The organism is Sinorhizobium mexicanum, from assembly GCF_013488225.1.
Classification (GTDB): Bacteria; Pseudomonadota; Alphaproteobacteria; order Rhizobiales; family Rhizobiaceae; genus Sinorhizobium; species Sinorhizobium mexicanum.
On sequence record NZ_CP041238.1, the window covers coordinates 4,225,288 to 4,282,958 of the forward strand.

The 57,671-nt window shown below is 63.3% G+C and carries 39 protein-coding genes (2 of these 39 only partly in view); 14 read left to right on the forward strand and 25 right to left on the reverse strand.

What is annotated here, in order from left to right:
- Together pyc and FKV68_RS19890 are read right to left on the reverse strand one after the other, a co-directional pair.
- Positions 1-658: the start of a pyruvate carboxylase gene (pyc, locus tag FKV68_RS19885; RefSeq protein ID WP_180939473.1), read on the reverse strand. 2,801 nt of this gene lie to the left of the window's left edge; the window shows 658 of its 3,459 coding nt (coding positions 1-658); it begins with the start codon at positions 656-658; its stop codon lies beyond the left edge, outside the window.
- A 181-nt stretch (positions 659-839) separates the two neighbouring features.
- Entirely contained in the window at positions 840-1,580 is a 741-nt protein-coding gene (locus tag FKV68_RS19890; RefSeq protein WP_180939474.1) for a helix-turn-helix transcriptional regulator, read from the reverse strand.
- Positions 1,581-1,969: 389 nt separating this feature from the next.
- On the opposite strand from FKV68_RS19890, the gene FKV68_RS19895 reads away from it, so the two are divergent.
- Both FKV68_RS19895 and FKV68_RS19900 read left to right on the forward strand, forming a co-directional pair.
- Entirely contained in the window at positions 1,970-3,727 is a 1,758-nt protein-coding gene (locus tag FKV68_RS19895; protein WP_180939475.1) for a glucan ABC transporter ATP-binding protein/ permease, read from the forward strand.
- A 288-nt stretch (positions 3,728-4,015) separates the two neighbouring features.
- A complete protein-coding gene (locus tag FKV68_RS19900) occupies positions 4,016-4,318 on the forward strand; it encodes a hypothetical protein (protein WP_180939476.1) in 303 nt (100 codons plus the stop codon).
- A gap of 182 nt (positions 4,319-4,500) precedes the next feature.
- Here FKV68_RS19900 and FKV68_RS19905 read toward each other — a convergent pair whose 3' ends face one another.
- The 3 genes from FKV68_RS19905 to FKV68_RS19915 form a co-directional block, all read right to left on the reverse strand.
- Positions 4,501-5,709 carry an OpgC family protein gene (locus FKV68_RS19905; RefSeq protein ID WP_180939477.1) on the reverse strand — a complete coding sequence of 403 codons (1,209 nt, stop codon included), beginning with the start codon at positions 5,707-5,709 and terminating at the stop codon, positions 4,501-4,503.
- A 309-nt stretch (positions 5,710-6,018) separates the two neighbouring features.
- Positions 6,019-14,628 carry a cyclic beta-(1,2)-glucan synthase gene (gene ndvB / locus FKV68_RS19910; protein WP_180939478.1) on the reverse strand — a complete coding sequence of 2,870 codons (8,610 nt, stop codon included), beginning with the start codon at positions 14,626-14,628 and terminating at the stop codon, positions 6,019-6,021.
- A gap of 354 nt (positions 14,629-14,982) precedes the next feature.
- Complete coding sequence (locus FKV68_RS19915) at positions 14,983-15,876, reverse strand: LysR family transcriptional regulator (protein ID WP_180939479.1); 894 nt, start codon at positions 15,874-15,876, stop codon at positions 14,983-14,985.
- A 113-nt stretch (positions 15,877-15,989) separates the two neighbouring features.
- Here FKV68_RS19915 and hglS point away from each other — a divergent pair, with 113 nt between their 5' ends.
- The 4 genes from hglS to FKV68_RS19935 all read left to right on the forward strand — a co-directional run bounded on the left by hglS (position 15,990) and on the right by FKV68_RS19935 (position 21,716).
- Entirely contained in the window at positions 15,990-17,390 is a 1,401-nt protein-coding gene (gene hglS, locus FKV68_RS19920; protein ID WP_180939480.1) for a 2-oxoadipate dioxygenase/decarboxylase HglS, read from the forward strand.
- A 10-nt stretch (positions 17,391-17,400) separates the two neighbouring features.
- Positions 17,401-18,822 (forward strand): FAD-binding oxidoreductase, encoded by a 1,422-nt coding sequence (locus FKV68_RS19925; RefSeq protein ID WP_180939481.1) that lies wholly within the window; start codon positions 17,401-17,403, stop codon positions 18,820-18,822.
- 87 nt (positions 18,823-18,909) lie between these two features.
- Positions 18,910-20,442 (forward strand): L-piperidine-6-carboxylate dehydrogenase, encoded by a 1,533-nt coding sequence (gene amaB / locus FKV68_RS19930; protein WP_180939482.1) that lies wholly within the window; start codon positions 18,910-18,912, stop codon positions 20,440-20,442.
- Positions 20,443-20,483: 41 nt separating this feature from the next.
- Positions 20,484-21,716 (forward strand): pyridoxal phosphate-dependent aminotransferase, encoded by a 1,233-nt coding sequence (locus FKV68_RS19935; RefSeq protein WP_180939483.1) that lies wholly within the window; start codon positions 20,484-20,486, stop codon positions 21,714-21,716.
- A 165-nt stretch (positions 21,717-21,881) separates the two neighbouring features.
- Here the strand turns inward: FKV68_RS19935 and FKV68_RS19940 are convergent, their stop codons facing one another.
- On the reverse strand, positions 21,882-22,430 hold the full coding sequence (locus FKV68_RS19940; protein ID WP_180939484.1) for a cupin domain-containing protein: 549 nt from the start codon (positions 22,428-22,430) through the stop codon (positions 21,882-21,884).
- A gap of 145 nt (positions 22,431-22,575) precedes the next feature.
- Here FKV68_RS19940 and aptA point away from each other — a divergent pair, with 145 nt between their 5' ends.
- Positions 22,576-23,913, forward strand: coding sequence for an omega-aminotransferase AptA (gene aptA, locus FKV68_RS19945; RefSeq protein WP_180939485.1), 1,338 nt, complete (start codon positions 22,576-22,578; stop codon positions 23,911-23,913).
- Positions 23,914-24,032: 119 nt separating this feature from the next.
- Here the strand turns inward: aptA and FKV68_RS19950 are convergent, their stop codons facing one another.
- The 9 genes from FKV68_RS19950 to FKV68_RS19990 form a co-directional block, all read right to left on the reverse strand.
- On the reverse strand, positions 24,033-25,304 hold the full coding sequence (locus tag FKV68_RS19950; RefSeq protein WP_180939486.1) for a glycerate kinase type-2 family protein: 1,272 nt from the start codon (positions 25,302-25,304) through the stop codon (positions 24,033-24,035).
- Positions 25,305-25,308: 4 nt separating this feature from the next.
- A complete protein-coding gene (locus FKV68_RS19955; RefSeq protein WP_180939487.1) occupies positions 25,309-25,626 on the reverse strand; it encodes a Dabb family protein in 318 nt (105 codons plus the stop codon).
- Positions 25,627-25,640: 14 nt separating this feature from the next.
- Positions 25,641-27,296: a GMC family oxidoreductase gene (locus FKV68_RS19960; protein ID WP_180939488.1), complete on the reverse strand. Its 1,656-nt coding sequence runs from the start codon at positions 27,294-27,296 to the stop codon at positions 25,641-25,643.
- A gap of 191 nt (positions 27,297-27,487) precedes the next feature.
- A complete protein-coding gene (locus FKV68_RS19965; protein WP_180939489.1) occupies positions 27,488-28,261 on the reverse strand; it encodes a 3-ketoacyl-ACP reductase in 774 nt (257 codons plus the stop codon).
- Positions 28,258-29,766 carry a GMC oxidoreductase gene (locus FKV68_RS19970; RefSeq protein WP_180941583.1) on the reverse strand — a complete coding sequence of 503 codons (1,509 nt, stop codon included), beginning with the start codon at positions 29,764-29,766 and terminating at the stop codon, positions 28,258-28,260. The genes FKV68_RS19965 and FKV68_RS19970 overlap by 4 nt, the downstream gene beginning before the upstream one ends.
- 8 nt (positions 29,767-29,774) lie before the next feature.
- On the reverse strand, positions 29,775-30,887 hold the full coding sequence (locus tag FKV68_RS19975) for an ABC transporter ATP-binding protein (protein ID WP_180939490.1): 1,113 nt from the start codon (positions 30,885-30,887) through the stop codon (positions 29,775-29,777).
- 4 nt (positions 30,888-30,891) lie between these two features.
- Positions 30,892-31,773 (reverse strand): carbohydrate ABC transporter permease, encoded by an 882-nt coding sequence (locus tag FKV68_RS19980; RefSeq protein WP_180939491.1) that lies wholly within the window; start codon positions 31,771-31,773, stop codon positions 30,892-30,894.
- On the reverse strand, positions 31,773-32,651 hold the full coding sequence (locus FKV68_RS19985) for a carbohydrate ABC transporter permease (RefSeq protein ID WP_180939492.1): 879 nt from the start codon (positions 32,649-32,651) through the stop codon (positions 31,773-31,775). Before FKV68_RS19985 ends, FKV68_RS19980 begins: the two co-directional genes overlap by 1 nt.
- Before the next feature lie 168 nt (positions 32,652-32,819).
- Positions 32,820-34,064 carry an ABC transporter substrate-binding protein gene (locus tag FKV68_RS19990; protein WP_180939493.1) on the reverse strand — a complete coding sequence of 415 codons (1,245 nt, stop codon included), beginning with the start codon at positions 34,062-34,064 and terminating at the stop codon, positions 32,820-32,822.
- 332 nt (positions 34,065-34,396) lie between these two features.
- Here FKV68_RS19990 and FKV68_RS19995 point away from each other — a divergent pair, with 332 nt between their 5' ends.
- Complete coding sequence (locus FKV68_RS19995; RefSeq protein ID WP_245181664.1) at positions 34,397-35,467, forward strand: LacI family transcriptional regulator; 1,071 nt, start codon at positions 34,397-34,399, stop codon at positions 35,465-35,467.
- Positions 35,468-35,572: 105 nt separating this feature from the next.
- Here FKV68_RS19995 and FKV68_RS20000 read toward each other — a convergent pair whose 3' ends face one another.
- The 5 genes from FKV68_RS20000 to FKV68_RS20020 are packed head-to-tail and all read right to left on the reverse strand — an operon-like array spanning position 35,573 to position 41,513.
- The gene (locus FKV68_RS20000; protein WP_180939494.1) at positions 35,573-37,081 is read right to left on the reverse strand and encodes an aldehyde dehydrogenase family protein; all 1,509 of its coding nucleotides are present in this window, start codon (positions 37,079-37,081) and stop codon (positions 35,573-35,575) included.
- The gene (locus tag FKV68_RS20005) at positions 37,081-37,860 is read right to left on the reverse strand and encodes an enoyl-CoA hydratase/isomerase family protein (protein ID WP_180939495.1); all 780 of its coding nucleotides are present in this window, start codon (positions 37,858-37,860) and stop codon (positions 37,081-37,083) included. Before FKV68_RS20005 ends, FKV68_RS20000 begins: the two co-directional genes overlap by 1 nt.
- Positions 37,853-39,466, reverse strand: coding sequence for an acyl CoA:acetate/3-ketoacid CoA transferase (locus tag FKV68_RS20010; protein ID WP_180939496.1), 1,614 nt, complete (start codon positions 39,464-39,466; stop codon positions 37,853-37,855). Before FKV68_RS20010 ends, FKV68_RS20005 begins: the two co-directional genes overlap by 8 nt.
- A 5-nt stretch (positions 39,467-39,471) precedes the next feature.
- Positions 39,472-40,473 (reverse strand): Gfo/Idh/MocA family protein, encoded by a 1,002-nt coding sequence (locus FKV68_RS20015; RefSeq protein WP_180939497.1) that lies wholly within the window; start codon positions 40,471-40,473, stop codon positions 39,472-39,474.
- Complete coding sequence (locus FKV68_RS20020) at positions 40,470-41,513, reverse strand: LacI family DNA-binding transcriptional regulator (RefSeq protein ID WP_180939498.1); 1,044 nt, start codon at positions 41,511-41,513, stop codon at positions 40,470-40,472. Before FKV68_RS20020 ends, FKV68_RS20015 begins: the two co-directional genes overlap by 4 nt.
- Positions 41,514-41,827: 314 nt before the next feature.
- Between FKV68_RS20020 and FKV68_RS20025 the strand changes: the two genes are divergently transcribed.
- On the forward strand, positions 41,828-43,000 hold the full coding sequence (locus FKV68_RS20025) for a dihydrodipicolinate synthase family protein (protein ID WP_180939499.1): 1,173 nt from the start codon (positions 41,828-41,830) through the stop codon (positions 42,998-43,000).
- On the opposite strand, the gene FKV68_RS20030 is transcribed toward FKV68_RS20025, so the two are convergent.
- Positions 42,997-45,084: a M3 family metallopeptidase gene (locus tag FKV68_RS20030; protein ID WP_180939500.1), complete on the reverse strand. Its 2,088-nt coding sequence runs from the start codon at positions 45,082-45,084 to the stop codon at positions 42,997-42,999. The two genes, FKV68_RS20025 and FKV68_RS20030, sit on opposite strands and share 4 nt — an antisense overlap.
- 91 nt (positions 45,085-45,175) lie before the next feature.
- On the reverse strand, positions 45,176-45,817 hold the full coding sequence (locus FKV68_RS20035) for a LysE family translocator (protein ID WP_180939501.1): 642 nt from the start codon (positions 45,815-45,817) through the stop codon (positions 45,176-45,178).
- A 378-nt stretch (positions 45,818-46,195) separates the two neighbouring features.
- On the opposite strand from FKV68_RS20035, the gene leuB reads away from it, so the two are divergent.
- Both leuB and FKV68_RS20045 read left to right on the forward strand, forming a co-directional pair.
- Entirely contained in the window at positions 46,196-47,308 is a 1,113-nt protein-coding gene (gene leuB / locus FKV68_RS20040) for a 3-isopropylmalate dehydrogenase (protein WP_180939502.1), read from the forward strand.
- Positions 47,309-47,444: 136 nt separating this feature from the next.
- Positions 47,445-48,143: a phosphatase PAP2 family protein gene (locus FKV68_RS20045; RefSeq protein WP_180939503.1), complete on the forward strand. Its 699-nt coding sequence runs from the start codon at positions 47,445-47,447 to the stop codon at positions 48,141-48,143.
- 100 nt (positions 48,144-48,243) lie between these two features.
- Here FKV68_RS20045 and FKV68_RS20050 read toward each other — a convergent pair whose 3' ends face one another.
- Complete coding sequence (locus tag FKV68_RS20050; RefSeq protein ID WP_180939504.1) at positions 48,244-50,133, reverse strand: MFS transporter; 1,890 nt, start codon at positions 50,131-50,133, stop codon at positions 48,244-48,246.
- 553 nt (positions 50,134-50,686) lie between these two features.
- Between FKV68_RS20050 and FKV68_RS20055 the strand changes: the two genes are divergently transcribed.
- Both FKV68_RS20055 and FKV68_RS20060 read left to right on the forward strand, forming a co-directional pair.
- The gene (locus FKV68_RS20055; RefSeq protein WP_180939505.1) at positions 50,687-51,721 is read left to right on the forward strand and encodes an aspartate-semialdehyde dehydrogenase; all 1,035 of its coding nucleotides are present in this window, start codon (positions 50,687-50,689) and stop codon (positions 51,719-51,721) included.
- Positions 51,722-51,922: 201 nt separating this feature from the next.
- On the forward strand, positions 51,923-52,744 hold the full coding sequence (locus FKV68_RS20060; protein ID WP_180939506.1) for a lytic murein transglycosylase: 822 nt from the start codon (positions 51,923-51,925) through the stop codon (positions 52,742-52,744).
- Between the two features lie 49 nt (positions 52,745-52,793).
- Here the strand turns inward: FKV68_RS20060 and FKV68_RS20065 are convergent, their stop codons facing one another.
- Positions 52,794-53,441: a carbonic anhydrase gene (locus FKV68_RS20065; protein WP_180939507.1), complete on the reverse strand. Its 648-nt coding sequence runs from the start codon at positions 53,439-53,441 to the stop codon at positions 52,794-52,796.
- A 236-nt stretch (positions 53,442-53,677) separates the two neighbouring features.
- Positions 53,678-54,559, reverse strand: a complete 882-nt coding sequence (pdxY, locus tag FKV68_RS20070; protein ID WP_180939508.1) for a pyridoxal kinase PdxY — start codon at positions 54,557-54,559, stop codon at positions 53,678-53,680.
- 282 nt (positions 54,560-54,841) lie between these two features.
- Here pdxY and FKV68_RS20075 point away from each other — a divergent pair, with 282 nt between their 5' ends.
- Positions 54,842-57,671, forward strand: the 5' portion of a protein-coding gene (locus FKV68_RS20075; protein WP_180939509.1) for an NAD-glutamate dehydrogenase. 1,958 nt of this gene lie beyond the right edge of the window; the window shows 2,830 of its 4,788 coding nt (coding positions 1-2,830); it begins with the start codon at positions 54,842-54,844; its stop codon lies beyond the right edge, outside the window.

The window sequence follows — 57,671 nt, forward strand, 5'->3', positions numbered from 1 at the left end:
GGCTTTCGACATGGCGGGCGCGCTCGACCAGCTTTTCCAGATAGACCTCGTCCTTGCCGAAGGCGGCCTTCGCCTCGCGCTTGGCCTCGGTCACCTCGCGGATCAGGTCCTTGGGCTCACGGATCGCCCGCATGCCGCGGCCGCCGCCGCCCCAGGACGCCTTCAGCATCACCGGATAGCCGATCTCCGCGGCCAGCCGCTTGATCTCCTCGGGATCATCCGGCAGCGGCTCGGTCGCCGGCACGACCGGTACGCCGATCGAGATCGCCAGGTTGCGCGCCGCCACCTTGTTGCCGAGTTGGCGCATCGTCTCCGGCTTCGGGCCGATGAAGGTGATGCCGTTGGCGGCGCAGGCCTCCGCAAACTCCGGGCTTTCGGAGAGCAGGCCGTAACCCGGATGAATGGCGTCGGCGCCGGAAAGCTTGGCGACGCGAATCACCTCGTCGATCGACAGATAGCTCTCGATCGGCCCGAGATCGCGGGCAAGGTGCGGACCGCGCCCGACCTGATAGCTCTCGTCCGCCTTGAACCGGTGCAGCGCCAGTTTGTCCTCCTCAGCCCATATCGCGACCGTTTTAAGTCCCAGTTCGTTGGCCGCGCGGAACACGCGGATGGCAATTTCGGAACGGTTGGCAACAAGGATCTTAGAGATAGGCAAGTCGGACTCCTCAAGACTTGAAAACGCGGGAATGCTGCACCCGCGAAATAAAGTTTTAGCGAGTCACTTGAGGAAGTGCAATTTCAGATGCGACATGGCGCAGGATGAGAAAAGCGCGTGCGGTTTTCCTCCCGCATCCCGCTCTGAGCCTTTGGAAACGATCGAGCCGAACAGAATCCGTTCAGGAAATCAGCCCCAGACGGAAGGCGATGGCGACGACGTGGTGGCGGTTCTTCGCCTTCAGCTTTTCCTGAATGCCGTTCATGTACCAGTCGACCGTGTGGCTCGATATGTCGAGGACCTTGCCGATGTCGTTCGACGTCATGCCGTCGGCAAGATAGTTCAGCGCTTCCATTTCGCGCCGCGTCATCTGGACTTCGACGCGCGAGATAAGCTCGGCCATGATCTCCGGATCGGTGAGTTCCAATAGCTTCCAGAAGAGGCGTTTGGCGATGGCGTCGAAAAGGCTCAATTCGACGGGGCTGAGATCGACCACCCGACCGCCGACCGTGAGATTGCCCATCAGCCCGCGCCGGCCGTGCACCGGGAAAATATAGCCGTCGAAGAGGCCGTGATTGCGCGCCTCGACCATCATGCTTTCCATGCGCTTGCGGTGCGGGTCCGAGCGGAAGGCGGCGAGCGTGTCGCGCCAGCGGAAACCACGCTGGGCATGGCCGAGAAAACGGATCGTCGGATCGATGACGACGTATTTCTTGCGGATGTAGATTTGCGGCCACCCGTCCGGCCAACGGCCGGCAAGCAGCAACCTCAACGGGTTCTCGTTGGGTTTCGGTTGGCGGACGATGCCGTAAAAGTCGAAACCGCAACGATCGAGCAGCCGTTCGAACTCGGGCAGAATCTCCTCGCGCGTCTTCATCTCCTCCAGGAGCGCCAGAAACTGTACGAGCAACGTGATATTCATGGAACACCTTCAGGTCGAGAATGCGACGGGCGCAGCGCTTGAGAACCTCACATGAACGCGCCGTTCAGAAGCCATTCATGTTGCAACCGCGATAATTCTTCTTATCACGCCCGGTCTTGCACGAAACCTGCAAAATATCGGAGTGGAGGCATAAAGATAGCGGACTATGGATTATCCCGCCAATCCTCCCTTGGCAACGGATCTTCCCGCGGTCGGCAGAGTTTAGCCTCCACGTTTTCGGCAGGGATTTCACAAGGCCGCCCAACAGGGCTTTGACGGCCGGCACGGCGGAATTCTCCGCCGCCCCGGGGGATTGTCAGAGGCGCAATGCACTGCCGCATCGAAACATTGCTGCGGCGCAACATCCGATGCCCAGAAGGGGTGAGACAGTGTCTTTGTTCCAGGTGTATGCAAGAGCCCTTCAGTATCTTGCCGTTCACAAATTCCGCGTCGGGGCGATCGTCATCGCCAATATCGTTCTCGCCGTCATCACGATTGCCGAGCCGATCCTCTTTGGCCGCATCATCGATGCGATCTCGTCGCAGAAGGACGTCGCGCCGATGCTCTTCCTGTGGGCGGGCTTCGGCCTTTTCAACACGATCGCCTTCGTGCTGGTCTCCCGTGGGGCCGATCGGCTCGCGCATGGTCGTCGCGCAACGCTGCTGACTGAAGCCTTCGGCCGGATCGTCTCCATGCCGCTCTCCTGGCACAGCCAGCGCGGCACCTCCAACGCGCTGCACACGCTGCTGCGCGCCTGCGAAACCCTCTTCGGCCTCTGGCTCGAATGCATGCGGCAGCATCTGTCGACCGCCGTGGCGCTCATCCTGCTGGTGCCGACCGCCTTCGCCATGGACCTCCGCCTGTCGCTCGTCCTCGTCGTTCTCGGCGCGACCTATGTCGCCATCAGCAAGGTCGTGATGAACCGGACGAAGGACGGCCAGGCCTCGGTCGAGAACCATTATCATACAGTCTTCTCCCACGTCTCCGACGCGATCAGCAACGTTTCCGTGGTGCACAGCTACAACCGCATCGAGGCCGAAACGCGCGAGCTGAAGAAGTTCACCGATCGTCTCCTGTCGGCCCAGTACCCGGTGCTCGATTGGTGGGCACTGGCAAGCGCGCTTAACCGCATGGCCTCGACCATCTCGATGATGGCGGTCCTTGTCATCGGCACCATTCTCGTGCAGCGCGGCGAGCTCGGAGTCGGCGAAGTGGTGGCATTCATCGGCTTTGCCAACCTGCTGATCGCCCGTCTCGACCAGATGAAGGCCTTCGCCACCCAGATCTTCGAGGCCCGCGCCAAGCTCGAGGACTTCTACCAGCTCGAGGACTCGGTGCGCGAACGCGAGGAGCCGGCCGGTGCCAAGGAGCTGACGGGCGTCGTCGGCGAGGTCGAATTCCGCGACGTCTCCTTCGACTTCGGCAACTCCGGCCAGGGCGTGCGCAACGTCTCCTTCACCGCGAAGGCCGGACAGACGGTGGCCATCGTCGGCCCGACCGGCGCCGGCAAGACGACGCTCGTCAACCTCCTGCAGCGGGTGCATGATCCGAAGCACGGCCAGATCCTGATCGACGGCGTTGATGTCTCGACCGTCACCCGCAAGTCGCTACGCCGGTCGATCGCCACCGTCTTCCAGGATGCAGGTCTCATGAACCGCTCGATCGGCGACAATATCCGCCTCGGCCGTGAGGACGCCTCGCTCGACGAGGTCATGGCCGCGGCCGAAGCCGCCGCCGCGTGCGACTTCATCGAAGGCCGCCTCAACGGCTACGACACGCTGGTCGGCGAGCGCGGCAACCGCCTCTCCGGCGGCGAACGCCAGCGCGTCGCGATTGCCCGCGCGATCCTCAAGAACGCGCCGATCCTCGTGCTGGACGAGGCGACGAGCGCGCTCGACGTGGAGACCGAGGCACGCGTGAAGGACGCGATCGATGCGCTGCGCAAGGACCGCACGACCTTCATCATCGCCCACCGCCTGTCGACGGTGCGCGAGGCCGATCTGGTGATCTTCATGGACCAGGGTCGGATCGTCGAAATGGGCGGCTTCGCCGAACTCAGCCAAAGCAACGGCCGCTTCGCAGCGCTGCTGCGCGCCAGCGGGATCCTCACGGACGAGGATGTCCGCAAGAGCCTCACAGCGGCGTGATACTTACCGGCTTCCGCGAACAGTTGCCCCGGGTATTTCCGGGGCATTTTTTATTTGGAATAAGGAAGTTCAGGGGCGCGGGCCAGATAAAATGAGATGCCGTCACAAAGGACCGAAGCTTCGCCTACTGCGTGATTCTTCAAATCGGCATTGATTTGAGGATAAAATCATGCAGCGATTTGAGGTCCTGCAGCGCCTCCCGCGCGTCTTAAAGCGCCCGGCGCTGTAGGTTTTATCCTGAAATCATAACCGTGGTCTGACGGCCGAAGCGATGCTGCAGGAGGGGATATGAGGACGTTCAAACTGATGCCCGACTATCACTGCTTTCCGCTTTGGGAGAACGCCAGTGGGGCTGCAGCGAATGTTGATCCGGCCTCGCTTCCCGTCCCGGTGGACTTGATTCTTCGTCTGAACTCGTGGGCGGCGAAATTCGACGAAACGCTGAATCTTGATGATCCGATTAAGTCTGGCTTCAACTCTGAGCCACTTGAACAGGCGTTCCTCGATGAGGGACGGCATTTATGCATAGCTCTCCGAGCTCAACTTGGAGATGGGTATCTGGTCACCTATGAAGGTGGTGAGTCCGATTAAACCCGCCACGCTTTAACGCGCAGACCGGTCTGCACGATGGACGGAACACCAGCCCGTCCAATCGCCCCTCATCCGCCTGCCGGCACCTTCTCCCCGCAAGCGGGGCGAAGGGACAAGCCGCGCCGCCTTCGTCCCCTCTCCCTGCGAGCGGGGAGAGGGCTAGGGTGAGGGGCGATTCTTGCTCACGCAGCCCTGAGCGGCTTCGCGACCGCCACATCCTTCAGCCAGTCGAGGTAGTAGGCATAGACAAAGTGCAGGGCGATACCGGCGACGACGAAGAGCGAACCGATGATCGGGTCGCGGCCGGTGACGAAGAGAAGCACCTGACCCGCCATCGCAAGGATTGTCCCGAAGATGAAGACTGCCAGCGAATGGCGCCCGATCATCACCAGCGGATGGTTGCCCTCGAGTCTGGTCAACCGGCTGACGGCAGGGGTGATCGCCAGCAGATAGGCGAGCGCCAGCACATGCAGGAGCCGCGTGAGCGACAGGAACGTCTTGTCGAAGCCGGTGAGCACCGCCGGCAGTCCGAAAGAGAAGTCGATGTTCCACCAGGAGAACAGGACCCAGAAGGCGGAGACGAGCAGGTAGGCGGCCGAAACTCCGATCAGCAGCCAGTGTCGTGGCAGACGCCCCCCGGCCCGTACGTGGCTCATGCACAGAATGCCGATGACGAAGAGGAACTGCCAGGACCAGGGATTGAGGAACCAGTAGCCCTCATCCAGGAAGTTCGACGGCACCAGCTTGAACCAGCCGGCGGCGAGCCATAGCGCGGCCGATAGAGCAAGGAGCACCCAGCGCCCCACCGCCCTCAGCCACAGGACGCCCGGCAGCATCAGGAACAGCGCCGCGTAGAGGGAAAGGATATTGTTGTAGCCGAGCTGATGGCCAAGCAGGACCATTGCGACGATGCCCTGCTCCGTCTGCTCGACGAACGGCCGGATGTTGATTTCGCCGATCAGGTCCTGACGACCGAAATAAAGCGCGCCGCCCGCAAAAATCGCCAGCGTGACGACGCTCGTCATGATGTGCGCAACATAGAGCGTCAGCGCGCGCCGCCACATCTTCAAGGTCAGGCCCAGTCTTGCGCCCCTGACAAATTTTGCGCCATAGGCGGCGCCGACCGACAGGCCGGAAATCAGCACGAAGGCCTCGGCGGAGTCCGAAAAGCCGATATTCTTGTGGGTCAGATATTCGAGATATTGGCCTGGGACGTGGTTGATGAAAATCGTCAGCAGGCAGAGCGCGCGGAAGACGTCGAGGCGTGTGTCGCGCTCGGTAAAGGCCGGCACAGGACGAGGAACGCTGATCCTGGGCTGGTTGGAGCCGGGATCGTCGTGATCCGGGTCGGCAGCCTTGATCGCGTCCTTGCCAAATGTCGTTTGCAGCATGCGGTCTGGTATCCGGGATTTGGCGCCCCGCCCCACCCCTGTTGGAAACAGGATGTCGAAAACGCGCTTGGGCGACCCCCGAGACGCTTTCGGCACCGTCGATGAAGCGCGATCCCGACTGCTGCATGTGCCTCAGATCGGAGCCGATCCAAGAATGAAACATGCAGCAATCCAAAGCGCTACAGCGTCCTTTCCGCGTACGATTAGACGCGCGGCGTTGTAGTGGATCGCGGCTGGAACCGAGCGGCAAAAAGCCGGCCTTGCCCATCTGGTACAAAGCCGGCTTCCTCCCATGCTCAATTCCGGCGATTACAGCAAAATCCCTTCATGCGCGTTTTTTGTGACACTATTATTTACGCTGACGACCGGTTCACCGGTTTTTGAATCGCGCCCCACGGAAATCCGGTGCGCTGCGCCATTCACCCGGACCTCGGCGGAATAGCCTGCCCAGTCCGCTGGCAGCACAGGCCGAATCACCAGCTTTTTACCCTTCAGGCGAATGCCGAGTATGCCCTCGACGCCCGCGCGGTAGAGCCAACCGGCCGAGCCCGTATACCAGGTCCAGCCGCCACGCCCCGCGAGTTCGCCCTCGCCGTAAACATCGGCGGCGACGACGTAAGGCTCGACCCTGTAGTGCTCGGCATCGTCGCGATTGAGCGCATGCGATACGGGGTTGAGCATCCGGAAGGTCCGCCACGCCTCTTCCGCCCGCCCCTGAGCGGCAAAGGCGAGCACGACCCAGGTGGCCGCATGCGTATATTGCCCGCCGTTTTCGCGCACGCCCGGCGGGTAGGCCTTGATGTAGCCGGGATCCTGCTGCGTCTTTTCGAGCGGCGGCGTGAACAGCCGCACGATCCGTTTTTCGGGATCGACAAGCTCCGCCATCACCGCGTCCATGGCACGCCCGGAACGTTCCGCCTCGCCTTCGCCGGAGAGCGCACTCCACGACTGGGCGATGGAATCGATCCGGCACTCGACGTTTTCGACGGATCCAAGCGGCGTGCCGTCGTCGTAGTAGCCGCGGCGATAGTAATCGCCATCCCAACCCGCCCCGTCGAGCGCTGATTTCAGCATCTCGATATGCGTCTCCCAGAGTGCGGTGCGCGGCTCATCCTTCCGTTCGCGGGCATGAGGCAGGAAGGCACGCAGCGCACCGGCGAGGAACCAGCCGAGCCAGACGCTCGTGCCCTCACCGGCAATGCCGACGCGGTTCATGCCGTCGTTCCAGTCGCCGCCGAGTATGAGCGGCAGACCATTCGCCCCCGTCCGCTTGATCGCGAGATCGAGCGCGCGGGCGCAATGCTCGTAGATATCGGCCGTTTCGTCCGCACTCTCGGGCTTGAAGAAGTTGTCGTGCTGCCCCTCTTCGAGAGCGGGTCCGACAATGAACGGCACCTGCTCGCCGAGGATGTCCGTGGTGCCTGTAACCGCGCAATAGTGCGCGACCGCATAGGCGAGCCAGACGACATCGTCGGAAATCATCGTGCGAACGCCGGCACCGGTGCCGGGCAGCCACCAGTGCTGCACGTCACCCTCGATGAACTGCCGCGCAGCCGCGTTGAGGATCTGCGTCCGCGCAAGCTCCGGCCGATGCATGAGGAAGGCGAGCGTATCCTGCAGCTGGTCGCGGAAACCGTAGGCCCCGCTTGCCTGATAGAAGGCGGAGCGTGCCATGATCCGGCAGCCCAGGCTCTGGTAAGGCAGCCAATGGTTGACCATGTGGTTGAAAGCCCTGTCCGGCGTCTCGACCTTCACCACACCGGTGAATTCGTTCCAGAATGCCTTGGCCGCCTTGAGCGTCGTGTCGAAGGTCGTCCCTCGCAATTCGGCGAGGATCGACTGCACCTGTTCACCGCTGTCGGCGTCGCCGAGGAAGAAGGTGATCTGCTGCTCCGCACCCGGCTCGATGACGAGATCGGACGAGAGGGCCGCGCAGGCATCGCCGTCGGTCTCCGAAAAACCGGTCAAGCCAGCACCGGCGATGACCGCTTGCGGCGCCAGGATTCCGCCGGCCTTGCCCAGGAATTCCCTCCGGCTCGCCGTATAGGAGCCGACCTCAGCGTCGATTGCGAGGAACGCCGAACGGCCGGCATAGTCGAGGCTGTACGGGTTGGTCGCGACGAGCGCCTGGGCGTCGTCATGCCATTCGGGCAGGACAAACGGGGCCATCCGGCCGCGATTGTTGCCAAGCACCCATTCGGCATAGCCGTAGATGCGCAATTGCCGCGCGGAGGCGCCGCGGTTGCGGATCGAGAGGCGCACGAGTCTCGCCGGCAAGGTCCTGTGCACTGTGTGGACCGCCTCGATTTCGAGTTCGTCCTGAGTGCTTGCAAAGCTCGAATAGCCGAGGCCGTGACGGGCTTCGAACACCACCGACTTGCGCCGCGAAAGCGCGGCATAGGGCGTCAGCACCGAGCCGCTCGCCATGTCGCGAATGAAGATCGCCTCGCCCGGCTGGTTGACGACCGCATCGTTGGTCCACGGCGTCAGCTGGTAGTCGCGCGAATTGCGGCTCCAGGAGAACGCCGAGCCCTCGGCAGAAACATGGAAGCCGAAGTGCTCGTTGGAAATGACGTTGATCCACGGATGCGGTGTCGCTTCGCCACCGCGCAGCCGAACGACATATTCACGGCCGTCGTCTGCGAAGCCGCCAAAGCCGTTCCAGAATTCCAGGCCGTCGCCGCTGATTTCGGCTGCAGTAGCCTCGCCCGCCTCTTGGATTACCGGCAGCAGCATCTGAGTGCTCTCGGTGATTTTCGCGGCAGGCTTCGAGTAAAGCGCCATGGCACGCGCGATCTGGTCGGAGATCGTGCCGTTGCGGGCGTGGAAGACGGCGCGCGCGGCCGAAAGCAGCGTCGACCAGGTCTCAGCCTCCATCAAATCGCGACGCACAGCGAAAATGTGCTGCCGCGGACCGTCGGAAAGGCCGCGCAGCCGCAGGTTTTCGCACATCGAATCGAGCGTGTGCTGCAGATCCTGGGCATAGGAGGACGCCCGCTCGTTGATGACGACAAGATCCGCGGTAATGCCGCGGGCTCTCAGATATTCCTGCGCGCGCAGCGCCTCCCGCGCGATGCCGAGATCGCCGTCGTCGTTGATCCTCAGGCAGAAGATCGGAAAATCTCCCGAGATCGCCAGCGGCCACAGCGTCGCCTGCGAGGCGAGCCCCGACTTGACCGTCGCCGCATCGGCACGCAGGTGCATGTCGGGATACACAAGGTAACGGCCGAGCATCTGGAAGCTCGCCGCCTCCTGCGACGTCACCCCGACATGACGCATCTGCACCTGGCTGCGCGTCCAGGCATGGATCAGTTCGTGATTGAAGGTTTCCGGGTGCCGGTAGCGATCGATCGCCCGGTCGACGGTCTCGCGGTTCGGTGCGGCGATCGTCCAGAAGATGACGCTCACCTTTTTGCCCGCCGGAACGCGCACGACGCGGCGAAGCGACATTACCGGATCGAGCGTGAAGCCGTCGGTTCCCGAAAGCGTGACACCTGGGTCGAAAGCAGCAGCCTCCGAAAGCGTACGCCCCTGGCCGATGAAGCGGCGGCGGTCGGTTTCCGCCTGGGTGTGGCGGTCGCTGCCGGCATTGTCCGTGATGAGGTGCGCAACTTCCATGTCGGCATCACCCGGGCTGCGCTTGTTGCGTGACACGCGGATGACGTCGCCCTGGCGGCTGATCTCGGTGCGCAGGAACATCTTGGAGAAGGCGAGATGCGCGCTGTCGGCATCGTCCGTCGCAAGCACCGGCTCCGCATAGGACGTGACTTCGATGAAGCGGTCCTCCGTGCCTGTATTGACCAGGATGACCCGGCGGCCCTCCGCATCGTGCTCGGTCGCGACGATGCATTCGACCTCGCTTGTGAGGTCGCCGACGACCTTGACGAATTCCGCCTTGTCGTCGCCGAAACGGGTCATGGTCTTTTCACCGGCCGCGCGCCGCGGTTCGGCCGTTGCCGACCACCAGTCGCCGCTGACGGTGTCGCGCAGGAAGATGAACGTGCCCGTCCTGTCTTCAACCGGGTCCGGCTTCCACCGCGTGACCGACTGGCCGTTCCAGCGCGCATAACCGGCCCCGGTCGCGGTCAGCATGATCGAATAGTGCCCGTTCGAGAGGAACACCGTTTCGCGGTCCTGCGTCAGCGGATCCTCGATGACGCGAACTTCCGGTCTGAGGAGATCGGCCTGGCCCTTGCCGAGCGATTCCGGCTCGCGCTTGGCGTTCATCACCGGAATGTCGCGCGGTGCCTTCTCCTGCAGCAGCAGTTCGGCCGCTTCGATCACCGGATCGGCGTGGAACCACTCGCGCAGGCGCCCGTTGAACACGACGTTCGCGACCGCCGCGACCGACATGCCGTGATGGTGCGCATAGTAGTTGCGCACGACGGCGCATTTCTGGCCTTCGGGAACACGCGTCGGCGTGAAATCGACGGCATCATGGAAGCCGTAGGCGCCGAGAGCACCGACCTCCCTGAGCCTTGCCAGATTGGCGAGCGCAGACTTGGGATCGTACATGCAGGCGAGGATCGACGCATAGGGCGCAATCACCGCATTCTGGCCAAGGCCGCGCTTCAGGCCGAGCGTCGGCACGCCGAAGTTCGTATACTGATAGGTCAGCTCGTGATCGCGCGCGTTGAAGGCGGCTTCCGAGATGCCCCACGGGGTCCCGAGGCGCCGGCCGTGGTTGATCTGCTCCTGCACCACCAGATTGCTCGTCTGGTTGAGAATGCCGCCCTGCCGCTCCTGCATGACCAGCGGCGGCATCAGATATTCGAACATCGAGCCGGACCAGGAGACAAGCGCGCCGCGCGCGCCGACCGGCACGATCGGGCGCCCGAGCTTGTACCAGTGCTCCGTCGGCAGGTCGCCCTTGGCGATCGCAAAAAGGCTCGTCAGCCGCGCTTCGGAGGCCAGCAGATCGTAGCAGGCCTCGTCGAGTTCGTTGGCGTTGACGCGGTAGCCGATCGACAGCAACCGCCGCTCCGGACGGAACAAGAAGCCGAAATCCATCGAGAAGGCGATGTCGCGCGCGCGCTCCTTGAGCACCATGAGACGCTGGCGCAATGCCTCGATCGCGCCGAGGTCGAAGACGCCGTCGGCAATATGCGCCTCGCAGGTGGAGACGAGCGAACCCGCCCATTTCTCCAACTCGGCGCTCTGGGCAGTGCGTACCTCGTGATCGAGGTTGGCGGCAAGCTTGTGCATGTCGCGCGCCAGCACTGCCAGGTTGATCACGCGGATCGATGCGAATTCACGCTCGCGCTTGACGGCGGCAAGCGCGTTCCGGAAGCCGGCGATGCGCTCTTCGATCAGATGGCGCAACGGCCGCACGGTCTTGCGATCGTCGGGCAGTTCGTTGAGCACTTCCGAGAGAATGGCGGCGACGTCGCCGATGCCATCGAGACTGCCCTGGACATGGGCGGAGGGTGCCTCGGCCCATTCCCGGCACATGGACGAAACCGCGATCAGATGCCCGGCGAGGTTGCCGCTGTCGACGGACGAGACGTAGCGCGGCTCCATCGTTTCGAGCGATCGCGTCCGATACCAGTTGAAGAGATGGCCGCGATATTTCGGCATACGGTCGATCGTCGCGATCGTCTGCTCGAGCCGCGTGACCGTGTCCTCGAAACCGATCCAGCCGAAATCGCGCGCGGACATCACCGACAGGAGATAGACGCCGATATTGGTGGGCGACGTACGCTCAGCGAGCACCGGTTGCGGCGTTTCCTGGAAATTATCCGGCGGCAGGAAATTCTGCTCGGCGGTCACGAAGGTTTCGAAATAGCGCCAGGTACGCCGGGCGATCTTGCGCATCTCGTCGATCGCTTCATCCGACACGACCAGCTGGTCCTCGGTCTCGGCCGACTGGCTGACAAACCAGGCAACCAGGGGCGAAGCCGCCCAAATGAGCGCGAAGGGGATGCCGATGTATGGCAGTCCGGTATCTGACACGGCGGCGAGCGCCAATGAAATGACCGAGAGAGCCGGCGCCGTCCACATCGCGCCGAAATAGTCGCCGATCGAGCCGTGGCCGGCGCTCTGAACCTGCGCGGCGGTGCGCCACTCGAGCATCAGCTTGCGGCTGACGAAGGTTCGGTAGAGCGAGCGAACGATCGCATCCGCCATCATTGCGGCATTGTGGGCGATGAAGACGATGCGCAGCGCCACCTGGGCATTGGCGGCGCGGATATCGGAGAGCACCGTATGCAGATGCGCCCGTGCGACGATATCGTTGCGGCGCGGCATGATCCCGTTGATCAGCGACAGGGTGGGTGCGACGAACAGGCTGAAGATCAGCACGAGCTGCCAGATCAGGGCCTCGGTCGGCTCCATGTAGTACCAGCCCATGACCGAAGCGACGAGCCAGGCGACCGGGATGAGCGACCGGCGCAGGTTGTCGTACATCTTCCAGCGGCCGAGCATCGACAGCCCGTTCGAAGGGTTGAAGATATAGGGCAAGAGCTGCCAGTCGCCACGCGCCCAGCGATGCTGGCGCGACATTTCCACCTCGTAGCGGGTCGGGAAATCCTCGACGAGCTCGACGTCGGTGACGAGCGCGCAGCGCGCATATGACCCTTCGAGCAGATCGTGGCTAAGCACGGCATTCTCTTCGATCCGGCTCTTCAGCGCCGCCTCGAAGGCATCGACATGGTAGAGACCCTTGCCCGTGAAGGTGCCTTCGCTGACGATGTCCTGATAGACGTCGGAGACCGTGAAGACATAGGGATCGATGCCGCGGTGGATCGAGAAGATCCGCTGGAAGGCGGAAGCCTCGCTGCCCGTGGTGAGCGATGGCGTCACACGCGGCTGCAGCAGGCTGTAGCCGGTAAGCACTTCCTGCTTCTTGTTCACGACCGGGCGGTTGATTGGATGGTAGAGCTTGCCGACGAGCTTCGTCACCGCGTCGCGCATCAGGCGTGTGTCGGAATCGAGCGTCATCACGTATTGGACGCCGTCCGGAACCATGTTGGCGCCCTGCAGGAACGAGGTGTCACGATCGCCACGGAGCAGAAGGTTGAGCTCGTGAAGCTTGCCGCGCTTGCGCTCCCAGCCCATCCAGACGCCCTCGGCCTCGTTGAAGAGCCGGCGGCGATGCAGCAGGAAGAAGCGCGTCTTGCCGTCATAAGCGTATCGGGTCGAGAGCTCGGCGATTTCGCGCTTCGCATATTCGAGGACGTCCATGTCGGTGGGCGTTTCCTCGAACTTGCTGTCGGCCCAGTCGCTGAGCAGGGCGAAGTAGATCTCGCCGCGCGGGTTGGCGAGATAATGGACCTCCAGATTGCGTACCAGTTCGTCGACGTGGTCGCGCTTGGCGATCAGGCACGGGACAACGACAAGCGTGCGCGCATCCTGCGGGATACCGTCGAGGAACTCGTATCCGACGAGCCGCGACGGTTTGACGACCAGCGTGATCAGCGTGTTGAAAAGCCCCATCGCGCCTTCCGAAGCCGGCAGTGCGAAAAGCAGCAGCATGATCAGCTTGGCGCCGTTTGGGATTTCCATCGGGCTGACGAAGGCATAGACCGCGACCATCGCGAGAACGGTCAGGAGAATATTCGGTCCGGCGATCGCGAACCAGCCGAGCTTGCGGCCGAAACGGATGATGTGCTGGAGCGGCGACGGTGAATAGCCGATCCTGTTCTCCAGGTCCTTGTACTGCGTGCCGACCAGGAAGGAGCCGACGTTCGGTTCCTGCAGCGGCGCTTCGACCGCCGCGGCCGCCCTTGCTTCCTCGACCATCTCGATCGCGATCTGGGTGACTTCATGCTCGCTGTGGCCGGAGCGGCGCGCCAGTTTCTCGATCGTTTCCCGGTACTTGTTGCGCGAGCCGAAATCTAGCGAGGCATAGTCGGAGCCCTCGCGAAGCGTCGCGTCGATCTTGCTTACGCTCTCGAACCAGACGGCCCAATCCGTGTCGTCGATCTCGCGCAGGCTGCGGATGATGTTGCTCATCGTCGCGTTGCCGGAGCCCAGGCGGTTCTGTTCGGCGACGAGCGCCTCCTCGACGTCGGTGCCGCGCCTTTCGAGCCGTTCCTCGATCCAGCCGATGACCGCGCCCGAGGTCTGGGAACCATCGCGCATGCGATAGAGAAGCTGGGCGATGAACGTGTTGTCGGCGGAAAGCGCCTCCGACTCCGCGAGCAGCGTGCGGCACCTTTCGGGATCGTTCAGCCGGACGATCTGGTCGGCGACCTCGTTCGCCTTTTGCCGCATGCCGCGCGAGCGCTCGACCCGGATGGCGATCCGGCGCAGGTTCTCGATCAGCACGAAACGCAGGATCGACGGCAACGCCCACAACTCGCCGATCTTGAAGGTTTCATGCTGCTGGAAACCCTCGACCATCGCGGTGATGTTTTCCCGCGAAACCATGCTGTGGGTGTGGGCGACATAGAGCCAGGCCAGCGCCATCGTGCGCGGGATGACGACACCCGACACCGAAAGCGTCGGCAACTGCCGATAGAACCTGCGCGGAAAATCGCGCCGGACTTCCTGGATCGCCTCCTCGACGACGTGGTGGTTGTCGAGCAGCCACTCGGCCGCAGGCGTGATCGAGGCGCCTGCTTCCACGTCGGCCGCGGTCGCGCGATAGACGCGCAGGATTTCCTTCTCGTTTTCGCGATGGCGTGCGCGGAAGTCGAACGAAAAGAAGCCGGGGAGCGACGAAGCGCCCTTCAGGGCGAGATTCTCACCGCATTGCCGAAGGTCGTCGATCGAGAAATAGGTCGAGCGAATCGAATCGTTATAATCGATTTGCTTGGCTTCCGGGTCGCGCGGTGAATGGGACGGCTTGTTCTGAAGGAGCATGGCTGCGGTTTCTGATTCCAACCGGGGTTGATCGGCCCGGCTTTCGTTGTTCGGCCAGGTCGATTGCGGCCCTGATGGTCCAAGCGGCGTCGGCGCGTTTCTAGACACGGTCATGTGTCCCCCCATCCGCCACCATCCTCAAAGCGGGAGGGCCCCGGAAACGGGCGCCGCCTGGGATTTGGGCATCGGAGATCGCAAAGCCGACGGCGCGTTGGTTTTCACGGCCGCGTGATGCATGAAAGTGGCATTTTTTAGCCGCAGTGTCAGCAGCTTGCAAGGATTGCGAGCGCAGGTTCGGACGAATTGGGCGAGTCCGGAACGGGAGAAAGCGGACCACCGCACAAACTCCCGCCGGTTCGATGAACGTTCCTGTCAAGTCAGCCCCTTCCTGGTCTGTTGCAGCATGGCGGCACGAGACACGGAGCCGCCTGCAAAGGTCCGCTTCAGGCGGTACGCAGCGGACCGAACTCAACCGACCTGTTCGACAATCCATTCCCTGAAGGCGAGGCTGATCGGGTTTTCACGCTTGCCCTCCGGAACGGCGAGGTAGTAGCTGTTTTCGGTCTGCATCGGTCGGTCAAGAACGATCCGCAGCGTGCCTGCGGCAAGTTCCTGTTCGATCAGATAGCGAGGCAAAAGGGCAAAACCGAGACCTGCGGTTGCCGCTTCGATCACCATCGAGAACTGGTCGAATCGATTGCCCCGGTAGGCGCCATGTCCGTCCATCCCGTTTGTCTCGAACCATTGCGCCCAGAGCTTGGGACGCGTGGCGAGATGGAGGAGCGGACCGCCGCCAATGCCCTCCAGCGCCTCGACCGGATTGGTCTCTAGGAGTGAGGGACTGGCGGCCGGAACGATAACTTCGTTGCAAAGATAGCTGCAGGTTGCACGCGCCCAGACAGGCTGGCCGTAGTGGATCGCCAGATCGAAATTCTGCTCGTCGAAATCGAACGGTGCCGAGCGCGAGGCGATATTGATGACGGTGCCCGGATAACGCTTCAGGAAATCGGGCAGGCGCGGCACCAGCCAGCGGCTGCCGAAAGTCGGCAGCGATGCGATGGACAAGGTTGAATCGGCGCGCGCCGAAGCCATGGCGCGCACCATTAGCTCCTCGGTCTGGTGCAGCAGCCGCCGAACCTCCGGCAGAAACTTCTGCCCGGAGTCGGAAAGGATGACCCGCTGACGCACGCGTTCGAAGAGCAGGACGCCGAGTTGGGTTTCGAGATCCTTGATCTGTCGGCTGACCGCGCTTTGCGTAAGGTTGAGCTCAGCCGCGGCCTGGGTGAAACTGCCGTGGCGCGCGGCGCATTCGAAGGCTTGCAGCGTCGTCACGTCAGGAACCAGTCGTCGGCTTAACTTCATTCCAGCCTCGCATCAACATAGTCAGAAGCAGCGCGATCCAAGGCTGCGTCGTTCGGATATGATCAGAAATAAGAATGACCTTGTCCTTCACCCTTAGCGCGAGGCGAGCCCCAGTGAAAGAGAATAGTTTCGTTTGCGCCGACGATATCCGCTCGGCTTTCTCTGCCGCCATGTCGGTCATGTACCGTGAAGAGGTGCCGGCCTATGGCACGCTCATGGAACTGGTGGCGAAGGTCAACGCCGATACGCTGGCGGCGGACGCGACGTTGAAGGGGCGCCTCGAGGCGACCTGCTCGCTCGACCGTATCTCGGAGGAGCGCCACGGCGCGATTCGGCTCGGTACGCCGGCCGAACTGTCGATGATGCGCCGCGTCTTCGCCGTCATGGGCATGTATCCCGTCGGCTATTACGATCTTTCGACCGCCGGCGTGCCGGTCCATTCGACCGCCTTCCGGCCGGTCGGCGAAGCGGCGTTGAAGCGCAATCCCTTCCGCGTTTTCACCTCGCTGCTGAGGCTCGACCTCATCGCCGACGAGACCCTGCGTGCCGAGGCGGAAGCTATCCTGCGCGAGCGCAGGATCTTCACCTCCGACACGATCGAGCTCACCGAGAAGGCCGAGCGCGACGGCGGCCTCGACACGGCCGATGCCGAACGGTTCGTCGCCGAGGTGCTCGAAACCTTCCGCTGGCACGACCGGGCCAACGTCGGCGCCGACATGTACAAGCGCCTGCACGACGCGCACCGGCTGATCGCCGACGTCGTTTCCTTCAAGGGACCGCACATCAACCATCTGACGCCGCGCACGCTCGATATCGACAAGGTTCAGGCGCTGATGCCCGAATACGGCATTGCTCCGAAGGCCGTCGTCGAGGGCCCGCCGACGCGTAAGTGCGCGATCCTGTTGCGCCAGACGTCGTTCAAGGCCTTGGAAGAAGCCGTCTGCTTCCGCGACACAGATGGCGGCTGGAAAACCGGTTCACACACGGCCCGCTTCGGCGAGATCGAACAGCGCGGCATCGCACTGACGCCGAAGGGGCGCAGCCTCTACGACCGGCTGCTCGACGAATCGCGCAAGATCGTCCGGCCCGCCGCCGATGGCTCCAACGCGAAGCAGTACGAAGCAGCCCTTGCCCGGGCCTTCGGGGCCTTCCCCGACAGCTGGGCTGAGATCCGTGAGGCGGGGCTTGGCTATTTCAGCTATTCTCTGACAGAAAAAGGCCGGCGGACGAAGCTCGCCGGACGCCGCGACCTCGATACGTTGATCGCCGACGGCCTCGTTGAATTCGATCCGATCGTCTACGAGGACTTCCTTCCGGTCAGCGCCGCCGGTATCTTCCAGTCGAACCTCGGCGACGGCGCCCAGCAGGAATTCGTGGCAAGTCCGAACCAGAAGCGCTTCGAGGCCGACCTCGGCGTCGCCGTGCTCAACGAGTTCGATCACTATGCCGGTATCGAACAGGCATCGATTGAAGGCTGCCTTCAGGCGCTCTCGGCGGCGATGGCAGCGGAATGATACGCTGACGATGATTGACGAGCACCATATCGACGCATTGACGAAGATCCTTGGCGACAAGGGCGTCGTCACGGGTCCGGCAGACATGCAGGCCTATGAGACCGGCGCGCGCTACGACCAGGGCCGTGCAGCCGTCGTGCTGCGCCCGTCGACAACGGCGGAGGTCTCGGCCGCGGTTGCCTATTGCGTCCGCAACGGCCTCGCGCTGATCCCGCAGTCCGGCAATACTGGCGTCGTGTCGGGATCGACGCCGGACAATACCGGCAGCGAGACCGTTCTCAGTCTCGATCGGCTAACGAGGCAGTTCGAACTCGACAGCGACAACCGCTCGGTGCGCGTCGATGCCGGCTTTCGGCTTTCCGATCTCAACCGGCGGCTGGAAGAACACGACCTGTTCTTCCCGATCGATCTCGGCGCCGATCCGCGCATCGGTGGCATGATCGCGACCAATACCGGCGGCTCGCGCTTCCTGAAATACGGCGACGTGCGTCGCAACACGCTCGGCCTGAAGGTCGTGCTCGCCGACGAGGACGGAACCGTTCTCGACCTCGATTGCGACCTGCGCAAGAACAATACCGGCGTCGACTGGAAGCAGATCTTCATCGGGACCACCGGCGCCTTCGGCATCGTCACCGAATGCGTGCTGAACCTAGAGCGGGTGCCGAAACAGACGGCGACAGCCTTCCTCGTGCCTGCAAGCGGCGCCCATGTGCTGCCGCTGCTGAAAGCCATGGAAGAGCGGCTGGGCGCCTATCTTTCGGCCTTCGAGGGCATGTCGAGGAACGCGATTGCAGCCACCTTCGCTCATGTGCCGTCGCTGAAGAATCCCTTCCAGGGCGGTAATGTACCGGACTATGTAATCCTCGCCGAGATCTCCCGCACCTGGCCGCCGCGCGAGGGTGAACAGTCGCTCGACGCCGTTCTCGAAGGCGTGCTCGCCGAAATCTGGGAATCGGAAGAGGCGCCGCTCGCCGACGCCTTCGTCGGTCCGCCGCACGAGATCTGGACGCTCCGCCACGCGCTTCCCGAAGGCGTAAAACATCTCGGCAAGCTGATCGCCTTCGATCTTTCCTTCCGCCGAGGTGATATCATGGCCTTCTGCGACCATATGAAGGCCGAGATGCCGGAGAAATTCCCGGACGTCACCGTTTGCGATTTCGGCCACATCGGCGACGGCGGCGTGCACTTCAATCTTGTCGTGGCAAAGGATAGCCCGCTATTGAGCGAGGCGAGCTTCGAACAGCGCCTGCGCGAATGGGTCTTCGCGGCCGCCGTCGAGCAATATGGCGGCAGCTTCAGTGCCGAGCATGCGATCGGCCGGCGGAACCAGGCCTTCTACGATTTCTACACGCCGGAGAAACTGAAAGAGATGGCCGGCCGCCTGAAAACACTTACATCGCCGGGAAAGCTCGGCAGCATGCATTTTGGTTAAGCCCGCGGGATGAGGAAAAAAGTGTGAAGCGGTTTTCCGCCCGCATCCGGCGCACCAACAGATGAGACAAAACGGGAGTCAGATCAGATGAACATTGCAACGAAGAAAGTCGACGTCGCCAAGGAGGCCGCCGCCCTCCTCGAAAAGATGGGCGTCGCCCGCGAACTCTATGTGGGCGGCGAAATGCCGTCCTACAGCCCCGTCACCGGCGAACAGATCGCCAGCCTCAAGACCGTCTCTGCCGCCGAGGCCGCTGCCCGGGTCGAGCGGGCCAACGAAGCCTTCCGTGCCTGGCGGCTCGTGCCGGCGCCAAAGCGAGGCGAGCTCGTCCGCCTGCTCGGCGAGGAGCTGCGCGCCTTCAAGGCCGATCTCGGCCGTCTGGTCTCGCTCGAAGCCGGCAAGATCCCGTCGGAAGGTCTCGGCGAAGTGCAGGAGATGATCGACATCTGCGATTTTGCCGTCGGTCTCTCCCGCCAGCTCTATGGTCTCACGATCGCTACCGAGCGCCCGGGCCACCGCATGATGGAAACCTGGCATCCGCTCGGCGTCGTCGGCATCATCTCCGCCTTCAACTTCCCGGTCGCCGTCTGGTCCTGGAACGCAGCGCTGGCGCTCGTCTGCGGCAACGCCGTCGTCTGGAAGCCGTCGGAAAAGACGCCGCTCACCGCGCTTGCATCGCAGGCAATCCTTGAACGCGCCCTCGCCCGCTTCGGCGACGCGCCCGAAGGCCTGTCGCAGGTGCTGATCGGCGACCGCGCAATCGGCGAAGTGCTCGTCGATCATCCGAAGGTGCCGCTCGTTTCGGCGACCGGCTCGACCCGCATGGGCCGCGAAGTCGGCCCGCGTCTTGCGAAGCGCTTTGCCCGCGCCATCCTCGAACTCGGCGGCAACAATGCCGGCATCGTCTGCCCGTCGGCCGATCTCGACATGGCGCTCCGCGCCATCGCCTTCGGCGCCATGGGCACCGCCGGGCAGCGTTGCACGACGCTGCGCCGCCTCTTCGTCCATGAAAGCGTCTATGACCAGCTCGTTCCGCGCCTGAAGAAGGCTTACACCTCGGTCTCCGTCGGCAATCCACTGGAATCGACCGCGCTGGTCGGCCCGCTCGTCGACAAGGCCGCTTTCGACAACATGCAGAAGGCGATCACTGAAGCCAAGTCGCATGGCGGCGCCGTCACCGGCGGCGAACGCGTCGAACTCGGCCATGAGAACGGCTACTACGTGAAGCCGGCACTCGTCGAAATGCCGAAGCAGGCCGGCCCGGTTCTCGAAGAGACCTTCGCGCCGATCCTCTATGTCATGAAGTACAGCGATTTCGACGCCGCGCTCGTTGATCACAACGCAGTTGCAGCAGGCCTTTCGTCGTCGATCTTCACCCGCGACATGCAGGAATCCGAACGCTTCCTCGCAGCCGACGGTTCGGACTGCGGCATCGCCAACGTCAACATCGGCACTTCTGGTGCGGAAATCGGCGGTGCGTTCGGCGGCGAGAAGGAAACCGGCGGCGGCCGTGAATCGGGCTCCGACGCCTGGAAGGCCTATATGCGCCGTGCCACCAACACGGTGAACTATTCGAAGGCCCTGCCGCTGGCGCAGGGCGTCTCGTTCGATATCGAATGATTGGCGACATCGAATAATTGGGCATCGAACAGGGATCGGCCATGACCATCAATGCAACGGTGAAGGAGGCGGGCTTTCTGCCCGCCTCGCGGATCGCCTCGATCGGCGTTTCCGAAATCCTGAAGATCGGCGCCCGCGCCAACGCCATGAAGCGCGAAGGCAAGCCGGTAATCATCCTCGGTGCCGGCGAGCCGGACTTCGACACGCCGGACCACGTCAAGCAGGCGGCTTGGGACGCGATCCAGCGCGGCGAGACGAAATATACGGCACTCGACGGCACGCCGGAATTGAAGAAGGCGATCCGCGAAAAGTTCCAGCGCGAGAACGGCCTCGCCTACGAGACGGACGAGATAACGGTTGCGACCGGCGCCAAGCAGATCCTCTTCAACGCCATGATGGCGTCGGTCAATCCCGGCGACGAGGTGATCATCCCGACGCCCTACTGGACCTCCTATTCCGACATTGTCCAGATCTGCGAAGGCAAGCCGGTGCTGATCGCCTGCGATGCATCGTCCGGCTTTCGCCTGACCGCGGACAAGCTCGAAGCGGCGATCACGCCGAAGACGCGTTGGGTGCTCTTGAACTCGCCCTCGAATCCGTCCGGGGCCGCCTACAGCGCCGCCGATTACCGGCCGCTGCTCGAGGTGCTTCTCAAGCATCCGCATGTCTGGCTGCTGGTCGACGACATGTACGAGCACATCGTCTATGACGGCTTCCGCTTCGTCACCCCCGCCCAGCTCGAGCCCCACCTCAAGGAGCGCACGCTGACCGTCAACGGCGTGTCGAAGGCCTATGCCATGACCGGCTGGCGGATCGGCTATGCCGGCGGGCCGCGCGACCTTATCAAGGCGATGGCCGTCGTGCAGAGCCAGGCGACCTCCTGCCCCTCATCGGTCAGCCAGGCGGCCTCCGTCGCAGCGCTGACCGGTCCGCAGGAGTTCCTCAAAGAACGCACCGCGAGCTTTCAACGCCGCCGCGATCTCGTCGTCGGCGGGCTGAACGCCATCAAAGGTCTCGATTGCCGCGTTCCGGAAGGCGCTTTCTACACCTTCTCCGGCTGCGCCGGCATGCTCGGTAAGGTGACGCCATCGGGCAAGACGATCGAAACCGATACGGACTTCTGTGCCTATCTGCTCGACGACGCCCATGTCGCCGTCGTTCCGGGCTCCGCCTTCGGCCTTTCGCCCTTCTTCCGCATTTCCTATGCGACCTCGGAAGCGGAGCTCAAGGAAGCACTCACCCGCATCGCCGCGGCCTGCGCGCGGCTGTCTTGAGAGGCTCCTGGCCTCTGCTTCTCGTCTCAAATGCCCCTCACCCTGGCCCTCTACCCGCCGGGCGGGGAGAGGGGACTTCGGCGGCGCGGCATACCCCTTCTCCCCGCCCGCGGGGAGAAGGTCGCGGCAGCGGGATGAGGGGCATCTCCGCCTCCGCCACCCTCCTCAAAACGTCGGCGGTGTACAAGCGCTGATCACTTCGCACGGCACAGGCCCGACACAGCGAAAGCGATGTGGCCGGCGGCTTTCGAAATAATAGGCGTCGCCGGGCCCGAGGATGCGCCGCTCGTCATCGACGGTGACCTCCAGCCGCCCGGAAAGCACGATCCCGCCCTCCTCCCCCTCATGCACCAGCGGCACCTTGCCGGTGTCGGCGCCGGGCTGATAGCACTCCTTCAGGATCTGCAGGCTGCGGCCGAACAGATTGTCGCCGATCTGGCGATAGGAGATCGGGCCTTTGCCGATCTCCACCAGCTCCTCCGCCGCATAGAAAGCCTTGCGCGGCTTTTCCGGTTCGAAGGAGAAGAACTCCGCAAGCCCGATCGGAATGCCGTCGAGAATGCGCTTCAGGGCGCCGACCGACGGGTTCGAGGCATTCGATTCGATCAGCGAGATGGTGGAGTTCGTGACGCCCGCTCTCTTGGCAAGTTCACGCTGGGACAGATTGTGCATCAGCCGCACATGGCGGAGCCGGTTGCCGATATCGACGCTCATCGCAGGTTCCGTGTTGACGTTGTTCGGGATATCGAAACTCTACTAAATTGCATCTATAAAATACAATGGCTTAACTGAATGAAGAAAAGGACTTGTTCGGCAAATGAAATCATGGCGTCAATCGCCAAACCGACAGGAGGATGCCATGGACGCCCACAACAAGCCCAACGCCCCGGTACTCGACAGCTACTGGATGCCCTTCACCGCCAACCGCCAGTTCAAGGCAGCACCCCGCCTGCTCGCGAGCGCCGAGGGCATGCACTACACCAGCGTCGATGGCCGGACGATCCTCGACGGCACCGCCGGCCTCTGGTGCGTCAATGCCGGCCATGGCCGCCGGCAGATCGCCGCCGCGGTCGAGCGGCAGCTTTCGGTGATGGATTTCGCCCCCTCCTTCCAGATGGGCCACCCGATCGCCTTCGATTTCGCCGAACGGCTCGCTGAAATTGCGCCCGGCCCGGCCGGCGCCAAGCTCGACCGGGTGTTCTTCACCGGCTCCGGCTCGGAATCGGTCGACACGGCACTGAAGATCGCGCTCGCCTACCAGCGCTCGATCGGCCAGGGCACGCGCACACGGCTCATCGGCCGCGAACGCGGCTATCATGGCGTCGGCTTCGGCGGCATCTCCGTCGGCGGTATCGTCAACAACCGCCGCGTCTTCCCGCAGCTTCCCGGCTCCGACCATCTGCGCCACACCCATGACCCGGCAAAGAACGCCTTCGTCAAGGGACAGCCCGAACATGGCGCCGAACTCGCCGACGATCTCGAAAGGCTGGTGGCGCTGCATGGCGCCGAGACGATCGCCGCCTGCATCGTTGAACCGGTCGCCGGATCGACCGGGGTGCTGATCCCGCCGAAGGGCTATCTCGAGCGGCTGCGCGCGATCTGCGACAAGCACGGCATTCTCCTGATCTTCGACGAAGTGATTACCGGCTTCGGTCGCCTCGGCGCCGCCTTCGCAACCGACTATTTCGGCGTGACACCCGATCTCGTCACCACCGCCAAGGGCCTCACCAATGGCGCCATTCCGATGGGCGCGGTGTTTGCGAACCGCAAGGTGCACGACGCGCTGATGCACGCACCGGAAGGCCAGATCGAGCTCTTCCACGGCTACACCTATTCCGGCCATCCGGCCGCCTGCGCCGCCGGCATCGCAACACTCGACATCTATCGCGACGAGGGCCTGATGACGCGGGCCGCCGAGTTGCAGGAAGCCTGGCACGAAGCGATGCATTCGCTGAAGGGCCTGCCGCACGTCATCGACATCCGCACCATCGGCCTTATCGCCGGCATCGAACTCAAATCACGCGACGGCGCGCCTGGCGCCCGGGCCTACGATGTCTTCGTCGATTGCTTCGAAAGGGGCCTGCTTATCCGCGTCACCGGCGACATCATCGCCTTCTCGCCGCCGCTGATCGCCGAAAGGAAGCATTTTGGCGAGATCGTCTCGATGCTCGCGGACGCGCTGAAGCGGGTGAAGTAACGAACTCGACACTCACCGGGCGTCGATTCGGAGAAGACTTCTCGCCATCCCCTCCCAACGGTGGGAGGGGCCTCACGCGCCGCCCCAATTGTGGCGCCCATCCCCTTTGTTGAAGCGGCTCAGCGTATCAGCATTGCCCGGAAATCGTTGACGTTCGTCCCGGTCGGGCCGGGCACGAAAAGGTCCCCGCTCGCCGCAAAGGCCGACCAGGCATCGTGGCGGGCAAGGTGTGCGCGAGGATCGACGCCCGCCGCCCGCATGCGAGCGACACTCGCCCCGTCGGCAAAGGCGCCGGCATTGTCCTCGGAACCATCGATGCCGTCCGTGTCGGCGGCAAGCGCATCGATGTCGGTAACGCCATCGATGTCGAGCGCCAGCGACAACAGGAACTCGCTGTTGCGCCCGCCCTTGCCGTAGCTGTTGCCGGAAATTGTCACCGTCGTCTCGCCGCCGGAGAGCAGAACGACAGGCTTTGCGAAGGGTCGATTCCGCAATGCTACTTCGCGCGCGAGCGCCGCATGCATGCGGCCGATGTCACGCGCTTCGCCCTCGATTGCGTCCGAGAGGATTGCGGCTTCGACGCCGAGCTCCCGCGCGTGCGCCGCTGCCGCCTCCAGCGAGACGCTCGCCGAGGCGATCACATGCACTTCGTTGTCGGCAAAGGCGGGGTCGTCGGGGCCGAGGGCACGCGCGGCATCCGACGCGAGATGCCCCATCACCCGCTCGGGCAGGGCCATGGCGTAACGCGCGACGATCTCGCGCGCCTCTTCGAGGCTCGACCGATCCGGCACCGTCGGGCCGGAGGCGACGAAGGCGGGATTGTCGCCCGGCACATCGGAGACGACGAGGCTGACGACGCGGGCGGGCGACGCTGCAAGCGCAAGCCGGCCGCCCTTGATGCGCGACACGTGTTTTCTGACGACGTTCATCGCCGAGATCGGCGCTCCGGAGGCGAGCAGCGCCCGGTTGACCGCGATCTCGTCTTCGAGCGTCAGCCCGCTTGGTGGAGCCGGCAGGAGCGCCGAGCCGCCGCCGGAAACCAGCGCCACGACGAGATCGTCGGCCGTCAGTCCCCCGACGAGTTCGAGAAGCGCGGATGACGCGGAAAGCCCGGCCTCGTCCGGCACCGGATGCGCCGATTGCAGCACCTTGATGCGCTCGCATTTTTCGACCGGTCCATGGCGGGCGACGACGGCGCCCGTGAGCGGCGCGTCCCAGAGGCGCTCGAAGGCGGCCGCCATCTGGCTTGCCGCCTTGCCGGCGCCGATGACGATCGTGCGCCCCTTCGGCCTCTCAGGCAGATGGGCGCGGATGGCGGCGTAAGGATCGGCCGCCACCACGGCAGCCTCGAAGAGGGAGGTCAGGAAGAAGCGCGGCTCGATCGATGTCATGGAATCAGTCCGGTATTTCGAGGTCGTAGACCAGGACACCTTGTACGCCGCCTTCCGCCGCCGCAACCAATTTCGCGCCAGTCCTGCGGTGATCTGCGTCTTCGAGATAGGCGTCGCGCGCAGCGGCATCGGCGAAATCGACCATGAAGCCTTCGCCGTATCCTTTGTCCATGCCGGTTTCCGGGCTGACATTCACACCGACGTGCGCCGCCAGAAAGCCCGGCAGGCGGTCTCTCAGTGCAGCGATCTCGGCGAAGATCGCCTCCTTCTCGGCATTCGCCACGTCTGGACGGAAGCGGATGAAAACGCAGTGTCGAATCATCTGGCGTCCCGCGTCTAGCGAACGTCGGCGCGGGCACGCGCACGGGTGTCGTTGCGCTCGTGCTGGAAGATCGCGGGCGGTAGCGCCGGCAGGCCACGGATGATATCCGCCCCCTTCTCGCCCATCATGATTGTCGGCCCATTGGTGTTGCAGGACGGCACGCGCGGCATCACCGAACTGTCGCAGACCCGCAAGCCGTCGAGCCCGCGCACCTTGAGCTCCAGATCAACGACCGCCATATGATCCGTACCCATCTTGCAGGTGCCGACCGGGTGGTGGTCGGTCTTGGCATTGGCGCAGCCATATTCGAAGAGCTGCTCCTCCGTCCGGATGTCGTTACCCGGCAAACGTTCAGCGAGAACATAGGGCTTCAGCGCGGCCTGCTGCATGATTTCGCGGGCAATCCGCAGCCCTTCGAGCGACATCTTGCGGTCGTGCGGATCCTCCCAATAGTTCGGATCGATGAGCGGCGCGGCGGCCGGGTCAGAGGAGGAAAGCCGGACTGTGCCGCGCGAGCGGGGGTGCAGATAGGCGGAGTTCAGCGTCACGCCCGCGTTCTTGAGGCGCGCGACGCCGGCCTCGATGCCCGAGCCGAGACCGAGGTGGAACTGGATGTCCGGTGAGCGCGCATCCGGATCGGCATACCAGAAGCCGCCGGTCTCGAAGAGCGACGAGGCCACGGGGCCGGTGCGGAAAAGCACATATTGCAGGCCCGCCCAGAGCGTGCGGTGCAGCTTGGCGACGTTGTCGTAAGTGTGGTCGCCGGTGCATTCGGAGATGACGAAGAGATCGAGGTGATCCTGCAGATTGCCGCCGACGCCAGGGAGATCATGGCGAACGTCGACGCCGACCGCGCGTAGATGCTCGGCCGGACCGATACCGGATTGCAGGAGCAGCTTCGGCGAGCCGACTGCACCTGAAGACACGAGTACCTCGCGGTCCGCCCGGATTATTTCGCTGCCCTTGGCCGTCACCACCTCGACGCCGACCGCGCGGCTGCCTTCGAGCACGATGCGGGCGACGCGGGCACCGGTGCGCACCGTCAGGTTCCGGCGGCCCTTGATCGGCGAGAGATAGGCAAGCGAGGCGGAAGAGCGGCGGCGGTTGCGCTGCGTCAGCTGATAGAAGCCGACGCCCGCCTGCTGCTTGCCGTTGAAGTCGTGGTTGTAGGGGATGCCCAGTTCCTGGCCGGCACGGATATAGGCGTCGCAGATCGGCAGCGCCGAGACCGGCATCGAGACGCCGAGCGGCCCGCCATAGGAATGATAATCGTCGGCAAAGCGTTGGTTGTCCTCGGCGCGCTTGAAATAGGGCAGCACGCTACGATAGTCCCAGCCGCTGCAGCCGTCTTCACGTTCCCAGAGATCGTAGTCGGCGGCGTTGCCGCGGGTATAGAGCTGCGCATTGATCGAAGAGCCGCCACCGATCACCTTCGCCTGGGTATAGCGCAGCACCCTGCCCTTCATGTGCTTCTGCGGCACCGTGTGCCAGCCCCAGCTCGCAACCCCCTTGGTCATCTTGGCGAAGCCGGCCGGCATGTGGAACAGCGGGTTCCAGTCGCCGCCGCCCGCTTCGAGCAGCAGCACCTTGACAGTCGGGTCCTCGCTCAATCGGTTGGCGAGCACGCAGCCGGCGGGGCCGGCACCGGTGATGATGTAGTCGAATGCCATTTCAGATCGTCCTCAAGGTTCGCGCCTTCGGCGCGATCATTTATTTCATTGCCTCTTTGCCGATTGGCCGCCCCTCATCCGGCTGCCGCCACCCCGGGGCATCTCGCCGGGCACTAACCCTCTCCCCGCCGGCGGGGAGAGGGTTAGTCCTCGGGTTAAACCCGAGGAGAGGGGCAGCCCACGCGACGACCTCACAACCGGCTGATCGAAAGGCCGCCATCGGCCTGGATGACCGATCCCGTGGCGAAACCGAATTGTCCGCCGGCGAGCCCGGCGACGATCTTGCCGATGTCGTCGGGCTCTCCCCATCGCCGCATCGGCACCAGCCCATCGGCGATCAGCGTGTCGTATTTGCCGGAAACCGTTGCGGTCATGTCCGAACGAATGATGCCCGGCCGAACTTCGAAGACCGAGATACCGGTCTCGGCCAATCTCAGCGCCAAGCCCTGGCTGAAAGCGGCAAGTCCTGCCTTGCTCATGCAGTAGTCGAGCCGTTCCGGCGAGGTCATCTCGGCGGACACCGAGGTGATGTTGATGATCGAGCGGGGCACAACGGCTTCCGTCGCAAGCATCGCCTTCAGAACGGCTTGGGTGAAGAAAACCGTGCCGCGAAGGTTGATGCCGACGATGGTGTCGAAGTTCTCCGGTTTCAAATCGAGGAAATCGCCGCGCACGACCGAAGCGATTCCGGCGTTGTTGACGAGGCAATCGATCCTGCCGAACGCCTCGGTCACCGCGGCTACGGTCGCCTGGTGGGTGGCAAGGTCCGCGAGATCCGCCTGGAGAAAGATCGCGCGGGCACCGAAAGTGCCGAGCTCGGCGAGTACCGGCGCCACGCCATCGGCATCACCGATGCCCGTGACGGCGATGTCGAAACCGGCTGCCGCCAGCGCCCGGGCAATGCCGAGACCGATGCCGCGCCGGCCGCCGGTGACGATCGCGACGGGACGTGCTTTCTCCGTCATGACCGAAGATCCTCTTTAACGATGTGATCCGCGACGCGGAGCGCCTGCGCCGCCACGGTCAGCGCCGGGTTTACCGCTGCCGAAGTCGGCAGGAAGCCGGCATCGACAACGAAAAGGTTCGGGTGATCGAAGGCGCGGCAATAGACATCGAGCGGCGCCTCATTCGGCTCCTTGCCGATCCTGACGGTACCGCACTGATGCGACGGTGTGCGCTTGTCGAAGGCGCGGGCAAGAACGACCGGAAAGCCGGCCTTTCGCAGCACCGCCTTCAACTTGGCGACGAGATCGAGATGCGCCTGCCAATTGGTGCGCACCCATTGGAGCACGACGCGATCGCCGTCGACCATCACCCGGCTATCCGGCGACGGCAGGTCCTCGCTCATGGCATAGAAGTCTATGCCGCGGGCCGAGACCTGATTGAGGAGCCATTCCGGCACCGTCGGCATGTTCGCCTTCAGGATCGCGCCCGACACCCGGCCGAGAAGCTGGATGTTGCCGAGCGGCGGCCCGCCCGCCCCATCCGACAGATAGAAGTCGTTGAGGCCGAAGGTCTTCTGGTAGATGGAATCGTTGCGATACCAGGGGCTGAGCGCTATCACCGCACTCGAATTGTGGTTCATGAAATTGCGGCCGACCTGGTCGGACCGGTTCGCGAGCCCTGCCGGATTGCGGCCGTCGGCCGACCGCAACAACAGCACTGCCGATTGCACGGCTCCGGCAGAGAGGATGACCAGCTTCGGCGAAACGCTCCGCTCCTCGCCGTCCTTGACATAGTGAACAGTCTCGATCGCCTTGCCGTCCGAGGCGGTCGCAAGCCGCGTCACGCGCGAACCGGTTTGCAGCCGGACATTCGGATATTCGAGCGCCACGGTCAGTGCCGCCGTTTCCGCATCCATCTTGCCGTCGAAGCTGTTCGGATGCGCGTCCCAGGGCGTCTTGCCCTTGGCAAGCCAGCGGTTGATGTCAATGCCGAGCGGCAGCGAATAGGGATTGAGCCCGATCTCCGCCAGGCGCTTGCGAACCTTGGCGATCGCCGGTTCGTCCGGCACCGGACCATGAGGATAATCGTGCGAGTGCGCGGGCTCGGTCGGGTCCTCGCCGAGCGCGCCGCGCACCTCATAGAGCGCCTCCGCCTTGGAATACCAGGGCTCCAACTCTTCGTAAGGAAACGGCCAGGCCGGCGAAACGCCGTCGAGATGCTGCATCTCCTCGAAATCCTCACGGCGGTAACGGGTCAGCACGGCGCCGTAGAATTTCGAGTTGCCCCCGACATTGTAATAGTTGCCGGGGTTGAAGCCGGCGCCGCCCGCCTCGTACCAGATCTCTTTCGGCCGGAAATGGCCGCGCTGGAAGATCGCCCGCTGGTCGCGGTTTTCCGGACGGTCCTCGATGTGAGCGCCCGCTTCGAGGATAAGGATCTCGGCCCCCGATGGGGCGAGGCCCGCCGCGATGGTCGCACCGCCAACCCCCGAACCAATGATGACGATATCCGGCTCAGTGCGCATGGCCATGCTCACGCGATCCGCATCTGGCTCTGCGGGTCGAAGAACACCGCCTTGTCGAGATTGAAGGCGAGCCGCGACGTCTGACCCGGCGCGATGCGCGCGTCGGCGCGCAACCGGGCGACGATCTCCTTGCCGCCGAGGCGGGTGACCGCGAAGGTATCGGAGCCGGCCGGCTCGACCACTTCGATCAGGCAATCGCCTTCGGCGACGAACTTGGCATTGCGATCCGCGCCGTCCGGGTCGGTCAGGGCCTCCGGACGAATGCCGAAGACGACGTCCTTGCCGGCATAGGCCGACAAGGCGCCATTGTGCGGCACAGCGAGCTTCAATGGTTCGGCGTTTGGCCGCGCCAGCGTGACCGCAACATCGGAGCCAGCCTTTTCAATGCGGGCGTTCAACAGGTTCATCGCCGGCGAACCCATGAAATCGGCGACGAACATGTTGGCGGGATTGTTGTAGATCTCGGCCGGCGAGCCGAATTGCTGCAGAACGCCGTCCCGCAAGACGGCTATCTTCGTGGCGAGCGTCATCGCCTCGATCTGGTCGTGCGTCACGTAGACGATCGTCGTCTTCATGCGGTTGTGCAGGCGTTTGATCTCGGTGCGCATGTCGACGCGGAGTTTTGCGTCGAGGTTCGAGAGCGGCTCGTCAAAGAGGAAGACCTGCGGATTGCGCACCAGCGCGCGGCCCATCGCGACGCGCTGGCGCTGGCCTCCGGAGAGCTGGCTCGGCTTGCGGTCGAGCAGGTGGCCGATCTGCAGCATGTCGGCGACCTGCTTGATCGCCTTCTCGCGCTCTTCCTTCGGCACGCCGCGGATCTCCATGCCGAAGGCAATGTTTCCGGCGACAGTCATGTTCGGGTAGAGCGCGTAGGACTGGAACACCATGGCGATGTCGCGCTTCGACGGGTGCAGCCCCGAGACCGACCGGCCGTTGATGGCGATGTCGCCCGAGGTGATCGGCTCCAGGCCCGCGATCGTGTTCAAGAGGGTCGACTTGCCGCAGCCGGACGGGCCGACGAGCACCAGGAAGCCGCCCCTTTCGATCTCGATATTGATGTCCTTCAGAATCTCAAGCGAGCCGTAGGACTTGCGCAGGTTGCTGATTTTCAAGAATGACATGACCTTATCCTTTCACGGCACCGGACATCAGCCCGCGGACGAAGTAGCGGCCGGACACGATGTAGACGACGAGCGTTGGCAGGGCGGCGAGGATCGCGCCCGCGAAGTGAACGTTGTATTCCTTGACCCCGGTCGATGAGCTCACGAGGTTGTTGAGCGCGACCGTCATCGGCGTCGAGAAGGGGCCCGAGAACGAGGCGCCAAACAGGAAGTCGTTCCAGATGTTGGTGAACTGCCAGATGACCGAGACGACGATGATCGGGCCGGAGGACGGCAGCATGATCCGCCGGAAGATCTGGAAGAAGCCGGCACCGTCGATCTGCGCCGCACGCACCAGTTCGGTCGGGAAGGCCTCGTAGTAGTTGCGGAAATAGAGCGTCGTAAAGCCGATGCCGTAGACCACATGGACGAGGATCAGCCCCCAGATCGATCCCGCAAGGCCCAAAATGCCGAGGATGCGCGCCATCGGGATCAGCACGATCTGGAACGGGATGAAGCAGGAGAGCAGCAGCATGCCGAAGAAGATGTTGGCACCCGGAAAGCGCCACTTGGTCAGGACGTAGCCGTTGAGCGCGCCGACGACCGTCGAGATGGCGACCGCGGGAACCACCATCAGGATCGAGTTGATGAAGAAGGGGCGCAGCCCCGTCGGCTGAACGCCGATCTGCGCCGTCGACCAGGCCGAAAGCCAGGGTTCTACCGTCCAGCTCTGCGGCAGGTTCAACATGCCGCCCTGACGGATCTCGTCGAGCGGCTTCAGCGAATTCACCACCATCACGTAGAGCGGCAGCAGCGAATAGAGCGCGAAAATGATCAGTGCCGTGTAGATCAATGCCCGCGTGAGGCGGTTGTGCGAGATGACATTGTCGGGATTGGGCGCGCGCATCAGCGTTTTCCTCCCCGGATTTCGGAATAGAGATAGGGGATGATGATCGAGAAGATCATGATCAGCATGATGATCGCCGAGGACGCGCCGATGCCCATCTGGTTGCGGGTAAACGTGTAGGAATACATGAAGGTCGCCGGCAGCTCGGTCGCCTGCCCCGGCCCGCCGCCCGTCAGCGCGATGATCAGGTCATAGGCCTTGATCGCCAAATGGGCGAGGACGACGAAGGCCGAGAGGAAGACGGGCCGCATCAGCGGAATGATGATCCGCCGATAGATGGTCGGGGTCGTCGCCCCGTCGATCTGCGCCGCCTTGATGATTTCGTTGTCGACGCCGCGCAGGCCTGCGAGGAACATCGCCATGATGAAGCCGGTCGATTGCCAGACTGCTGCAATGACGACGCAGTAGATCGCGAAGTTGCGGTCCTTGATCCAGTTGAAGGAAAAGCTCTCCCAACCCCAGAGATGCATGGTGTTCTCGAGCCCAATGCCGGGATCGAGGAACCACTTCCAGGCCGTTCCCGTGACTATGAAGGACAGCGCCATCGGATAGAGGTAGATCGGCCTCAGGAACCCTTCCGCCCGGATCTTCTGATCGAGCAGGATGGCGAGCGCCAGGCCCAGCACCGAGCAGATGACGATATAGAGCGACGCGAAGATCGCGAGGTTGCTGACCGCCCGCCACCAGTGCGGCAAGGCCCACAGCTTGGCGAAGTTGCTTAGTCCGACGAAATTGTAAGACGGCAGCATCTTGCTGTCGGTCATCGACAGGAAGCCGGTATAGGCTATGAAGCCGTAAACAAAGATCAGGACGATAAGGAAGCTCGGGGCCAGTACCAGCTTGGGCACCAGTTCCTGCAGCCGGCTGCGGCTATCCATGGTCGTTCACCACTTCTGGCGCAGGATAGCCAGCCGGCATCATGCGCAGGTTTGAAGTCTCAAAACCTCTCCTTGCGTCCGCGGTGTCGCGGCGCTTCGAAGACGCTTTCATTTCCGTAACGGTGTCCGGGATGCTCACGCGCATCCCGGACCGGGCAATAAGGCCCGTTACTTCGCGGCCTCGACCGCCGCGGCAAGTTCCTTGACCGCATCTTCCGAGCTGAGCTCGCCGTTGAACTGGCGGGTCACGACGTCGTAGATCGCGTTCTTGACGGCGGCCGGGTTGGCATGGCCATGGGCCATGGAGCCGAAGAGCGTGCCCTTGGAGTTGGCTTCGGCGAGATCCTTGATCCCCTTCTTGCCGCAGGCGTCGAAGTCGGTGTCCGGAACGTCGGTACGGGCCGGAACCGATCCCTTGACGACGTTGAAGGCCGACTGGAAGGTCGGGCTCTCGATGGCGGAAGCCATCTGCAGCTGGGCCGGAACCTTGTCATCCGAAACCTTGAACATCGCGAACTGGTCGGAGTTGAAGGTGACGGAACCCTGCGTTCCCGGGAAGCGGATGCAAACGAAATCGGTGCCCGGCACCTTCTTCGCCTTCAGGAATTCACCCTTCGCCCAGTCGCCCATGAACTGCAGGCCAGCCTTGTTTTCGATGACCATTGCCGAGGCGAGGTTCCAGTCGCGGCCGGAGAAGTTGTCGTCGACATAGGAGCGCAGCTTCGTCATGCGGTCGAAGGCCTCCTTCATCTTGTCGCCGCCGAGCGCTGCCGGGTCGAGGTCGATGAAAGCCTGCTTGTAGAAGTCGTTGCCGAGCGAGAGTACGACGGCGTCGAAGATCGTCGCATCCTGCCAGGGCTGGCCACCGTGGGCGACCGGCGTGATGCCCTGCTCCTTGAACTTGTCGAGCAGCGCGATCAACTCATCCCAGTTCGTCGGCTCCTTGCCGCCGGCCTTGTCGAGGGCGGCCTTGTTGATCCAGACCCAGTTCGTCGAATGGACGTTGACCGGGGCGGCGATCCAGTGGCCGTCATACTTCGAGAATTGCTGCAGCGCGGACGGAACGACCTTGTCCCAGCCTTCCTTGCCCGCGATGTCGTCCAGGTTACCGAGCGCGCCTTCCTTCGCCCAGTCGAGGATGTCAAAGCCGAGCATCTGCACCGCGGTCGGGGCGTTACCAGCGGTGACGCGGGCGCGAAGCACGGTCATTGCTTCCGTGCCGCCGCCGCCGGCGACCGGCATATCGGTCCAGCCGATACCCTTGCCTTCCAGATCCTTTTTCAGAACGTCGAGTGCCGCAGCCTCGCCACCGGATGTCCACCAGTGCAGCACTTCCACGTTTTCTGCTGCGCGTACGGCCGTCGCCGCCAACATCAGTGCTGCAACAGCCGTCGTCGTCATCAACTTGCGCATCGTTATCCTCCCGTTTGCAAGTTACCCAGACGGAATCTCCTCCCGCCTTATTGGAATGCCGCCCGTCTTTGCCGGCCGGCAATTGGGCCTGCGGCGCGCGCCGCCCGGCCAATTTAAAACGTTACAAATACCAGCAAGTCAAGCGCACGCGGCTTTTCTACCAGCCGGCCAACCAAACTGACTGAATTTGCTGGATTATACGGCATCGCCGACATGGTGCAATGCAACAAATCCGACTCCCTCCGCCCATTTAAAACGTTTTCATCATACGATTGCCTAACGGTTCGCGTCGCGTTACAAAACCGCTCTTGATCGTTCGCAGGAAGGAACCCTTGGCCGCTCGCTCCAAACCCATCATTGCCGGCACCGGCCCGGCAACCAGTCGCGGCAAGCCGACGCTGCGCACCATAGCGGACATTACCGGCCTTGCTGTCACGACGGTGTCGCGGGCGCTCGCCAACGCCCCGCAAATCTCGATCGAGACGCGCAACCGTGTGCGTCAGGTGGCGCTCGAGATCGGTTACTCGCCGGACCGCGCCGCCCAGCGCCTGAAAACCGGCCGCACCAATGTCATCGCCGTCCTGCTTGAACCGCACGAGGAAATTCTCGGATATGGAACCTCCGTGATGGCCGGCATCGCCAAGGCGCTGCAGGGCACGGCCTATCACCTGATCGTCATGCCGAATTTCCTGAATGCGGCCAACATCGATGCGATCAACTACATCATCCGCAACAGCATGGCGGACGGCCTGATCTTCTCGCGCACGGAGCCGCTCGACCCCCGCGTCATGCTGCTCTCGGAAAACGGCTTCCCTTTCGTCACGCACGGCCGCACCGAACTCGCAACGCCGCATCCTTTCGTCGACTACGACAATTTCACTTTCGCCTACGAAGCGACACGCCGGCTGATAGCCAAAGGACGACGCAAACTGGCGCTGATCAGCGGACCCGCGAGCTACACCTTCGCCGGCCATATCCAGCACGGCTTCATGACCGCGGTGCGCGAGGCCGGCTGCGCCTATGAAATCCTTTCCGACATCGATCTCGATAGCCCGGCCGGCGCAATCCGCGACCGCATCCGCCGGCGCTACGCCGAGAAGGACCCGCCGGACGGCTTTGCCTGTGGCGGTGAGGTTTGCGCGCTCGCGACGATCACCGGCATGACCGACTGCGGCCTGACGCTCGGTCTCGAATACGACATCGTCGCCAAGCAGACGTCGCAGCTGCTGAGCGCGATCCAGCCTCGGGTAGACACGATCTACGAGGACCTGACCGCGACCGGCGAGCATATGGGCCGTATCCTCCTCCACCGCATCGCCGGCAGCACGGACGTCAACGAACTGCAGTTGCTGCTGAACCCCGAACTTCCCTTCGAAACGCAGCCGGTGGGCGTTGCAGACTGAACCCGGCGCGACAGGCCCACGCGCACGGGCGTGCGGAAACCGCCTCCCGATCGTCTCCGCGCTTGCCGTCCGCGTCCGCATGTTCAGCTCCTCTCCCGATCCGCCTCAGCGCGGCATCCACCAGTTGGTGCGCTGGCCGATATGCATGTTGAGGGTCTTGGTCTCGGTGTAGTCCTCCACCGCATGCCGCCCGAGTTCCCGGCCGAGGCCCGATTGCCGGTAGCCGCCGAAGGGCAGCTCCGACGCGCCGTCCATGAAGGTGTTCATCCAGATCGTGCCGGCGCGCACACGCCGTCCGATCGTGAGACAGGTATCGAAATCGCGGCTCCAGACGCCCGCCGAGAGCCCGTAGTCGATGGAGTTGGCGATGCGGATCGCCTCTTCCGTCGTCTCGAAGGTGAGGACGGACAGGACCGGGCCGAAAACCTCTTCGCGGGCGACCGCCATTTCCGGCCTGACGGAAGAAAGGATGGTCGGCGCCATGAACTGCCCCATGCCGAGGTCGAGCGCCGCGCCGCCATGGGCAACGGTCGCGCCATCGCTCGCGGCTGAAGAAACATAGCCGGCAATCTTTTCGAGGTGCTGCGGCGTGATGATCGCGCCCACCTGCGTTTTCGGATCGAGCGGGTCGCCGACCTTCACCTTGGCCGAGAGACTGGCGATGCGCGCCGTCACTTCATCGGCGATGTCACGATGTAGGATCAGACGCGAGCCGGCATTGCAGCATTCGCCGGCGTTGAAATAGGCGCCGAAGACGGCGGCATCGATGAACTCGTCGAGATTGGCGTCGGGAAAGACGATCTGCGGGTTCTTGCCGCCGAGTTCGAGCGAAACCTTTTTCAGGGTCTGCGCCGCGTTCGTCATCGTCAGCCGGCCGACGCCGGTAGAACCGGTGAAGGAGACCATGTCGACGTCCGGATGGCTCGTCAGCGGCGCGCCGGCCTCCGGTCCCGTGCCGACGATGATGTTGACGACCCCAGCTGGCGCGCCGGCGGCTTCCAGAATCTCGCCAAGCACGAGCGTCGAGGCGGAGGTGAGCTCCGATGGTTTCACCACCGTCGTGCAGCCGGCGGCGAGCGCAAACGGCAGCTTCTGGCTGACGATCAGGAAGGGGAAGTTCCAGGGCGTGATGATCGACACGACACCGATCGCCTCGCGCAGCACGACGCCGAGCGTGCCGTCGCCGAGCGTGTTGTAGCTTTCGCCGGAGAGATCGCGGGCAAGCGCTGCGGCATAGCGCCAGATATCGGCGGCTCCCGCCAGTTCGCCCTTGGCCTGGCTGATCGGCTTGCCCGATTCGATCGCATCGAGAAAGGCGAGCTCATCGGCGCGCGCGGCGATCATGTCGGCGGCGCGCAGCAGGACGAGCGAGCGCTCCGAGGCAGTCATGCGCGGCCAAGGACCGTCATCGAAAGCACGCCTTGCCGCCGCGATGGCACGCTCCGCATCCACCTTCGCCGCCGCCTGGTAACGGCTGACGGTCACGCCGTGACCGGGCGCCACCCGCTCGAGCGTGCGGCCTTCGGCGCCATCGACCCACTTGCCGTCGATCAGCATCCGGAATTCGCGAACCTTGTAATCGCCGAGCGCCTTGGGTTTCACCAGAACCGTCATCACCATTCTCCGTTGAAGCGCGCTTCGCGCTTTTCGCTGAAGGCCGCGACGCCCTCTTTGAGATCGCCGGTCTTGGCGACAAGGATCGAGCCGAGCGCCTCGACCGCCGCCCCCTTGTCCTCGCCATTCGCCGAAGCGATCATCAGCTTCGATACTTCCAGCGCCGCCGGCCCGCGTGTGGCGATGCGCGCGGCATAGTCCCGCGCCGCGGCCATCACGCTGCCTGTCTCGACCACCGCATCGACTAGCCCTTCGGCTTTCGCCTCCTCCGCTGAAAACATCTCGCCGCCAAGCACCATGCGGCGCACGATCTGCGCACCGAAGCGGGAGACCAGGCGCTGCGTGCCGGACCAGCCGGGCACCATGCCGAGGCTTGTTTCGGGAAGGCCGATCTTTACCTGGCGTTCAGCGATGCGGATGTCCGCCGCCGCGGCCAGCTCCAGGCCGCCGCCGAGCGCGTGACCGTTGAGCGCTGCGATCACCGGCACGCGGAGTGTCGCGAGCCGCTCGAAGACGCGGTGGCCGAAGCGCACCCACTCATGGCCGAAAGCGGCGGCATCCATACCGCCCCAGGCCTTGATGTCGCCGCCGGCGGAAAAGGCTTTGCCCTCGCCGGTGAGGATGGCGACGCGCACATCGCGGTTCGCCTCGACCGTGTCGCAGACGGCAGCGAGCGCCTTCAGCATATCGATGTCAAAAGCGTTGAGCTTTTCGGGTCTCGCCACGGTCATGACTGCGACCGCGCCCCCGACCTCGATCCGGATGCGTTCGTCAGCCATTCGCGCCTCCCGCGATCTTCCGTGCGGCCTTCGCCGGCAGCGTCAGACCGAGCGGCGCCTCGTTGAACAGCGCACTATCCATCTGCTTCAGCCGGTCGGACACGATCAGCGGGAATTCCGATTGGTCGAGGATATGTTCCTGCAGGTCCGCACCGGGCGCGATTTCGGTGAGCACGATGCCCTCGGGCGTCAGCTTCATCACGCAGCGCTCGGTCACATAGGTGACGTCCTGCCCCTGCTCGACCGCCCGGCGGCCGGAGAAGGTGACGTGCTCGACGGCGTTGACGAGCTTCTTCAGCTTGCCTTCTCGCTCGATAACAAGCCTGCCGTCGGCGACAGAGAGTTTCGCGCCGGCATTGAACATACCGGAGAAGACGATCTTCTTCGCCCGCGCGGTGATGTCGACGAAACCGCCCGCGCCCGCCGTCACGTGCGGCCGGAAGCTGAGTTTTGACACGTTGACCGAGCCGGTGCGGTCGATTTCGAGGAACGAAAGCAGCGACGCGTCGAAGCCGGCACCCTGGAAATAGGTGAACTGATAGGGCGACGGCATGAAGGCGTCGGCATTCGACGCGCAGCCGAAGGCGAAATCGAGAAGCGGCACGCCGCCGACCGCCCCCTGCTCGATCACCCAGGTCACCGCGCCGTGCAGCCCTTCCTCCAGCAGGATCCGCGGCACATTGGCGGAAATGCCGAAGCCGAGATTGACGGCACTGCCCGTTTCGAGCTCCTGCGCGACGCGGCGGGCAATCACCTTCTGGATGCTGAATTCGGGAACGCGGAAGCTGTCGAGCGGGCGGAAGATCTCGCCGGAAATGGCGGGATCGTAGAGCGTCTGCGTCGTCTGCTTCTGGTCCGGATCAACGACCACATAGTCGACCAGTACGCCCGGGACGCGCACGTCATGGGGTTTCAGCGAGCCTTCCTTGGTGATGCGTTTGACCTGTGCAATGACGATGCCGCCATTGTTGCGGGCGGCGAGCGCCTGATCGAGCCCGCCGAGATAGGCACCCTCATGCTCGTAGGTGAGATTGCCGCGCTCGTCCGCAGTCGTTGCCCGGATGATCGCCACCTGCGGCGCGATCGCCTTGAAATAGAGCCAGTCCTCGCCCTCGAAGGCGATCTTTTTCACCACCGGCTCCGCCGCGGCGGACGCGTTCATGGCGCAGCCTTCGCGCGAAGGATCGACGAAAGTGTCGAGCCCGATCTTGGTCACGACGCCCGGCCGTTTGGCCGCCGCCTCGCGATGCATGTCGAAGAGAATGCCGGACGGAATGTTGTAGGCGGCCACCTCGTCGGCGCAGATCATGTGCCAGATCGCCGGCGGCTCGGCGCTCGACGGACCGGATGGGTAGGATCCGCCGATGATCTTTTTCAGCAAGCCCTTCTTGGCGATGTAGTCGACGCCCTTGATCCCGCTCATGTCGCCGGCTGCGATCGGATGCAGCGTCGTCAGGTCACGCGGATGGCCGGTCGCGTCGAAGCGCTCGCCGATCGCCTTCAGCATCAGGTCCGGGCAGCCGAGGCCGCTTGACGAGGAGACCGAAACGACCGCGCCGTCCGGTATCAGGGCTGCGGCTTCCGCCGGTGAAATGTGCTTGCTCATGAAATTCAAAGTCCCGTTTCGATTGCCGCGGCCGTGCCGGTCGCCGCCGCCTTGACCACGGCAAGGCCGGTCGCCAGTGACCAAACGCCATCTTCGCCCGTGGCGGAGGGCGCGCCCTTGCCTTCGATTGCCGCATGGAAGGCGGAAAGCGCGGTTTCGTAGAGATTGCTGTGGTCGAGCGGCAGTTCGCTCTCGCCCTCTTCATTGCGCAGCACGACGGTACCGACCGGTCGCTGAGTCATCACGTTGCGGCCGATCAGCGAGCCTTCGGTGCCATGCACTTCGAGCCCGGTCTCGGCATATTTCGTCGTGAAAGCATCATGGAACTGGGCGATGACGCCCGAGCGGAAGCGCAGCACACCCATGACGCCGTCCTCAAGGCCCTCCTTGCCCATGCCGGCGCTATGGCTGATTGCCACGGCTTCCAGCGGGTCGTCGTTCAGAATGAAGCGCAGCGTGTCGGCGTCGTGCACGGTGATGTCGAGGATGACGCCGCCGCCCGCTTCCGGTCTGTCGAGCCGCCAACCCTGGAGATGCGGCGGCAGATAGACGGCATGAAAGACACGCGCGGCGATCGGTCGACCGATCCTGCCGGCGGCGATTGCGTCGCGCATGGCGCGATGGGTCGCGGCATTGCGCAGGTGGTGGTTCGTGCCGAGCACGACACCGGCCTCGCATGCTGTCAGCACCATTTCGCAGGCGTCGTTGAGGTTCATCGCCAGCGGCTTCTCGCAGAGCACATGTTTTCCGGCGCGGATCGCCGCCAGCGCCTGGTCGTGATGCAGTTCATTGGTGGTGGAGATGTAGACGGCGTCGACGTCCGGATCGCCGACGAGGTCAGCGACGCTGGTAACGGCCTTGGCAATGCCGTTTTCCGCCGCATAGGCCCGCCCGCGCTCCTCGCTGGAGCTCATCACCGAGACAGCTTCCCCACCCGCGGCGCGGATGGCGCCGATCACCCATTCGTGCGCGATCGTGCTCGCACCGATCAATCCCCAGCGAATCATGACGAAACCTCCTTCACTCTGCGTTCGATGGCAGCCCCACAGCTCTGGCGAATGACGAGCCGCACCGGACTGACAATTGCCTCCGGTTCCGCGCGACCCGCCTTGATCTGCTTCAAGAGAAGTTCCGCAGCACGCTCGCCCATGCCCTGCGGATCGACCGAGACCGTCGTGAGCGCCGGCACGGCGGTCTTCGCCTCGATGACGTCGTCGAAGCCGATCACGGCAAAATCCGCGCCCGGCTCCAGCCGCCGCGCCCGCAAGCCGTCGCAGACCCCGAAGGCGACGGCATCGTTGAAGCAGAGCGCCGCGGTCGGCTGATCCTCCAGCATCATCGCCTGCTCGATCGCGGTCACGCCGCCGGCACGCGACGGCGCGGAGCCGACGACGAGGTCATCTCCGGCTTTAAGGCCCGCCTCGCGGAGCGCGTCGCGATAGCCGCGCACGCGCGCCTCGAAGACCGCGGTATCAGCAAAGCCGCCGAGAAAGGCGATGCGGCGATGGCCGCGCGCAATCAGGTGACGGACGGCCGCCAGAGCGCCTGCGCGATTGTCCGAAATCAAAGATGATACGCCTGCCCCGGCAATGTCGCGCACGACCAGCACCACCGGAATGCCGCTCTCGACAAGTGGCGCGAGATCGGCGGCTTCCGTTCCGCGTGCCGGCGAGATGATGAGCCCTGACACGCCGTGCTCGCGCATCGAGGCGATGACCTCGCGCTGGCGCTCGCTCTTCTCGCCGGTGTTGGCGAGGAACTGCACGAAGCCCGCGGACTGCACGACGGCATCGACGCCGACGGCGAGTTCCGCAAAGAAGCTGTTGGTCAGGTCGTTGACGACGATGCCGATGATCTTCGATTTCGCCTGGCGCAGGTTGGCGGCGCTGCGATTGTAGACATAGCCGAGCTCGCGGATGACCGCGTTCACCTTGGCCCGCGTCGCCTCGTTGACGAGAGGACTGCCCTGCAGGACCAGCGACACGGTCGACTTCGACACGCCGGCGGCGCGCGCAATGTCGATAACCGTGACCCGCTCCTTTGCCATCGATACCCTCCCGACCGGCGCTCATCTCTTTCCTGCTTAATAATTGGAACGTTCCAACATCGTCAAGAGGCTTCCGTTCACTTTTTTGGAGACCCGCACTCGGCTCTGGAGAACCAGAAAGGTCGACAAGAATAGAAAATATGATCGATGCTTCCGCGACTTAGGTCGCAAATCAGCCTTTCCGTGCGAAGAGCGGAGGACCTTGGACAAGATCCAAAGCAATCGCAACCCAGACACCATGGATAATTTTCGATCTTGATATTTGGAACGTTCTAAATTATTCCATGGCGCAAACCTGAGGAGGATTCACGCCCATGCCCAGCCTGCTCCTGCCGCGCCAAGACGGCTCGCTCGAACTCTACCGGCTCCAGGGAACACCGATCGCCCGGCCCGCAAAAGTCCCGACCTTCAATCGCATCGCCTATGCGGCCGCGCATGTCGTTTCCGATCCGCTCCGCGATGCCGATCCGTGGGGACGGCCGGCAATCGACTGGGAGGCGACAATGGCCTTTCGCCACCACCTCTGGAGCCTCGGTTTCCGCATCGCCGAGGCGATGGACACCGCCCAGCGCGGCATGGGGCTTGTCTGGCCGGACGCGCAGGAGCTGATCCGCCGTTCGCTTGCCGAGGCGCGCAGCGTTCCGGGCACCGATCTGGCCTGCGGCGCCGGCACCGACCATCTGTCTCCCGACGCGGCGCGCTCGATCGAGGACGTCATCACCGCCTATGAGGAGCAGATCGGCTTCGTTGAGGCCGAGGGCGGCCGGGCGATCATGATGGCGAGCCGCGCTCTGGCCCGCATTGCACGATCGGCCGACGATTACCGCCGTGTCTACGGCCACATCCTGCGCCAGGCCAAGGACAAGGTCGTGCTGCACTGGCTCGGCGACATGTTCGACCCGCAACTAAGGGGATACTGGGGATCGGAGAATTTCGAGGAAGCGCTGAAAACGGTGCTGTCGATCATCGCCGAGAACAGCGCCAAGGTGGAAGGCATCAAGATTTCGTTGCTCGACAACACCAAGGAAGTGGCGCTGCGCAACGGCCTTCCGGAGGGCGTGCTCTGCTTCACCGGCGACGATTTCAACTATGCGGAGCTGATCGAAGGGGACGGCGAAAAATACAGCCACGCGCTGCTCGGCATCTTCGACGCCGTGGCCCCCTCGGCTTCGAAGGCGCTTGCCGCCTTGGCGGATGGCGACGCCGCCACCTTCCGCGGCGTGATCGAGCCGACGGTGCCCCTGTCGCGCAAGATCTTCGAAGCGCCGACGCAATACTACAAGGCCGGCGTCGTCTTCCTCGCTTGGCTGAACGGCCACCAGCGCCATTTCACCCTGCCGGCCGGCCTGCAGTCCTCTCGCGGTCTCCTGCATTATACGGACGTCTTCCGGCTGGCTGACAAAGCCAACGTGCTCGACAAGCCGGAGCTCGCGGCGGCGCGCATGCGCAATTTTCTCGCCGTGCTCGGCGTCGAACAGATAGACTAAGTGGCGGGCGAGGGCGGCGCTACAGCCGCCAGCCCCTTCTTTGCCAGCATCGCATCCGGATTCGGCAGCTTGCCACGGAAAGCCTTGTAGGCATCCTCCGGGTCAACGGCGCCGCCGACCGAATAGATGTTGTCCTTGAGCTTCTTTGCCGTCTGCGAATCGAACGGATTACCTGTTTCCTCGAAGGCGGCGAAGGCGTCGGCGTCGAGCACCTCCGACCACATGTAGGAATAATAGCCGGCCGAATAACCGTCGCCGGAAAAGACGTGCAGGAAATGCGGGCTGCGGTGGCGCATGACGATCGATTTCGGCATGCCGATCTTTTCCAGCGTCGCCGCTTCCAGCGCCATCGGCTCGGCGATGGCTTCCGCCGTGTGGTAGGCCATGTCGACCAGCGCCGAGGAGGTGAATTCGACCGTGGCGAAGCCGGAATTGAAGGTTCTTGCCGCCAGCACCTTGTCGAGCAGGTCCTGGGGCATCGGCTCGCCGGTCCGATAATGCACCGCGTAGGTACGCAGAATGTCCGGCACCGTCAGCCAGTGCTCGTAGAGCTGCGACGGCAGCTCGACGAAATCACGCGATACGCCGGTGCCGGATACGGACGGGTAGGTGACGTTGGAGAGTATGCCGTGGAGCGCATGGCCGAATTCGTGGAACAGAGTGCGCGCGTCGTCGATCGAGAGCAGCGCCGGCTTGCCGTCGGCGGGCTTCGCGAAATTGCAGACATTGTAGACGATCGGAATTTCGCCGACGTCACCATTCTTCAGTTTCAGCCCGTGCTGCGACTGGAATGCGCTCATCCAGGCGCCGGAGCGCTTGGAGGAGCGAGCGAAATAATCGCCGAGGAACAGCGCGACCAGCTTGCCGGCGGCGTCGCGGATCTCGAAGACGCGGACATCGGGATGATAGGTGGGAACGCCCTTCTTCTCCGTGGCGGTCACGCCGAAGAGGCGGTTGGCGACATCGAAGCAGGCATCGATGATCTTCTCGAGCTGGAGATAAGGCTTCAGCTCGCTTTCCGAGAAGCTGAATTTTTCGGCGCGCAGTTTTTCCGCATAGTGGCGCCAATCCCACGGCATGACCTCGTGATTGCGGCCTTCGGCGGCGATCAGCTTGGCGAGATCCACCTCTTCCTCGCGGGCGCGCACCGCCGCCTTCTCCCATACCTGCATCAGCAGGCCGTTCACGGCATCCGGCGTCTTCGCCATGGTGTCGTCGAGCTTCAGCGCCGCGAAATTCTCGTAGCCGAGCAGCCTTGCCTTCTCGGCCCGGAGCGCCAGCGTCTCGGCGATAATGCCGCGATTGTCGGTCTCGCCGCCGTTTTCACCGCGGGCCGTCCACGCCCTGAACGCCTGCTCGCGAAGCTCGCGATTGTCGGAGAAGGTCAGGAACGGCTCGATGATCGAGCGGGAGAGGGTGACCGCGTATTTGCCGTCTTCGCCTCGTTCGCGGGCCGCCGCCGCCATGGCATCCTTGAGGAACTCCGGCAGGCCTGCGAGTTCGTCCTCGCTCGTAAGAAACAGCGCCCAATTCTTCTCGTCGGCAAGCACGTTCTGACCGAACTTGGCGCCAAGGCCGGCAAGCTTCTCGTTGATGGCGGCAAGCCGCTCCTGCTCGGGCTTGTCGAGCTTGGCGCCGGACTTGACGAAGCCCTTCCAGTGGCGTTCGAGAACGCGCGTTGCCTCAAGGTCGAGGCCGAGCCCTTCGCGCTTCTCCCAGAGCGTATCGATGCGGCTGAACAGGGCCGGGTTCATGCCGATCTTCGAATAGTGCCGCGACATCTTCGGCGCGATCTCGCGTTCGAGCGCCTGGATCACATCGTTGGTATGGGCGCCGGCCTTGTTCCAGAAAAGCGCCGAGACACGCGAAAGCTCGTCGCCTGCAATTTCGAGAGCAACGACCGTGTTTTCGAAGGTCGGCGGTTCCGGATTGTGGGCGATCGCGTCGATCTCCGCTTCGTGCGCCGCGAGCGCCGCATCGAAGGCCGGCGCGAAATCCTCGTCCTTGACCGCATCGAAGCGCGGCAGGCCTTCGTGTCCGGTCCAATTCACCAGGGCAGGGTTGAGCGAAGCGCTTGCAGTCATCGGGATTCCTTTCGCATGCAGGACCGGCGGGCCCAGGAGAGCATCGGCGTGCCGGCGGAGACGTTTGAAGTGGTTGGCAATCTGACCAACGTCAAGGCTTGCGCACGCCGAAAAGACCAGGCGCCGCATGCCAGACCGCTTGTGCGGCGAAGCCGATGAAGAGGAGGCCGGAGAGGCGGACGATGGCCAGCTCGTGGCGGCGATAGAAGCGGCGGACGACGGACGCGCCGATGATCGCGATCAAGATCAGGTCGGCGACGAGGAAACCGATGAGCGACACGGCGAGCAGCATCGGCAGGGCGTTGAACTCGAGCGCATTGGCGGAACCGGCAAGCAGCGCCGTGAAGGTCGCCAGCGCCACCGGATAGCCCTTGGGATTGGTGAGCCCGAAAATCAGGCCGCGGCGCAGCGGCCGCTCCACCGTCAGCAACGCGCGGTTCTCGCCTTTCGGCCGGGCGCGAATCGCAGTCCAGCCGATCCACGCGAGATAGGCGCCGCAGAAAAGGCCGAGCACGTCGAAAATTGCGGTGCCGATCGATCGCGCACCGACGATTGCAACAAGCGCCAGCGTCGACCAGACGATGTCGCCGGCGAGATGCCCGCCCATGAACAGCGCGCCGGCCTTGCGGCCCTGGCCGGCGCCGATGCCAAGCAGCGCCAGGAAGGCGGGGCCGGGGATCAGCGTGTAGGAAAGCGCCGCGAGAAAGGCACCGACAAGAAGCGTCTCGGACATCTCGAATCCCCGGTTTCAGTGGCGCCATTCGAACGTCCGGCAGTCGTTCCGTCAAGCGGAAACGGATCGGGCAAGGGCGGCACAACGCCGTATTGCGAAACCCTCAGCGGCCACGTGATGGGTTGCGGAAGGTGAGGGCGTCGATCGTAGCGCGGATCAGGTCCGCAACGGCCCGAACGAATTTGCGCATGGGACTTTCCTTCGCCTTTGCGCGAGCCGGAACTGGTGTCGCCCCAAGACCTTCTCACAGGCGGACGAGCACGCCTGTTTCGCGGGGAACCCCTCCGCGTCGCGCACAAATCTTTCGTCACAAAGATTTCCCTCGATACGAAGTTGCGCTAAGAACGCGCCCGAGTTTCCCCTTGAGAAGGACTATCCATGACTGTGCGCAATCTCTTCCTTCTGCCCGGCGACGGCATCGGCCCGGAAGCCATGGCGGAAGTCCGCAAAATCATCGCCTACATGAACGGCGAACTCGGTGCCGGTTTCGTCACGGACGAGGGGCTTGTCGGTGGCTCCGCCTATGACGCCCATGGCGCGGCGATTTCGGAAGGGGACATGACGAAGGCGCTTGCCGCCGATGCCGTGCTCTTCGGCGCTGTCGGCGGACCGAAGTGGGATGCGGTACCCTATGAAGTACGGCCGGAAGCCGGTCTGCTGCGCCTGCGCAAGGATCTGGAACTCTTCGCCAATCTGAGGCCCGCCATCTGCTATCCGGCGCTTGCCAATGCTTCCTCGCTGAAGCCGGAGCTGGTCGAAGGCCTCGATATCCTGATCGTGCGCGAACTGACAGGCGGCGTCTATTTCGGCGAGCCCAAGGAGATCATCGACCTCGGCAACGGCCAGAAGCGCGGCATCGACACGCAGGTCTATGACACATACGAGATCGAGCGCATCGCTGGCGTTGCCTTCGAGCTCGCCCGCACGCGCAAGAACCGCGTCTGCTCGATGGAAAAGCGCAACGTGATGAAATCGGGCGTGCTCTGGAATCAGGTCGTGACCGAAACGCACAAGGCGAAATTTGCCGACGTGCAGCTGGAACACATGCTGGCGGATGCCGGCGGCATGCAGCTGGTGCGCCAGCCGAAGCAGTTCGACGTGATCGTCACCGACAACCTGTTCGGAGACATGCTGTCCGACGTCGCCGCCATGCTTACCGGTTCGCTCGGCATGCTGCCCTCCGCCTCGCTCGGTGCGCCGGATCCCAAGACGGGTAAGCGCAAGGCGCTCTACGAGCCCGTGCACGGCTCGGCACCGGACATTGCCGGCAAGGGCATCGCCAACCCGATCGCCATGATCGCGTCCTTCGCCATGTGCCTGCGCTATTCCTTCAACCTCGTGAAGGAAGCCGACAACCTGGAAAAGGCGATCGCCGACGTGCTCGACAAGGGCATCCGCACCGGCGACATCATGGCCGAGGGCGCCCGCCAGGTCGGCACCGCCGAAATGGGCGACGCGATCCTCGCGGAATTCAAGGCGCTTTCTGCCTGACGGTTCTTCTCTCGGCCTATGCCGATAAGGTTCGACAAAACCACCTCCGGAGGGCCTCTCCGGAGGTGTTTTTCATTCGGGTCTTGATTTCGGCGCGTTCGGCTTCACATGCAGGAAGATGCGGAAAAGGTAAGGTATGAATCAACCGCTCGCCTCCACGGTCTGGATCTTCCTGACAACGACGCTGCTCGTGCTTGCACTCATTCCCTTCGATCCGCAATTGTCGCAATGGGCGCAGCATCTGCCGGACGAGATCGTCGACTTCAACCGGGTGATAACCGATATCGGCAGCGCCGCCTGGATGATCTACGCCTCGGCCTTGCTACTGCTCCTAGCCTTCATCGCCCGACGCGCCGCGCGCCACGAGACGCTCCGGCACAAGGCGCGCAGCGCACGCAATCTGTCGGCCTATTTCCTGCTGACGGTCGGAACCGCCAGCACGCTGGTGCATGGGCTGAAATTCCTCATCGGGCGGGCGCGGCCGGAGCTTTTTGCCGACTACGGCGCCTATAGCCTCACGCCCTTCACCAGCGATCGGCTATTTGAAAGCTTCCCTTCGGGCCACTCGATGGCCGCCGGCGCCTTCTTCGGCGCCTTTGCGATGCTCATGCCGCAGTTAAGACCCGTATTTCTCGTCCTGGCATTGGTGATCGGCGTTTCGCGCGTGGTCGTCGGCGCGCACTATCCGAGCGATGTTGCCGCCGGCCTGCTGCTCGGCCTTTGGGTCGCGGTAATGGTCGCCTTCCTTTTTGCCCGGCAAGGCTGGCTCTTCCGACTGGACGCCGGTGGCTGGCCGGCGCCGAAAAAAGGGAGTTCTCAGCAAAAGGACAAATAAAAGGCCGGCGCAGCAAGCCGCGCCGGAGTTCAGGAGAGTTAGCCGGCGGGATGAGGACGGGTTTCCGCCCGCATCCCGCCTCGTGATTTTGAATCGCCGCTCAATCCATTGCGTGGATATCGCGGTCCTTGGTTTCCGGCAGGAACAGCATGCCGATGACCAGTGTGATGCCGGCGAAGACGATCGGGTACCAGAGGCCGTAATAGATGTCGCCCCGGGCTGCGCTCATCGCGAAGGCCGTTGCCGGCAGCAGGCCACCGAACCAGCCGTTGCCGATGTGGTAGGGCAATGACATGCCGGTGTAGCGGATGCGGGTCGGGAAGAGTTCGACCAGCAGGGCTGCGATCGGGCCGTACACCATCGTCACATAGATGACGAGGACGGTGAGCACGGCGATGATCGTCGTCCAGTCGACGCGGGCCGGATCGGCCACCATCGTGAAGGCGCCGCCCTTGTCGATCGAATAGACCGCCATTTCGGCAGCGCCGCCGAGTTCTTCCTTGGTCAGCAGCTTGTCGGCAGTCAGCTTGTCGGCCGGTACCATGGTCTTTTCACCGGCACGGACAGCAGCCGCGTCGAGCGCCAGTTCCGGATTGGCCGCAACGAAGGCGTCGAGCTTGGATTCCGGCACCTTGGCGACGCCGCGCACGAGCGGGTAGCCGGCGGCCTGCAGCGCCATGTTGACCTTCTTGCTGAAGGCAGCATCCTCGGCCTTCGCCTTGTCGCCGGCAGCAACCGCATCATAGCTGGTGATCGTCGTTTCGCCGATCTTGACGGTCGCCGGCGTTCCCGCCGCCGCAGTGCTCACGACGTCATAGGGAACGGAGTTCTTGGTCAGGAACGCGGTCGCGATGTCGCACGAACTCGTGAACTTCTGCACGCCTGTCGGGTTGAACTGGAAGTTGCAGCCGCCGGGAGCCGCGGTAACCGTGGCGCGGACATTCTCCTGTGCTTCGGCAAGTGCCGGGTTTCCGGCCCAGGTCAGCGCCTTGAACAGCGGGAAGTAGGTGAGCATGGCAAGCAGCAGGCCCGCCATGATGATCGGCTTGCGGCCGATCTTGTCCGACAGCCAGCCGAAGACCACGAAGAAACCAGTGCCGAGAAGCAGCGAGGCGGCCACCATCAGGTTGGCCGACTGGCCGTCCACCTTCAGGACACCCGTGAGGAAGAAGAGCGCGTAGAACTGGCCCGAGTACCAGACGACCGCCTGGCCGACCACCGCACCGAAGAGTGCCAGAAGTGCAATCTTGGCATTCTTCCATTGGCCGAAGGCTTCCGTCAGGGGCGCTTTCGAGCCCTTGCCTTCTTCCTTCATCTTCTTGAAGGCCGGCGATTCGTTCATCTTCAGGCGGATCCAGACGGAGACGCCGAGAAGCACGCAGGAAAGCAGGAACGGCACCCGCCAACCCCACGCGGCGAAGGCTTCCTTGCCGACCGCGAACTGCACGAGCAGGATCACGACCAGCGACAGGAAGAGACCGAGCGTCGCCGTCGTCTGAATCCACGAGGTGAAGTAGCCGCGTCGCCCATGCGGCGCGTGTTCGGCAACGTAGGTCGCCGCACCGCCATATTCACCGCCAAGGGCCAGGCCCTGCAGCAGCCGCAGGCCGATCAGGATGATCGGCGCGCTGATGCCGATGGAGGCCGAACCGGGCAGGACACCGACCAGGAAGGTCGACAGGCCCATGATCAGAATGGTGACAAGGAACGTATATTTGCGGCCGACGAGATCGCCGAGACGGCCGAAAACGAGCGCGCCGAACGGGCGCACCAGGAAGCCGGCCGCGAAGGCGAGCAACGCGAAGATGGACTGCGTCGTGGTCGGATATTGGCTGAAGAAGGTCGCACCGATATAGATAGCAAGCGAACCATAAAGATAGAAATCGTACCATTCGAAGACGGTACCGAGCGACGAAGCAAGGATAACCTTCCTCTCCTCGCCGGTCATGGGACGGGCTTTTACGCCGTCCACTGTTGCGACATTTGCCATTTTGATGATCCTCCACTCCAAAATCGGCATATTGGAGCGCCCATTCCCCGATCCGACGTTCCTCCCTGAACAATCCGGACGTGGTGCGCCTTTTATGAAGATGTCAGAAAAGTGGCGCGCGAGGCAGCGATGCTTTCGGCTTATGACTTTGGTCTAATGCGGCGATCGGGCGCGCCGCCGAAAACGAGATCACGCAAAAGTGTGGCGCGGCTTTCGCTCTTTCCGGCATTCACGCCCGGGAAGCGATCGCGGCAAACGCCGGCGGCGGCTTGACTCTTGCCGAAAACCGCGTATGAGCAGCGGCGAACGAGGAAACCGCCATGCGACCGAACGGTCCGTCCATCGCTGCGCTGATCTTGCCGGCTGCTGTTGCCGGGCAAGTTCGCCATTTCTCGCTCGCTAGCAAAACAACGGCCAAAACGACGACGAAAACCGTCTGACGTCTCTGGCCCTCCGCTCTCTCCCCGGTAAGGCCGGGGACAGGAACCTCGCGGGCCTCCCGTGCGGCTTCCCCCTCCACCAGACGAGGAGAGACAGAAAGAGAGCTTAGATCATGGGTTTCAAGATTGCAGTCGCAGGCGCCACCGGCAATGTCGGCCGGGAAATGCTGAACATCCTTTCGGAACGCGGCTTTCCCGCCGATGAAGTCGTGGCGCTCGCCTCGTCGCGCTCCATCGGTACCGAAGTTTCCTATGGTGACAAGACGCTGAAGGTCTCCAACCTCGAAACCTATGATTTCTCCGATACGGACATCTGCCTGATGTCGGCCGGCGGCGCGGTTTCGCAGAAGTATTCGCCGAAGATCGGCCAGCAGGGCTGCGTCGTCATCGACAATTCCTCCGCCTGGCGCTACGACGCGGACGTTCCGCTGATCGTCCCGGAAGTCAACCCCGATGCGATCACCCTTTTCTCGAAGAAGAATATCATTGCCAATCCGAATTGCTCGACGGCCCAGCTCGTCGTCGCGCTGAAGCCGCTGCATGACCGCGCCAAGATCAAGCGCGTCGTCGTTTCCACCTATCAGTCGGTTTCCGGCGCCGGCAAGGATGGCATGGACGAGCTCTTCAACCAGACCCGCGCCGTCTTTGTTGCCGATCCGATCGAGAGCAAGAAGTTCACCAAGCGTATCGCCTTCAACGTCATCCCGCACATCGACGTGTTCATGGAAGACGGTTACACCAAGGAAGAGTGGAAGGTTCTGGCTGAAACCAAGAAGATGCTCGATCCGAAGATCAAGGTGACCTGCACGGCCGTGCGCGTTCCCGTCTTCATCGGCCATTCGGAATCGGTCAATGTCGAATTTGAGAACGAAATTACCGCCGATGAGGCGCGCGATATCCTGCGCGAAGCGCCGGGTTGCCTGGTGGTCGACAAGCATGAGAACGGCGGCTACGTGACGCCTTACGAATGCGCTGGCGAAGATGCGACCTATATTTCGCGCATCCGCGAGGACGCGACAGTCGAGAACGGCCTCAACCTGTGGGTCGTCTCCGACAACCTGCGCAAGGGCGCCGCGCTCAACGCCGTCCAGATCGCCGAATTGCTCGTCAACCGCGGCCTGGTAAAGCCACGCAAGCAGGCCGCTTGATCGGCCCCGCTCAGGCGTGAATTGAAGCCCCGCCCGGTCCGAAAAGGACCCCGCGGGGCTTCCCATTGGTTTTTCCGCACATGTTTGGGGCGGATTCACGTGAAACATGACATCCCGTGACGCGGGGACCAGTAATAGGGCCGGCAGAAGCGGGCGTTTTTTGAAGACAGGCGACAGTTCGGGCAAATGACGGGGTATTTCATGCACAGGGCAAAGTGCGTAGTGGCGGGGCTTGCGGCCCTGGTTTCAACGGCGATCCTTTCCTCGACCGCGGCGGCGGCCCAATGCGGCAATGACGGGAGCGGCTTTCAGGCCTGGGTCGCCGAGTTCAAGCAGCAAGCCGCCGGCAACGGCATGAGCCCTTCGGTCATCGAGCAGGCGCTCTCCGGTGTCGCCTACAACAGGGCGACGATCCGCGCCGACCGCGGCCAGAAGAGCTTCAAGCTCTCGCTCGACCAGTTCATGCAGAAGCGCGGCGGCCAGGCGATCATCTCGCGCGGCAAGAAAATGCGGGCACAGAACGCCAGGCTCTTCGACAGCATCGAGCAGCAGTTCGGCGTGCCGGCCGGTCCGCTGATCGCGATCTGGGGCATGGAGACCGGCTTCGGCTCGTTCATGGGCAAGGAACATACGCTCTCGGCCGTCTCGACGCTCGCCTATGACTGCCGCCGTTCGGACTATTTCACCAATCAGCTCTACGCGGCGCTCCAGCTCGTCGAGCGCGGCGATCTGAGCCCGGCCGCCCGGGGGGCTGCCCACGGCGAGATCGGACAGACCCAGTTCCTGCCGGTCAACGTCCTACGATTTGGCGTCGACGGCGATGGTAACGGCCATATCGACATGGTCCGCTCCAAGGCGGACGCTCTTGCCTCGACGGCCAACTTCCTGCGCGGCCATGGTTGGCAGCCGGGCGGCGGCTATCAGCCCGGCGAAGTCAACTACGCGGCCATCCAGGGCTGGAATGCAGCCAGCGTCTATCAGCAGGCAATCGCCATCATCGGCGCCGAGATCGACGGCGACTGATCGCGTCCGACAGAAAATCGAGCGAGCCCGGTTCGAAAGGACCGGGCCTTTACATGCCCGGTCGCGCAAAATCGCCAGTCTTGGCGTCCATCACCCAAAGCTCGCCGGTCGAGATGTCGAACCACGCGCCGTGAAGCTGCAGCTTGCCCTTGGTCTCAAGTATCTGGACGCAAGGAAAGGTCCTGAGATTGGCGAGCGAATTGCGGATCGACACCCGTTCGAGCGCGCGCTGGCGCTCCGCCTGGGTCATATATTCGTTGCTCTGGATCTGTTCGGCGGCCGGCTTCAACAGGTTCATCCACCGCCCGATGAAATCACCGGGGGAGAGGGGTTCCGCATCCGGATCGAGCGCCGCCTTGATGCCGCCGCAACGCCCATGCCCCATGACGACGATGTTGCTGACGCGCAGGGACTGAACCGCGAACTCGAGCGCGGCGGAGGTTGAGTGATAGTGGCCGTCCGGCTCGTATGGCGGCATCATGTTGGCGACGTTGCGGATGACGAAGAGTTCTCCGGGACCGCTGTCGAAGATCGTTTCGGGTGCGGCCCGCGAATCGCAACAGGCGATGACCATCGTTCTCGGCTTCTGGCCGCTCTCGGCAAGCGTCTTGTAGCGTTGCTGCTGCTCGTTGAAACGACCGCTCATGAAATTGCGGTAGCCGGTCAGAAGATGTTCCGGAAAACCCTGCATATCCATCGATAACCCCGCGTCATTCACTCATTCATTGCTGCATCGCTCCTACTGCATGATTCCTTAAATCGGAATCGATTTAAGGACAAAATCATGCAGTAATCCAAGTGCTACAGCGACCTTGTGCGTCTGATAAGACGCGCGGCGCTGTAGGGACCGATGAAGCGTCGAAGTGTTACAGCGACCGTGTCGCACCTGAAAGGGCGACGAGCGCTTATGAGCCGTTTCTTTTAAATCCGCCGCTATTTCCTCCGCACCTGGCTCGGATGCAACAGCCGCCGCATCTGCACCATCGCCATCGGCGTCGCCAGGCTCGAGGCATCCTGCTCGAGCGTCAACTCATCGGCGTCGCGTTTGCGGCTGCGGGCAATGATCTCGAACACGCTGGCGGTCGCCATCTGCAGCGCCCGCTCTTCCGGCAGCCCTTGGAGCAGCCGCGACAGAAACACGGCGGCCAGCAGGTCGCCGGTGCCGTTCGGCGGATTGTCGACCAATCGGTGCTCTGCCAGCAGCGCATGACTCCCGGACAGGTAGAGATTGCCCGTACCACCGGTCATCATCGGGATCGCCGAAGTCACCAGCACGCGTGAAGGCCCGAGACCGAGTGCCGCATCGAGGATCGCCGTATTCGTTTCAAGCGCAGCGCCGGCGAGCCAGGAGAGTTCGAACCGGTTGGGGGTCGCAAGGGTCGCCAGCGGCAGCAGCCGGTCGCGCACCGCGGCCGCGATCTCGGCCGAAACATAAAGGCCGTTTATGTCGCCGATGACGGGATCGCACGCGTACAGGACCTCCGGATTGCGCTCACGCAACCCCGCGACCAGTTGCGCAACACCGTCGACCTGGCCCGGCGAGCCCAGATAGCCTGAGAGAACGGCCCGGACTTCACCGATCCAGCGCGCACTGACGAGATCATCGATGATCGACCGGAAGTCCGTATCGGCGATCGTCACCCGTGTCGAGCGGCCGTGACCCGGATGCCATGGCAGGATCACCGTCGGCACGGCCCAGACGCGATGCCCGAGCGTCTCCAGTGCGAAGACCGCGGCCCGGTTCCCGACGGTGCCGCGAACCACATGGCTTGAAATGACGATGACGGCGCCGGGTGCTGCAGGCATTTCGGGCATCGGGCAATTCCATTTCTTCGAATCGAAGTGTGATCGCCCGACTGTCACGGGCCTGTCAACAGGGCGTGTAAGACAGGGACGAAACAGCTCTTCGGCGTTTTCGTTCGTTTCTAAGGTTTTTCGAGCAATTTTTGCAAAATCACCCTCGATTTAAATGGATTTAGGTCGAAATCGCGTGAATTTCTCCAAAGTATGGCTCGATTTTGCCGAAATCGAGCATAAAACAATCGCCATTGGCCATGGTTCTGATAGGCTCGTCTATCACGAATGGGGAGAGAGTTCATGGGCGTGAAATACAATCCGAAACGGGACAGGCACATCGACGCGGCCAAGGCGGCTGCCAGCAAGATCGGCGCCGAGGCGCTGGCGCCCGAGATCCTTTTCGGCGGGGCCAGCAACGACGACCTCGATCTCTACACCGCCGACATGCTGGCGTTGACCGCCGCGCATGCGCGCAAGGAACTGGCGCGATGGGACGGCGGCAAGCCGCAAGTTTTGGTCGAAACCGTCCCGGGGGTCGCGCCGGGCGGCACCGATGTCTCGATCATCGCCGTCACCGAACGCAACATGCCGTTCCTCTATGATTCGGTCATGGGCGAGGTGACGAGCACCCACCGCGACATCCACCTCGCGATCCATCCCATTCTGGTCATGGAGCCGGGCAAACCCATCAAGCCGTTTGATCCGGACGAGGAAAGCGACCCGGCGCACCGGGTGAGCCATATCCAGATCCACCTGAACAAGCTCGCGCCGCTCGAAGCGCGTTCGCTGAGCAACCGCATTGCCGAGGTGCTGGAGCAGGTCCATCAGGCGGTCCACGACTGGCCGGCGATGACAGCATTGCTTAATCAGGCGATGCAGGAGCTGGAAGACTACAATGCGTCGCGCAAGAAGAGTGATCGCGACGAGGCGCTCGCTTTCCTTCGCTGGCTAAGGGACAACAATTTCACCTTCCTCGGCATGCGGGAATACACCTATTCCGGCAAGGGCGAGAAGGCGAAGGTCGAACGCGGCAAAGGCAGGGGCCTCGGCCTTCTCTCCAACCCCGACGTCCGCGTGCTGCGCCAGGGCAAGGATGCCGTGCTGACGACCCCGGAAATCCTCGCCTTCCTCGAGGGGCCCGAGTTCCTGATCGTTACCAAGGCCAATGTGAAATCCGTCGTCCACCGCCGTGCCTACATGGACTACATCGGCATCAAGCGCTTCGACGCCTCCGGCAACGTGATCGGTGAGTTGCGCATCGTCGGCCTCTTCACGTCGACGGCCTATACCCGCCAGGCTTCGGAAATACCGTTGCTCAGGCACAAGATCGAAAAGATCATCGACTATTTCGGCTACGATCCCCAGAGCCATTCCGGCAAGATGCTGGCAAACACGCTCGAATCCTATCCCCGCGACGACCTCTTCCAGATCGACGTCGGCCTGCTCGCCGCCTTCTGCGAGCAGATCAACGAACTGAGCGACCGCCCGCGCATCAGGGTGTTGCCGCGCATCGACCACTTCGACCGCTTCGTCTCGGTCCTCGTCTTCGTGCCGCGCGAGCAATATGACTCGGATGTGCGCGAGAAGATCGGCAACTACCTGAAGACCGCGTATGACGGCCGCGTTTCCGCATATTACCCGGCCTTCCCCGAAGGCGGGCTGGCACGGGTCCATTTCATCATTGGCCGCTACGCCGGCAAGACGCCGCGCGTTCCGCAGGCCAAGCTCGAGGAGGCGGTTCGCAGCATCGTCACCCGCTGGACCGATCGCTTCAACCTGCTTGCCCGCAAGGACGGCGTCGAGATCTCGGTTGGCGAAGCCTATCAGGCGGCCTTCACGCCGGCGGAGGCCTATGACGACCTCCACGACATCGCTGCCTGCAAGGCCGACGACCCGATCCGCATCTCGTTCTATCATAAACAGCAGGAAAGGCCGGACACGCTGGAACTCAAGATCTTTCACGCGGAAGATCCGGTTTCGCTCTCGCGTCGCGTGCCGCTCCTCGAGAATCTCGGCTTCCGCGTCATCAGCGAGCAGACCTACGACATCGGCGTCAGCTCCCATGCGGAAGAACAACGGAACGTCGTGCTGCACGATATGGAGCTCGTTCACCGGGACGGACATGCGCTCAATCTCGCCAAGACAGGCCCGGCGCTCGAAGAGGCGTTCCTTGCCGCATGGAACGGCACGACCGAGGACGACACCTTCAACCGTCTGATCCTGCTTGCGGGCCTCACCGCGCGCGAAGTCACGGTGCTGCGCGCCTATGCGCGCTATCTGCGCCAGGCAGGCATCACCTACTCGCAGGGCTATATTGCCGACACGCTGAACAAATATCCGGCGATCGCCGCCGACATCTTCCGGCTGTTTGCGACGCGTTTGAATCCGAAGACCGAGGTGAAGGCGCGCACGAAGAAGAGCAATGCCTTGCTTTCGGCGATCGAGGAAGCCCTCTCGGCCGTGCCGAGCCTCGACGAGGATCAGATCCTGCGCCGTTACGTCAACGTGATCCAGTCGACGCTCCGGACCAACTATTTCCAGAGGGATGCGGACGGCAGGCCTCGTGCTGTTCTTGCCTTCAAACTCGACCCGAAGCAGCTCGACGGCCTGCCCGAGCCTCGGCCCTTCCGCGAGATCTTCGTCTATGGCACCGAGGTCGAAGGCGTACACCTGCGCTTCGGCAAGGTGGCACGCGGCGGTCTTCGCTGGTCCGACCGGGCGCAGGACTACCGCACCGAAGTGCTTGGCCTCGTCAAGGCACAGCAGGTGAAGAACGCCGTCATCGTCCCGGTCGGCGCCAAGGGCGGCTTCTACCCGAAGCAGCTGCCGACCGGCGGAACGCGCGATGAAATTTTCAAGGCCGGCACGGAAGCCTACAAGACCTATATCCGCACGCTGCTGTCGGTGACCGACAACATCGTCGGCCAGGATGTCGTGCCGCCGGCCGATACGCTGAGGCTCGACGGCGACGACCCCTATTTCGTGGTCGCGGCCGACAAGGGTACCGCCACCTTCTCCGACACCGCCAACGGGCTTGCGCAGGAAGCGGACTTCTGGCTCGACGACGCTTTTGCCTCCGGCGGCTCGGCGGGTTACGACCACAAGAAGATGGGCATCACCGCCCGCGGCG

What these genes read in the sequence shown, in the direction of transcription:
- FKV68_RS19890 (WP_180939474.1), bottom strand. Translation starts at nt 1,580, where the DNA reads ATGAATATCACGTTGCTCGTACAGTTTCTGGCGCTCCTGGAGGAGATG.
- FKV68_RS19900 (WP_180939476.1), top strand. Translation starts at nt 4,016, where the DNA reads ATGAGGACGTTCAAACTGATGCCCGACTATCACTGCTTTCCGCTTTGG.
- FKV68_RS19905 (WP_180939477.1), bottom strand. Translation starts at nt 5,709, where the DNA reads ATGCTGCAAACGACATTTGGCAAGGACGCGATCAAGGCTGCCGACCCG.
- ndvB (WP_180939478.1), bottom strand. Translation starts at nt 14,628, where the DNA reads ATGACCGTGTCTAGAAACGCGCCGACGCCGCTTGGACCATCAGGGCCG.
- FKV68_RS19915 (WP_180939479.1), bottom strand. Translation starts at nt 15,876, where the DNA reads ATGAAGTTAAGCCGACGACTGGTTCCTGACGTGACGACGCTGCAAGCC.
- FKV68_RS19925 (WP_180939481.1), top strand. Translation starts at nt 17,401, where the DNA reads ATGATTGACGAGCACCATATCGACGCATTGACGAAGATCCTTGGCGAC.
- amaB (WP_180939482.1), top strand. Translation starts at nt 18,910, where the DNA reads ATGAACATTGCAACGAAGAAAGTCGACGTCGCCAAGGAGGCCGCCGCC.
- FKV68_RS19935 (WP_180939483.1), top strand. Translation starts at nt 20,484, where the DNA reads ATGACCATCAATGCAACGGTGAAGGAGGCGGGCTTTCTGCCCGCCTCG.
- FKV68_RS19940 (WP_180939484.1), bottom strand. Translation starts at nt 22,430, where the DNA reads ATGAGCGTCGATATCGGCAACCGGCTCCGCCATGTGCGGCTGATGCAC.
- aptA (WP_180939485.1), top strand. Translation starts at nt 22,576, where the DNA reads ATGGACGCCCACAACAAGCCCAACGCCCCGGTACTCGACAGCTACTGG.
- FKV68_RS19950 (WP_180939486.1), bottom strand. Translation starts at nt 25,304, where the DNA reads ATGACATCGATCGAGCCGCGCTTCTTCCTGACCTCCCTCTTCGAGGCT.
- FKV68_RS19955 (WP_180939487.1), bottom strand. Translation starts at nt 25,626, where the DNA reads ATGATTCGACACTGCGTTTTCATCCGCTTCCGTCCAGACGTGGCGAAT.
- FKV68_RS19960 (WP_180939488.1), bottom strand. Translation starts at nt 27,296, where the DNA reads ATGGCATTCGACTACATCATCACCGGTGCCGGCCCCGCCGGCTGCGTG.
- FKV68_RS19965 (WP_180939489.1), bottom strand. Translation starts at nt 28,261, where the DNA reads ATGACGGAGAAAGCACGTCCCGTCGCGATCGTCACCGGCGGCCGGCGC.
- FKV68_RS19970 (WP_180941583.1), bottom strand. Translation starts at nt 29,766, where the DNA reads ATGCGCACTGAGCCGGATATCGTCATCATTGGTTCGGGGGTTGGCGGT.
- FKV68_RS19975 (WP_180939490.1), bottom strand. Translation starts at nt 30,887, where the DNA reads ATGTCATTCTTGAAAATCAGCAACCTGCGCAAGTCCTACGGCTCGCTT.
- FKV68_RS19980 (WP_180939491.1), bottom strand. Translation starts at nt 31,773, where the DNA reads ATGCGCGCGCCCAATCCCGACAATGTCATCTCGCACAACCGCCTCACG.
- FKV68_RS19985 (WP_180939492.1), bottom strand. Translation starts at nt 32,651, where the DNA reads ATGGATAGCCGCAGCCGGCTGCAGGAACTGGTGCCCAAGCTGGTACTG.
- FKV68_RS19990 (WP_180939493.1), bottom strand. Translation starts at nt 34,064, where the DNA reads ATGCGCAAGTTGATGACGACGACGGCTGTTGCAGCACTGATGTTGGCG.
- FKV68_RS20000 (WP_180939494.1), bottom strand. Translation starts at nt 37,081, where the DNA reads ATGACGGTTCTGGTGAAACCCAAGGCGCTCGGCGATTACAAGGTTCGC.
- FKV68_RS20005 (WP_180939495.1), bottom strand. Translation starts at nt 37,860, where the DNA reads ATGGCTGACGAACGCATCCGGATCGAGGTCGGGGGCGCGGTCGCAGTC.
- FKV68_RS20010 (WP_180939496.1), bottom strand. Translation starts at nt 39,466, where the DNA reads ATGAGCAAGCACATTTCACCGGCGGAAGCCGCAGCCCTGATACCGGAC.
- FKV68_RS20015 (WP_180939497.1), bottom strand. Translation starts at nt 40,473, where the DNA reads ATGATTCGCTGGGGATTGATCGGTGCGAGCACGATCGCGCACGAATGG.
- FKV68_RS20020 (WP_180939498.1), bottom strand. Translation starts at nt 41,513, where the DNA reads ATGGCAAAGGAGCGGGTCACGGTTATCGACATTGCGCGCGCCGCCGGC.
- FKV68_RS20025 (WP_180939499.1), top strand. Translation starts at nt 41,828, where the DNA reads ATGCCCAGCCTGCTCCTGCCGCGCCAAGACGGCTCGCTCGAACTCTAC.
- FKV68_RS20030 (WP_180939500.1), bottom strand. Translation starts at nt 45,084, where the DNA reads ATGACTGCAAGCGCTTCGCTCAACCCTGCCCTGGTGAATTGGACCGGA.
- FKV68_RS20035 (WP_180939501.1), bottom strand. Translation starts at nt 45,817, where the DNA reads ATGTCCGAGACGCTTCTTGTCGGTGCCTTTCTCGCGGCGCTTTCCTAC.
- leuB (WP_180939502.1), top strand. Translation starts at nt 46,196, where the DNA reads ATGACTGTGCGCAATCTCTTCCTTCTGCCCGGCGACGGCATCGGCCCG.
- FKV68_RS20045 (WP_180939503.1), top strand. Translation starts at nt 47,445, where the DNA reads ATGAATCAACCGCTCGCCTCCACGGTCTGGATCTTCCTGACAACGACG.
- FKV68_RS20050 (WP_180939504.1), bottom strand. Translation starts at nt 50,133, where the DNA reads ATGGCAAATGTCGCAACAGTGGACGGCGTAAAAGCCCGTCCCATGACC.
- FKV68_RS20055 (WP_180939505.1), top strand. Translation starts at nt 50,687, where the DNA reads ATGGGTTTCAAGATTGCAGTCGCAGGCGCCACCGGCAATGTCGGCCGG.
- FKV68_RS20060 (WP_180939506.1), top strand. Translation starts at nt 51,923, where the DNA reads ATGCACAGGGCAAAGTGCGTAGTGGCGGGGCTTGCGGCCCTGGTTTCA.
- FKV68_RS20065 (WP_180939507.1), bottom strand. Translation starts at nt 53,441, where the DNA reads ATGGATATGCAGGGTTTTCCGGAACATCTTCTGACCGGCTACCGCAAT.
- pdxY (WP_180939508.1), bottom strand. Translation starts at nt 54,559, where the DNA reads ATGCCCGAAATGCCTGCAGCACCCGGCGCCGTCATCGTCATTTCAAGC.